The organism is Algibacter pacificus (genome assembly GCF_008033385.1).
GTDB lineage: Bacteria > Bacteroidota > Bacteroidia > Flavobacteriales > Flavobacteriaceae > Algibacter > Algibacter pacificus.
On sequence record NZ_VOGY01000002.1, the window covers coordinates 173015 to 230685 of the forward strand.

Genomic DNA, 57671 nt, shown 5'->3' on the forward strand with positions numbered 1-57671 from the left:
GATGCGGCACTTGCATTATTACCCACAGATTACGGTTTAGGCTCAGGCGATGTTGACCCTATTTATCAAGGTTATGAGTATAGTAAATACGATGTTGTTAATGGATCTAGATATAATTTACGCATTTCTGGTAAAATTGTAAAAGCCTTAAAAGCGCGTTTAGAACTTTTTGCTGCTAGTCCTGCTTTTTTAAATGATCAAACTTATTACAATTTGGCGGCCACCGATGCTGGTGAATTATTAAGTGATATTGGTGGTGTTTCTGGACTTGCAAGTAATGGTCTTGAGTTTTACAAAGCTTATGATGAAGATGAAGATGCTGAAATGCTGTGGAGAGGTACTATTGGAGGAAATAGTTCTGGGATAGAGGCGCGTATGTTTCCGCCCTCTGTAAATGGTAAAGGAGAAATTAATCCTTCGCAAAATTTTGTAGATGCCTTTCCTATGCAAAATGGATTTCCTGCAACTGCAGATAATGGTTACGATCCACAAAACCCTTATGCCAACAGAGACCCAAGACTAACGAAGTTTGTAGTGGTTAACGGAAGCACTTTTAGTGGTTCAACTATTAATACTGGTGTGGGAGGGAAAATTAATAGATTAGATTCTATTCCCGAGTTTTCTACTAAAACAGGTTATTATCTTAAAAAATTATTACGCCCAGACGTAAGATTAAATGATGATGGTTCAACCGTTGGCCAAAGACATTACGATGTATATTTTAGATACACCGAATTGTTTTTAATATTTGCAGAAGCCGCTAATGAAGTGGGTGGGCCAGACCAACAAATAAACGGATTGACTCCTAGAGAGGTGATAGGTGCTATTAGAAAGAGAGCAGGATTAGCACAACCAGATACTTACTTAGCATCTATTAACACCAAAGAGGCCATGCGTGAATTAATTAGAAACGAACGACGTTTAGAACTGAGTTTTGAGGGCCATAGATTTTGGGATTTAAGACGATGGGACGCACCTTTAAACGAAACCATTAGAGGTTATTTCTTCGATGGTACAAATTATGTAGAGTTACCTTCAGTAGAAAATAGAAATTATCCGTCATTTGGTAAGTATATGCCAATACCTAATGCTGAAGTATTGAGATTTCCTGAAATTGAGCAGAATGAAGGTTGGTAAGAGCATAGGTTTAATTAATTAAAAAATATTTAAGATGAAAATAAAAATAGTGATAGTTTTCACAATGCTTTTAAGTATTATGGCTTGTGAAAATCAAGATAATATAGTTGAGGATTATAAGTCAACTTCGGTATATTTCCCCTATCAAAGACCTGCCAGAACTTTAGTTTTGGGAGAATACGATTTAGGGTTTAATGATAATGATAACAATGGCCGATTTGAAATTGGTGTAGTGATGTCTGGGGTTTTTGAAAATAAAGAAGATCGTAAAGTGTATTTTGAATTGGCTCCAGAATTAATCGATGCCAATACATTAGGGGTAACTGCTGTAAATGTAGAAGTTTTACCGCCTGCTTACTATACCATTGAGCAAGAAAGTCCTGTTACCATTCCTGCTGGCTCTATTAACGGGCGTATTCCCGTGCAATTGGAAGATGCTTTTTTTGACGACCCGCTTTCTTTTGGAGCAAAAAATGAAACACATTATGTTATCCCGTTAAAAATAACAGATTATGAAAATCTAGACTCATTATTAACAGGCGTGCCTGCGGTAACAAATCCAATTAAAATATTAGATGATAACTGGAATCCGACGCCTAAAGATTATACCCTATTTGGTATTAAATTTATGAATAAGTACCAAGGTAAATATTTGCGTCGTGGTGAAGATGTTAGAACAAATGATTTAGGCGAGGTAGAAACCGTAACTTATAGATCGGAGTTTGTTGAAGATGACGAGTTAATAGATTTAATTACTAGTGGTCGATTTGATGTAGATTACACTAATCGTGTTCGTAGAGGAGACCTAGTTAGCCCTGGTGATGTAAATATTAAACTAATGTTTAATGAAAATGATACCTGTACTATTACCGGTACAGATGGTAACCCGTATAATGTTTCTGGTACCGGAGAGTTTGTTGTAGATGGCGATGAATGGGGGGGAGAAAAGCGTAATGTTATCTATTTAGATTACCAATACAATGATGCGACAAATAATGAAACTCACGCGGTTAAGGATACCTTAGTAATTAGAAATAGAGATGTTATATTCGAGGAATTTATAGTAGAACTTACAGAATAATAATGTTGCTTAGTTGTTTAAGTTAACGCTTTAGTATTTAATTAAAAAGGCTGTCTGGAAAGACGGCCTTTTTTTATGCCTAAACGGTAAATTTGTTGGTGTTTTTACTATAAAACTAAGTGTATCAAAATAGGCTAGTGCATAACTTTTAAACCTAAGCCTAGCTTGGTTTACCATTCTTTAAATGGGGCTTAATAAAACAACTTTTTTCTTTTTTAGGAAAAGCTCTATAATCTAGTTTCAATATATTTTTATCTATTTCATTTTTATTACGTCACGAGTACAGACAAATTAGCGCTTACCTTGTTAGAATTGGAAAACCACAATATATTAACTAACGCATGGTTTTAGCTATTATTTAAAAATATAATATTAATTTAATTGTTTAGTAACAAAACACCTGTGTAGATAGAATAGTTTTACTTTTTATAACTACAACTATTTTTTATCCAGTGAATCAAGACGAAATACTATTTAATTGTGTTAAAAAAAATAACCAACAAGCTTTAGAGCAGTTGTTTCAAAAGTACTATTTTAACTTGTGTTTGTTCTCAAAAAAATATGTTGGAAGTGCAGATTTAGCCGAAGAAGTGGTTGCCGATGTATTTTTTAAAATTTGGCAAAATAGAAATTCTCTCCAAATAAAAACATCTTTAAAATCATATTTGTTCGTAGCTACTAAAAACCTGTCTATTAATGTTGTAAATAAAGTAAAAGCTGATACTTTAAAACAGCAATTAACTGAATTAAATACAAATTTTTCTCACTTAAGTACCGACGATACCTTACGCTATAATGAGGTGAAACACCAAATAGATCAAATTATAGAGCAGTTGCCACAACAGCGAAAAATTATATTCAAACTAAATAGAATCGACGGATTAAAGTATAAAGAAATTGCCGATAAATTGGGTATTTCTGTAAGTACAGTGCAAAAACAAATGCTTGAAGCTATTAAGCATGTTTCACAATACGAATCGCAATTCATTACCATTATAATATACTTCTGTTTTAGTTTTATTGATGTTTAGATAACTTTTTGTTAACAACTTGCAGTGGTAGATTGAGTGTTCAGTTTTGGTCTTAATAGTAAAAGATCTAAAATATGAACGACGATATTTTTTATGAAATTGCGTTTAAAAATTTAGCAAATGAAACTTCGGTTGAAGATAAAGAATTGCTAGAACGTTATTTGCAACATTCTGAATACAAAAATAAATATAATGAATTAGTAGAGATTTTATCTCATGAAACTTCATCTAAAATTTTCAATGAGTTTAATCTTAAGCATGGCCTTAAAACATTACGCCGTAAAATAAATCAAGAAGAAAAACGTAAATTTTCAATAAATAAAAAAGCCTTTGCTATTGCTGCATCTTTGTTGCTGTTTTTGGGTATAGGTACGCTGCTTAATAATGCCAACTTTTCTAATCCATCTGTAAATTATGTATTAGTAACCAGTTTAGAAGGGCAACGCACTCAAATTATATTACCAGATAGCTCAATAGTATTTTTAAATACAGGTTCCGAAATACGCTATCCAGAAAAATTTAATAATAAACAAAGAAGTGTTTTTTTAAAAGGCGAAGCTTTTTTTAAAGTAAAACGCGATGTATACAAACCTTTTGTTGTTAACTCAGGTAATTTTAAAACTACAGTTTTAGGGACATCATTTAATGTAAATAGTACAGCTCAAACTAATTTTAGTGTGGTTGTAAAAACCGGTAAAGTTAAGGTTGAAAACACCAATACTAAAAAAGAATTTATACTTATAAAAAATACGCAAGTCGTCTTTAATAAAGAATTAAATGCATTAGAGAAATCTGCTGTTAATGCGGCTTATGTAACCGATTGGCATAATAATATATTGCGTTTTGATGCTATAACTTTAAAAGAAGCTTTTAGTAAAATTGAAGCTTGGTACCATGTTAAAGTTCAATGCGAATCTGAAGCTATTTTAAATAAAAAAATACGAGCAGTGTATAACAATGAACCTATAGATAAGGTATTTAAAAGCTTAGAATTTATGGTTGGCTTAAAATATAAAATAGAAAATAACAAAGTAATAATTAAATAAACTATAAGAGTAAACACAAAAACACAAAAACACAAAAAAAACTGGAGTTGCGTCACCAACTCCAGCTCAATAGATCTTTAAAATCTTATTTACTAATAAAAGTAATGACTAAATTATGAAATTAAATTTATATCAAAAAAGAAAATTATTTCCCACACAGTTTTTGTCGCTATTTATTTTAACAATTACGCTTTTTGGGGTATCCACACAGCGAATTATAGCTCAAAACAATTTAGAAACAACAACAACATTAAAAGTAAAAAATGTTACCCTCAATCAAATATTTAAACAATTAGAACAAAATACACCTTATCAATTTAGTTATTCTGATGCTATTTTGAATAACGAAAAGGGGTTTACCTATAATTTTACCAATCAAAAGTTAAAAACTATTTTAGATAAAGTATGTAAAGATGCTCAAATAAACTATTTAGTAAACGGTAAAAATATAACCTTAAGTGGTGTTACCAAAGTTAACGTTTATGGTAAAATTAGTGATGAACAAGGTATGCCATTAACCGGGGTAAATGTTATTTTAAAAGGAGAAAAAAAAGGTGTTTTAACCGATTTTGATGGTAACTATGCATTGCAAGTACCCGTAAACAGCACCTTAGTTTTTTCGTTTATGGGAATGATTACTGTAGAAAAAGCAACTAAAAAAGGAGGTCTTTTTAACATAGTAATGGAAGAAGATTTGGTTGCTATTGATGAAGTTGTAGTAACAGCACTTAATATTTCACGCGAAGAAAAATCTCTTGGATATTCTGTAGACAAAATAGAAAGTGATGAAATTAATAAAACGGTTTCTGGTAACTGGTTAAACAGTTTAAATGGTAAAGTAGCAGGGTTAACATTTACATCGGCCAATTCAGGGCCAAGTAGTTCTATTCGTGTGTCTTTGAGAGGGGATCAATCTTTAAATTACGGTAATAACGAAGCGCTTTTTGTTATAGATGGTGTGCCTGTAAATTCTGGTACCACAGCAACCAGAAGCGTAAGTAATTATGCTCAAGCCGATGCTCCAGTAGATTACGGTGACGGTATGAGTGATATTAACCCAGAAGATATTGAATCCGTATCGATTTTAAAAGGACCAGCAGCAGCAGCCTTATACGGTTCTCGAGCTGCCAACGGCGCTATAATGATAACGACTAAATCGGGTAGAAAAAACAAAGGCTTAGGCATTACAGTAAACTCTTCGGTAACTTTTGAGCAAGCCGGATATTTTCCTGATTTTCAAACCCAATTTGGCAATGGCTCTGATATGGGGGCTCGAGAATATTCGCTTTGGGAACTTACACCAGAAATAACGCCAGACGGTATAGAGCAACCTAGGCATTACTCACGTTATACCTTTGGTGAAGCATTTAATGAAAATGAACTACGTTATTTGTATGCTTCTAAAAATTGGGGTAATAATACATATACTAAGTTGCCTTGGGTTTATAAAGACGATTGGTATACCGGGTTATTTCAAACAGGAGTTACAAAAATTAACACCGTTAGTATTAATGGAAATAATGGCAATGGTACATCAACACGTTTTTCGGTAACAGATTTTAATAACGAATGGATTTTACCTAACACCGGTTTTAAACGTAATACGATTTCATTGGCCATAAACACACCTGTTGCAGAACGTATTAAATTAACGGCAAAGGTAAATTATAATAAAAAGAAAAGTGATAACATGCCCGTAAGCGGTTATGATGAAACTAACCCAATGTACGCTTTAGTTTGGGGATTTAATGTTAATAGTATTCAAGATTGGAAAGATGAATATTTTAACGGACGCTACAATTATGCCAATTGGAATGCTGGTGGCGAAAATGGAATGGGACTTGTATTCCCTTCGGCAAATTCGTTTAACCCGTATCGTACCCTTTATGAAGCTTTAAATACACAAGATAAAAATCGTGTTTTTGGAAGCATCGGGCTAACCTTTGATATTTTAGACGGACTAACTTTAGATTTACGCTCTGGTTTAGATTGGTCCGATGAATATAGAACGCAACGTAAACCGCATTACACGGCTGGATATCAAAACGGATTTTATAGAGAACAAACCGTTAGGTTTTTAGAGAATAATAACGATTTTATGCTGCGCTATAATAATACATTTAATAATGGACGCCTAGCATTTTCGGCTATGGTTGGCGGTAATAACCGTGTTAATGAGTATTATAACAACAAAATTACATTAAGTGAGTTAGGTGAAGAAGGTATTTATCATACTACAAATGTACCAACCGGTGTTAACCCAGATCCTTATAACTATAGGAGTGAAAAAATAGTAAACAGTTTATATGGTCTTGTATCATTAAGTTGGGACGACGCCTATTTTTTTGATGTTACAGGGCGTAACGATTGGTCGAGTACGTTAGCTAGAGGAAACTGGTCGTATTTTTACCCGTCGGTTTCGGCTAGCGCATTGTTGAATAAAACCTTCAATTTAAAAAAGCATGCACCATGGGTAGATATGCTAAAAGCACGTCTATCTTGGGCAAATGTAGGTAATGATACCTCGGCCTATTCATTAGACCAGGTGTATAGTACGACGTCATTCCCTGGAGGTTATACTTTACCAGGAAATATTCCTAACCCCTTGATTCAACCAGAAAACGTTGAAAGTTGGGAGGCCGGTATAGAAGCTAAACTATTTAAAAACAGGGTGTCTTTTGATGTTACGGCGTATCATGCATCAACTACAAATCAAATTGTTTCAGTCGATGTAGATCAAATAACAGGTGCTACAGGAATGACTATTAACGCTGGAGAAATTTCTAATAAAGGTATAGAGGTTTCAGCAAATTTTGTGCCTATTAGAACAAACAATTTTAAATGGGATTTTGATGTTACCTGGTCTAAAAATATCAATAGATTAGAGCGCTTACAAGATGGGTGGGATGCCACAGTACCATTACAAACCGATATGGGAACAACCATTGGGAGTAGAACGTATGTGTACTCTTATGTTGGTGAAGAAATGCATGTATTGTATGGGCGCGGTTTTCAAAGAGCTCCTGAGGGTGCTACTTATGTTGATGAAAATGGCGAAACTCAGGATGCATCGGGTATGCACATAGTAAATTCTGAGGGATATCCGGTGCTAGATAATGCTCCTGAAACTAGAATTGGTAGTGTAAATCCAGATTGGCGTGCAGGTATGGTACAACGTTTTAAATATAAAAACCTTATGCTTTCAGCTACATTTGCAGGTCAATTGGGAGGTAATGCTTTTTCGGTAACAAACTTTGCTTTGTCTTATCAAGGAAAACTTAATAATTCTATTGAAGGGCGTTATGATGGTATTGTGCACTCTGGTGTTAATGCTATTGAAAATACTGATGGCTCTATAACGTACACCAAAAACAATACGGTAACAAATAGTATTCAAACTTATTACAATACCTACGTTTGGAATCGTAATAATACAGAAATGAACACCTTTGATACTTCTTATTTAAAATTAAGAGAGTTACGTTTAGATTATCAACTGCCAACAAAATTATTAAGTAAAATAGGCATGTTTAAAGGTATAAGTTTTGGAGCCTATGCCACAAATGTCTTTATGATTACAGATTTTCCACAGTACGATCCAGATACAGGTATGCTAAACGGTTCTAATATTTATAAAGGCATAGAGTCTATGACTTTTCCAATGACAAGAACTTACGGATTAAACGTTAAACTTTCATTCTAAAAAAACAGTTATGAATTATTTAAAAAAAATAGTAACCATAAGTTTAATTGGTTTTGTACTTGCTTGTACAGCAGATTTTGAAGAAACAAACACCAACCCAAACCGAACAAATGTTGGCGATATTAAAGCTAGCGGCATGTTTGAACCTTTACTTTACAACGGTATTAATGCTTGGCAATACTACTCGTGGTTTTGGAATAACGAATTAATTCAGTTTACAGCCTTTACCGGCGGAACAACAAGGCAAGAACATCGTTATTTTATTGGCGATCAAAATTGGCAAAATGTTTGGAACACCTATGCACGTTATACCAACAATGCATTGCATATGTATGATTTAAGCGTTGCTGAAAACGACAAATCTTTACAAGCCATAGCTTTAACATTAAAAGTGTTATACATGTCTAATTTAACCGATATATATGGTGATATACCCTATTCTGAAGCGTTTCAAGTTCGAGAAGGTGGCACCACCGAGCCAAAATTTGATGCTCAAAAAGAGGTTTATATGCAAATGTTTAACGATTTGGAAGCTGCAAATACTTTATATGCTGATAATCCTGTGTTTATAAAACCAACTTTAGATGGTATGTATGGCGGTAGTATGGAGCAATGGAAAAAATTCAACAATGCGTTATACCTGCGTTTGTTATGCCGTGTAAGTGGTAGAGCAGAAATGAACACAGCAGATAAAATAACCCAGATTGTTAATAATCCAAGCAAATATCCAATATTCGAATCTAATGACGATAATGCTACGGTTCAATTTTCTGGAGCAGATCCTTACAGAAGTAGATTTGCAAACACTAATGAAAATGGATTTACAAGCTCTGGCAGAAAATTAACCGAACAACTTATTAACATGACCGTTTTAACCGATGATTTTGGCAATCAAGTTTATGAAGATCCGCGTTTAGCTATTTATGGCAAGAAAAACCCCAATTATTTGGTTAACGGAGAAAACGTATGGAAAGGCACCGTAGCGGGGTGTACAGAAGCAGAACAAAGTGAAGTTGATGCAGGAACATCATGGTTAAATACAGCCGTTTTTTGTAGAGCCGAAATGCCAGCAAGCTACATGGATTTTGCCGAAGTACAATTTATTTTAGCCGAAGCTACATTAAAAGGCTATATTCCTGGTGGCGACGCAGTAGCTAAGCAATATTATGAAAGCGCTGTTACTGCTTCTATTGAGAAATGGTCCAAATTAGGTGCATTTAGCGAAGTGCCAGTTGAAATTTCCGAAGCACAAATAAATACATTTTTAACTTCAAAATTAGCTTCTTGGGATACTGCTATTAATAAACAAGCACTTATTGCCAATCAAAAATATTTAGCATTATTCTGGATTGGTATGGAGGCTTACCATGAATACCGACGCACAGGATATCCAGAATTAACTATAGGGCGTGGTGCCGTATTTAACGATTATATTCTGCCAACACGTTTTGCTTACCCTAATACCACTATGGCTACAAACAATGCTAATGCACAAGAAGCTTTAAACCGTATGAATGGTGAAAATAATATGAAAACACCAGTTTGGTGGAGTAAACAAGCCATTGAAAGCGACAACTAAAATATAAAACGTAAACAGATGAAAACAAGAGATAAAATAGATATAAGTAATTTATCAAAGTTATGGATATTCATATTACTACTGGCAGTATTGGTTGGTTGTAGTGATGATGAAGGTGTAGCCGAAGCACCATATTTTTCAATAGAAGAGAACCCAATAGGGCTTTCAGTTGATGTTAATGGGCTAACACAAAGTTATGTGGTGCGTTCTAATCAACCATGGGAAGTTATTGCGCAAAGTGAAGGTAATTGGGTTAAGGCTTTTCCTAATAAAGGTAATGATGATGGTATTTTCAAATTTATAGTTGAAGAAAACGATACGTTTGAAGCTAGAGTTATTAATTTTGCTTTTCTTGTTAATGGTACAGAGCAACCTGCGTTATTTCGTATTAATCAAGAGGCCAATGTGCCTTTTATTAATGTACAAAATGCAGATGCTGGTATAGCTGTACCATCTGTAGGAGGCGATTTTCAAATTAATTTAAACGCTAATGTAGATTGGAGCTATCAAATTACTAACGGGCAGTGGATTTCAGAGTTAGAAATTGGCGAAACATTTATAAAACTTTCTGCAGAAAAAAATAAAGGAACGGAGCGTGTAGCCACATTAACCGTGAAATCGGCTAATTATCCAACGTTAACAAAAAATATAGCCATAACACAATCTGACGGTAGTATAGTATTAGAAGAATATTTTGATTGGTTAACATACGGAAGCACTATTTTTTACACCACTTCTGGTGAAAAACGTATGGACTCCTGGACAGATGATGAATTAAATAGAGGCTGGAGCAGTACTCCAAATACAAACTCTAGTAATCAACAAGTTGTATATGCTAGAACCGGCTTTGTAAAATTAGGTAAAACAGGCTATGGAGGCGATTTAATTTCACCTAAATTTTCAATTCTTGATGAAGAAACTAATGTAAAAGTAACCTTTAAAGCGGTGCCGTATCAAACTAAAAAAGGTACGCAAGATGATAACCTTTTAAAAGTAGGTGTTGTTGGTCCTGGTACACCTAGTGCCGAGGCTTTTACTATTGGTAATTGGCCAGATTATAGTACAGACCCAGAATGTATTGCGATTTGGCAGGCGCCTTCGGCTACTTACACTTTTACTATTACGGGGGCTACAAGTGAAACGCAATTAAGATTGCTTGGTGGCGATTTTACCCTTGCGGGTGTTGGTAAAGGTAAAAACAGAATTTTTATAGATGATATAAAAGTTGAAATAATTGAATAATATAATTTTATGAATCAAACACGAAGAAAATTTATTAAACTCGGTGGCTTAACAACACTTGCTAGCCTTAGTGGTTTGGGTCTTACTTTATTTAATTGCGAAAGTAATGATGACGTAAGTATTGATGAAAATAATAATTTAAATATTTCTGGTGTTTCAATTCCTTCGGTGGTTGAGGTTGACAGAAATGGACAAACAACCTTAACAGGAAAAGGCTTTATGGTTGGAGATACAATTACGTTTGTATCTTCAACAAATCCATCCAGTTTTTCAGGTACGGTGGTTCAAGTTTCTGCTAGTACATTTACATTTTCTATTCCTTCAACTTTTGAATCAAACACGTATAAAGTTAGTGTTTCACGTAATAACAACAGCCTTTTTTTAGGAAATATTTTGTTTTATGTTGTGGCCAATACAAATATTCCCGATGTTGATGGAAAAAATATAAAAGGGGTAGTCTATAGTAACGGCGAAGGAGTTGCAAACGTAGTAGTTTCCGATGGTTACAACCTAACTGTTACAGATACAGAAGGCCGCTATTATTTGTCCTCTAATAAAAAAACAGGTTTTGTTTTTATTTCTATTCCCGGTAATTATGAGGTGGTTAATGTTGGTAGTGCACCACAATTTTTTAAGCGTGTAAGTAGCAGTTTAGAAACTATAGAACAAAAAGATTTTTCGTTAATTAAAGTGCAAAATGAGGAGCATGTTGTACTCTCCTTAGCCGATTGGCATTTGGCGAATAGAAATAACGATTTGGAGCAATTTACAACTAAAGTACTGCCAGATATTAATAGTACTATAGAAAAATATACAGCCAAAGGCTCTAAAGTCTATGCTTTAACTTTAGGCGATTTAACTTGGGATGCTTATTGGTATAATAATAATTTTGGATTAAACGACTATGTGCCGTACATGAACAAAGTAAACGCACCGGTGTTCAACCTTATTGGCAATCATGATAATGATCCCTATTTTTCTAATGACTGGGAAGCCGAAAACAAATATAGAGATAGTATTGGACCAACCTATTATTCCTTCAATTTAGGAAAAGTACATTACGTGGTTTTAGATAGTGTAGAGTATGTAAATTCTGGTGGTTCGCAAGGTACTATTGGTAGCCGAAATTTTAATGAAATGCTAACCAACGATCAAATAGAATGGTTAAAAAAAGATTTAGCAACCATTACCGATAAAAGTACACCTATTGTTTTAGCAATGCACACCCCGTTGTATAAAAACCCAACGGTTAATGCTAGTGGTCATCAAATAAATGCTAAGGATTTATCAAACGCTAATACACTAATAAATGTTTTGGCAAATTTTTCTACGGTACACGTACTATCTGGTCATGCTCATATTAATTTTTCTGTTGAAGAAGAACAAAATATCATGGAACATAACACAGCCGCCTTGTGTGCTACTTGGTGGTGGACTGGTAGAAATGGTTATGCCAATAATCATATTTGTAAAGACGGAAGCCCTGGTGGTTATGGTATTTGGCAAATAAATAATACCGATATAAAATGGCGTTTTAAAGGTATTGGTTTGGATGAAAATTATCAGTTTAGAACTTACGATGTTAATAGTATTCACATTACAGCAGCCAATTATGCACCAAATGTAAACGATGCAGATTTAGAAAATTATGCCGATGAATACGCAAGCCCAAGTACAAATAACCAGGTGTTAATTAATGTTTGGGGGTATGATTCGAAATGGAAAATTGAAGTTTCAGAAAACAGCCTGTTATTACCTGTAACTCGAGTTGCTGCCAAAGATCCACTACACATTATTTCATATGAAGCACTGCGTTTAAATGCAGGCGCAAAACCAACAAATGCATTTGTAACAAACAAAACCACACACTTTTTTAAAGTTAACGCAACAACGGCAGATTCTACTTTAATAATTAAAGTAACCGATAGATTTGGTAATGTTTACACAGAAAACATGGTAAGACCAAAAGCGCTGACTTTAGACATGGTTTAAAATAATAAAACAATGAAAAATATAAATAGTAAATTAATAATAGCCCTTGCAATATTTTGCATGGCAACAACTCAAGTAATAGCCCAAAATATAGTTAGTGGGTATGTGTTTTCCGACACTAATAAAAATGGTAAAAAAGAAGCAAAGGAAAAAGGGATTGAAAATGTAGCGGTAACCAATGGTAAAGAGGTTGTTCTTACCAATAAAAAAGGGATGTATGAGTTGCCTTTAAATAATGATGCTATAGTTTCGGTTATAAAACCAAGTAATTATCAAGTACCAATAAATCAAGATAACTTACCTCAATTTTTCTACATTCATAAACCTAACGGGTCTCCTAAATTAAAATTTAAAGGTGTTGAAGCCACAGGAAAATTATCAAAAAAAGTTAATTTTCCTTTAATACCTTCAGATGAAAACAATGTGTTTACTGCACTTGTTTTTGGAGATCCACAACCTTATACTCAACAAGAAGTAGATTATTTTGCTAAAGGTATTGTTGATGAAGTAGCGAATATTAAAAATATACCTTTTGGATTGAGTTTGGGCGATTTAGTTGGTAATGATTTAAGCTTATTTAATCCTTATATAAAGGCAACTAAAAAAACAGGTATTCCTTGGTATAACGTACTAGGAAACCATGATCTTAATTTTGATGTTGAAACCGATATGCTTTCCGATGAAACTTTTGAAGCTCATTTTGGACCCGCAAATTATGCTTTTAATTACGGTAAAGTTCATTTTATAATTATTGATAATATATTGTATCCAGATCCACGAAAAACTTCAAAATATTGGGGTGGTTTTAGAGAAGACCAATTTCAGTTTTTAAAAAACGATTTAAAACATGTACCAAAAGATTATTTAATTGTTTTGGCAATGCATATTCCTTTAAGTGAACCAGAAGACAATGATACTTTTAATGATATACACCGCCAGAGGTTATTCAATTTGTTAAAACCATTTTCAAATACCTTGTCGTTATCGGCTCATACCCATATTCAACGTCAAGATTTTTTTACAAAGACTAAGGGGTGGCCGCATGAAAAACCACACCATCATTACAACGTAGGAACCACAAGTGGCGATTGGTATTCGGGAACATTAGATGCTAATAAAGTTCCCATTTCAACTATGCGAGATGGCACGCCAAAAGGTTATGCGTTTATAAATTTTAATGGTAACAAATACAGTGTAGATTATAAAGTTGCGGGTAAACCTAAAACCCATCAAATGGAAATATTTGCACCCAAAGTAGTCGCAAAATCTAAAAAAACAAAGGCAGCAATTTATACTAACTTTTTTATGGGAAGAAAAAACGATGAGGTGCTATATAGAATTGATAGTGGTGAATGGAAACCAATGAAACATGTTGTAGAACCTGATCCGTCGTACGTGTCTCAAGTTATGAAAAGGGATGAATCTGAAACTCTAATACCAGGTAAGCGCGCATCAAACCCTATAGATTGTACACATCTATGGAAAGGTAAAATTTTAACAAAATTAGAAGTAGGTGTGCATACTATTGAGGTAAAAGCAACAGATATGTTTGGTAAGGCACATTTTGCTAGCAAAACATATCGTGTAGAAAATACGAACTTCTAAAAATTAATAAAAATGATATATCTAAAGTGTTTAGCGGTATTCATATTGGTTGTGGGATGTAAGCAACAAGTAAAACTTTCAAAAGAAAAAATTGAACCAACGAAACATATACAAGTACAGGGGCATAGAGGCGAACGAGGACATAGCCCTGAAAATACAATAAATGGTTTTAAAAATGCTATAAGTAAAGGTGTTGATGTTATTGAGTTAGATGTGGTAATATCAAAAGATCGTAAAGTAGTGGTATCGCATGAGCCCTTTATGTCATCGCTTTATGTTTTAACTCCGCAAGGCGAAAGTATTTCAAAAGCCAAAGAAAAGCAGTTTAATTTATACCAAATGACTTATGATAGTATTAAAACCTTTGAAGTTGGCCTAAAAGGTAATGTTAAGTTTCCGCAGCAAAAACGTATTAAAGCATACAAACCATTACTAGCCGAGGTTATTGATAGTGTTGAAACTTTTATTATTAAGCATAAACTACCAGCAGTTGGTTATAATATTGAAATTAAATCGGTGCCACATCAATATGGAAAATATCAACCACAACCAAGTGAAATGGTAGATTTAGTTATGCAAGTGTTAAATAGCAAAACCATAGCAGGGCATTGGAATATTCAATCTTTTGATCCAGAAATTTTGAATGAAATGCATAGAAAACACCCTGAAGTAACGCTTGCTTTTTTGGTAAGTAAAGGTGGTTTTAAAGATAATTTAAAGCTATTAAATTTCACCCCAAATATTTATAGTCCTAATTACAAGTTAATAAAAACTAAGGCTATGGTAGATTCTATAAAAGCGAAAAATATGAAATTAATACCGTGGACGGTTAATGATTCTATAGCAATAACAGAGCAAATAACTCTTGGTGTAGATGGTATAATTACCGATTATCCCGAAAAGGTAATATGGCAAATACAAAAATAGAAGTTGAGTTTTTAGTAAATTTTGTTTTCTTTTTTCTTTTAAGGCGCAGTTTTAAACTGCGTCTTTTTATTCAATTTTTATGATGCGGGGGAAGGATAATGGATAAGTGTAGTGCTAAAACTTAAAATAGTTTTTAAATTTTGCTTAACCCCTTCAGTTTTTCTAAATCTATTATAATTGGACTATATGTAATTATAACAATACAAAGGTAAACTCGAATGCTAAAGAGAGGTGTTTTGTGTTCCTGTATTATATAAAAAGATATAGATTTTATTGGAATAAAACCATATTTGATTAATACGCCCTATTGAATGAACCATTTGACCTAATTAATTTATTAAGTAGAATATATATTTGAATTTATTATTTATAAATCAATTTTGAAGCCTATAATTCCTTTCAGTTTTTAATTAAATATGGCCTTTTAAGATCAATATAAACTGAAATTTTAAACTTTTATTAACTCATTCTTATACATACTACTTACATAAATTCAATGAAAATTTTAAAAATTATATCAATTATTTACATTACTTTATCTATAAATATACTTATTTCTCAAAATAAGGATTGGGAAAATCCAGTAGTATTTGGTATAAATAAACTACCGGCTCGAGCAACTTCTATTTCATTTAGAGATGAAAAAAATGCTATTAAGCGAGACAAAAATAATTCTGAAAAACACCTTACTCTTAACGGTAACTGGAAGTTTAAATGGTCTAAAACGATAAAAGAATCTAATCAAGAATTTTATAAAATTGAATTTAACACTTCTAATTGGAAGGATATAAAAGTACCTGCAAATTGGGAGTTGGAAGGCTATGGAACTGCAATTTATACAAATACTATATATCCATTTGTACCAGTAAATCCACCATATGTTCCAGAAAATGATAATCCTACTGGTTGTTACGTTAAAGAATTTAAAATTCCTGCTAAATGGAAAAACGAAAGAGTCGTTTTACATTTTGGTGGTGTAAGTTCGGCATTTTATGTATGGGTTAATGGGGAAAAAGTAGGGTATAGCCAAGATAGTTGTTTGCCAGCTGAGTTTGATATAACAAAATACTTAACTAAGGGTACAAATAAGTTGGCCGTAAAAGTTTTTAGATGGAGCGACGGAAGTTATCTCGAAGATCAAGACCATTGGCGCCTAAGCGGTATTCATAGAGAAGTGTATCTAGAGGCGACTCCGCATACCTATATTCAAGATTTTTTTGTTCGTACAAGTTTAGATAGTGTTTATAAGGATGCTGTTTTAGAAGTAAGACCAAAAATAGTAAATGAAACTAGCCAAACATTAAAAGGGTGGAATCTTGAAATAGAACTTTACGATAATAATGGACAATCCATTTTGAATAAGCCGCTTAAAAAAGATGTAAATGACATTATAAATGAGAAATACCCTTATAGCGGGGCTACAGAATTTGCAGTATTAAAACAAACCGTTGAAAACCCTAAAAAATGGTCGGCCGAAATGCCAAATCTTTATAACCTAGTTTTAAAATTAAAAGATGAAGATAACAATATTATAGAAGCACGAAGTGCTAAAATTGGATTTAGGGAAGTAGAAACTAAGAAAGGACAGTTATGGGTAAATGGTAAAGCGATATTATTATATGGCGTAAATCGTCATGATCATAATGAAAGAACGGGTAAGGTTGTCGATGAGAAAACTATGATTAAGGATATTAAATTAATGAAACAATTTAATTTTAATGCCGTTCGAACGTCACATTATCCTAACGATACAAGATGGTATGAATTATGTGATGAATATGGAATTTATGTTTTAGATGAAGCTAATCTTGAAACTCATGGTGTAGGAGGTAAATTAAGCAATAATCCTAAATGGAATGCAGCATTTTTACAACGTGCCATTGGTATGGTAGAGCGCGATAAAAATCACCCTTCAATAATAGGCTGGTCATTAGGAAATGAATCTGGTATGGGACCTAATCATGCTGCTATGGCAGGGTGGATAAAATCATATGATCCAACTCGATTTATTCATTATGAGGGTGCGCAATATAAAGATAGTACGTTAGACCCAGGTTATGTAGATGTGGTAAGCCGCATGTATACTTCAATCCCAGAAGTTGTTGCAATTGCTGAAAATAGTAATGATGACCGACCAGTTATGTGGTGCGAGTATGCCCACTCTATGGGTAATTCTACAGGAAATCTAGCAGAGTTTTGGGACGCTATTCGTGGAAATAAAAGAATGATTGGTGGTTTTATATGGGATTGGACAGACCAAGGGCTTATTAAAAACGATAAAAACGGTCATGAATTTTGGGCCTATGGAGGCGATTTTGGAGATACGATAAACTCTGAAAATTTTAATATCAACGGAATCGTTTTTCCAAATCAAACACCACAACCCGCAGCTTGGGAATGTAAAAAAATATTTCAGCCTATAGAAGTAATTGTATTAGCTATAGAAAAGGGTGTTTTTATTGTAGAAAACAGGCACAATTTTCTAAATCTAAACAAGTATGTAATAGAATGGAAATTAGAAGAAGAAGGTAAGATATTGCAATCTGGAATTATTGATGATTTAAGCATAAAGCCAAAAGAAACTGCTGAGGTAAAATTACCTTATAAACTTCCAAATTTTATTCCTGGTAAATCGTATTTTATTACGGTAAGTTTTAAATTAAAACAAAACACGCTTTGGGCACAAAAAGGAGATGTAGTAGGTTGGAATCAGTTTGAAATTCCTTATAATGAAAGCTACTCTAAACCCATTTACAATTTTACGACTTCTAAACTTGAGATATGGAATGATAAAAATACATTAAAACTTAAAAGCGATTATACTAGAATAACGTTTAATAAAAAAACAGGTTTCTTAAGTTCATATAAAATTAATGATAAGGACATCTTGCTTTCAGAAATGAAACCTAATTTTTGGCGCCCACTTACAGATAATGATGAAAGAGGAGCCAAGGTAGGTAAACATCAAATAGTGTGGAAAACTGCAGCCGATAATTTAATGTTAACAGATTTTAGAATTAAGGATAATCCGAAATTAGTGGAAATTGAAGCAAGTTACAGCATTAAGAATATGGAGGCTAAGTATAACATGTCTTATCAAATTCAACCAAACGGATCTATTACAGTAACTTGTGTTTATAAACCAGGAAAAATGGCCCTTCCGGAGCTTCCTCGTTTTGGTGTTCAAATGAAAATTTCTAAAGATTTAGAATTTTTAGAATGGTTTGGAAAAGGACCTCACGAAAATTATTCAGATAGAAATAAAGGAGCTGCATTTGGAGATTATAGTGCGCACGTTACTAAAGATTTTGTGAAGTATGTTAAACCTCAAGAAAGTAGTAACCGTACTCAAGTTAAATGGTTTAATTTATTAAATAACGAAAACATTGGCTGGCATGTAAGAGGTTTACAACCTTTAAGTGTTAGTGCTTGGCCGTATTCTATGATTGATTTAGCAACAACCAAGCATATTATAGAGCTTCCAAAACGCAATTTTATTACCCTTAATATCGATTATAAACAAATGGGATTAGGTGGTGATGATACTTGGACCAAAAGATCAAAACCCCACAAACAATATCGTTTAAACAATAAAAGCTATTCCTATAGTTTTGAAATAAGACCAGAAATTAAAAATTAATAGTAGATCATATGTTTAAAATAATTAAATATTTAAATATTGGAGTTTTACTTGTAATGACGTCATGTCTGAATTCAAGTTCTGATAAAAATAGTAAGGCTATAAATGATAATAAAACCTTTTCAGAAAATAAACCCAACATTTTATGGATTATTGCAGACGATTTAGGAGTCGATTTAGGATGTTATGGAAACGATTTAATTTACACACCTAATCTTGATAAACTCGCTAGTCAAGGAGTGCGTTATACTAATATGTTTACAGTTTCGGCTGTTTGTTCTGTTAGTAGATCGTCTATGATTACTGGTATGTATCCAGCAAGTATTGGTTGTCATCAACATAGAACACAATTTAAAGATTCGTTACCTAATCATATAAAACCTATTACCGAATATTTTAAGAGTGCTGGTTATTATGTTTCGAATAAGGGTAAAACAGACTATAATTTTATTCATTCACAAGAAAATCTATTTGATGGTACAGGATGGGAAAACCGAAAGCCTGGGCAACCGTTCTTTTCTCAGATTCAAATAAAGTATCCACATAGACCTTTTGTTAATGATACGGTACATCCAATACATCCAGATAAGGTAAAACTTCCGCCTTATTATGTTAATCATCCACTTGCTAGAAAAGATTGGGCTATGTATTTGGAAACCGTTCAACAAGTAGACAAAGAGGTTGGAGAAATACTTAATAAATTAGAAAAGGAAGGTCTTTCTGAAAACACCGTAGTGATGTTTATAGGGGATCAAGGTAGACCAATGGTAAGATCAAAACAGTTTTTATATGATGCAGGTATCCAAACACCTTTTATTATGCGTTGGCCTGGAAAAATAAAACCAGGGACTGTAAATAATCAACTCATAAATAATTTAGACCTAGCAGCAACAAGTTTAAAAATCGCCAATGCAACGGTTCCAGAATACATCCAGAGTAAAGACTTTTTTCAAAGTGATTCTCAACGAGACTATGTGTACGCATTAAGAGATCGTAGAGATGAGACGGTAGATAGAATACGTATGGTAAGAAGTAAAAATTATAAATACATTCGAAATTATTATACAGACAGACCTTACACTCAATTTAATGCGTATAAGAAGAATTTTTATCCGGTGTTAACCTTAATGCAAGTCATGTATAAAAAAGGAGCACTTAATGCAAATCAAGCTTCATTTTTTAGGAATTACAGACCAGCAGAAGAATTATATGATTTGAGCGCTGACCCTTTTGAATTATATAATTTGGCCGATTCTAAAGTACATAAATCTGAAAAGATTAAACTTAAAAATGTGCTAAACAAATGGTTAAAAGAAACAGATTTAGGAACTTATCCAGAAGACCAAAAAGAAATAGACTTTGCACAGCAATTAATGCAGGGTAAATTTAAACAGAAAATGGAGGCAAAGGGGCTTTCTCCAGATATTTCGGATGAAGCATACCTTAAATATTGGGAAAATACCTTATTAGGTAAGGATAGTAAATAGATCATTAACAGATATACCTCATTCAATAAATACAAAATATAAGGAAATGATAATTAATACAATTTGTAAAAATAGATACCTAATAATGATTATAGGACTTATGGCCATTTTAGGACAGTCGTGTAAGCAAAAACTTGAAAATCAAATTGAAGCGGCAACAGTAACTAAACCCAATATTATATATATTCTTGCCGATGATATGGGCTATGGTGATTTGGGAAGTTATGGGCAAAAAATAATTAAAACTCCTGTGCTTGATAGAATGGCTAATGAAGGTATGCGGTTTACACAGCATTACTCAGGAAGTACGGTTTGTGCGCCATCCCGAGGTGTGCTTATGACGGGGTTAAATACAGCTCATGCCTACATAAGAGGTAATTTTTCGCAGCAAGAGGAAGGAAATCTACCCATTCCAGATAGTACAGTAACGGTAGCCGAAATATTGAAAAAAAGAGGTTATAAAACTGGTGTTATTGGCAAATGGGGATTAGGTGGCCCTAAATCTGTTGGTGGTCCAAACAACCAAGGTTTCGATTATTCTTTTTGCTATCTCGATCAGCGTAATGCTCACGAATATTATCCAGAATATTTATGGGAAAATGAAGAAAAATATGAATTAGAAAAAAATGTTAATAAGCAAGAGATACAATATAGTCATGATCTTTTCACTAATAAAGCATTGGATTTTGTTAAGCAAAATAAAGAAGAACCTTTCTTTCTATATCTGCCTTATACTATTCCGCATGGTAAGTATCAAGTGCCAGACGATGCACCTTATTCAGATTTAGACATGCCTCAACCTATTAAAAATTATGCCGCAATGATTACGCGTATGGATGGCGATATAGGAAAAATAATGGAGTTGCTTAAAAGTTTAAATATTGATGAAAATACTATTGTTATATTCTCTAGTGATAATGGACCAACGCGCAATGTAAATAAGTATTACGATTGTAATGGTCCGTCACGAGGATTTAAAAGAGATCTTTACGAGGGTGGAATTAAGGCTCCAATGATTGCGCGCTGGCCAGGTAAAATTAAGGCGGGTACAACAAGCGATTTAATATCTGATTTTTCAGATTTCTTACCATCGGCCTGTGAGATTGCAGGAATAAAACCACCTAAAAATATAGATGGGATATCCTTTTTAGCTGAATTACAAGGAGAAAAACAAAAGAAGCATGATTTTCTATATTGGGAATTTTTTAAATATCACTATGGTTGGAAAGAAGGCGATGATCCAAAAACGAGAAATTCATTTGAAAGCCAAGCTGTTAGGATGGGGAATTGGAAAGCCGTTAGAAAAGGAATTGCAAAGAACCCAGACGCAAAACTAGAACTCTATGATTTAAGCATAGACCAAGGAGAAACCAACGATGTAGCCATAAAATATCCAGAAATTGTTAAAAAAATAGAGCAGTTTATGGCAAACACACGTTACGATGTTGAGTTTTTTAGTAAAGAGTAATTTTTAAATAAAATTTTATATGATAATCAAACTTCTAAAAATTGCAATAGCCCTTTTTATTTGGTTTATTTCTTGTACGAATTTCGCTCAGCAACAAATTATTGATGCTTCTTCTGTAGTCTCTTATTTATTAGATCATCAAAAAGAGAACGGTGCCTTTGGGCCATATAATAAAGAATATACAGATTTAGCCTGGAATTATCCTGCCATGCATACGCTTAAAATTCTTGGAGCAGAAATACCAAGAGAAAAAGAAGCATTTGAAAATGGTAATAAATCTTGGATTGAGATAAATTCTAGAAAAAACGGGCCTTGGTATTGGTCCTTTTTTCAAAAAGCACAATTGTACAAACTTTTTAATAAAACGAACCTAGATTTTGAAACGGGTGTAAAACGAAATCAGAATTGGATTATTAAGTTTAAACCAAGAAAAAATTACTTAGAGTTAAGAGGATATACAAATGGTTATTTTTTTGATATCCCTTCCTTATGGCACATGATAGGGGCATTACATGTACTAGATGGTACTATTTTAAATAAAGATTATGTTGCAGACTACTTAAGAAAGCGCCAAGCAGAAAATGGGGCGTTTGTTGATGATGTTACAGAGGTTCCTTCACCTACCAATTTGGAAACAAATTTAGTGATTACTAGTTATGCCATTTTAACACTAAATAGTTTAGGGAAGGAAATTCCAAATAAAGAAACGTGTATAAAATGGCTACAATCTTGTCAAACTCCCCAAGGAGGATTTAAATATAATCCAGAAAGTAAAGAAATTAGTAATAAAGCAGATGTATGGTACACATGGTTGGCGATTAAGGCTTTAAACATTCTGGGAGCTAAACCTAAGAATACTAAAAACTGTATTACATGGTTAAATTCGCTTCAAAATTACGACGGAGGTTTTGGAGACCGACCAAAATGGAAATCTAGAATATATAGCACGTATTACGCAGTTTCAGCATTAAATAATCTAACATCGAATGTAAAATTGGCAATTGCTCCAAAGACACTAAAACCATATTTTAAAGTTATTCCAGAAAACAAGTATTCCATTTTTCAAGCTTATCATAAAAGTCCCTCAGGAGGTCAAGGAATGATAGACTCTATAGTTAAAATGAAAATAAATTTAATTGGGGTAAAATCAAATATAAAAACGATTGACTTAAATAAAGGTATAAGTGCCCAAGTAGAGAATAACAGGAGGTATGCAAAACAAAAAGGCTATCCTCTAGAGGTTTTAGAATTACCTGAAAATTACAGCCACAAACTAAAATGGCCTAATAGCCAAAAAGCAGATCATGTTTCTAATTTTATAATTCCCCCAAACTTATCACATTCAAATGCGCTTCTATATAAAAAAGCTTATCTGGCTGGAAAAAAAGGGTTTACTTGGAGCCGTTTTAAAAACAACGTTTTAAGCCCAATTAAAACATTAAAAAAAGGCACCCTTTTTTACCCAGAATTAGATTATACTATTGTAAACGCGTATAGGGTTTACGATGATGGTTTAAACGGTGGTAATGGTTATAATGCAGTTCCAGGAGCACATTTTGGAAATATAGATTGGGTTAGACATTTTCCATATAAAGAACGTTGGGAAGGCGTTTTACCCATTGTTGCAGATGGAGATGCCCATGGCAATGTAGTGAAATGGCAAAAACATTTGTTGCAATTTAGAAATGTGTTTATTGCTAAAGATTATCATTATGCCGCTTATATAGATGCTTCTTTTAATAGACGGTCTGTTTGTGTTATTCATATGCCCTCAGGTGCTGTTAGGTATTATGGAAGTGCAGAAGCTATTGTTTATTTAAAAAAGCATCGTAAAGAATGGCAATGGTGGAAAGATCAATAGCATTAAAATTTAAATTTAACATAGGTATAATTATTAATTAAATTATGCTTTTGATATAAAATTATATATGAAAAAGTTTCTTATAACGTTTTTATTTATTTATTCCTATTTAGGGTATTCACAAGAATTTAATCAAGAATATTTAATCGATTACATTTCAACAAACCAAGGTCTTTCCCATAATTACGTGTCTCAAATAGTCAGCGATTCGTTAAATTTTAAATGGATTGCTTCAGAAAATGGGCTTATAAAGTTTGATGGTAATAGCTTTACAACTATAAAACCAGGACCAGATTATCCTGGACTTCATAATGAAAATATTGAAACACTTTTTATTGACAGTAAAAATAACCTTTGGATTGGTACTAAAAGTGGCGGATTATCCCGTATTGTATTAGAAACTGGAGCATTAGATAATTTTAATACACTACTAACAGGAAATGAAAAAGCAGCCCTAAGAGTGCGGTCAATTAATGAGGATTCTAATGGGAATATTTGGGTTGGAACAAGCGAAAATGGTCTATTTGTTATTAATAATACTTATAATGAATTGTTGGAGCATTACCCTTTTAAACAGGTTCTTAGTATTATAAAAGATGCCCATGGCAACATATGGTTTGGTTCTAGAAATAGTTTAAAGAAATATGACCCTTCAGAAGATCGGATTTTTTCATTTAATCTGGATGAAGCGCTTTCTGTTATTACAGATATAGTTGAAGATGTTAAGCGTAATTGTTTGTGGATAAGTACATTATCCAATGGAGTTCAAAAGGATAAAAGTATTTTTCAACTTGATTGTACCAAACTAAGTATTAAAAAGTTTAACACAGGAATTGAAACAAATTATTTTCCTACGCTACATTTAGATAATACAAACAACTTATGGATTGGTACATGGGGAAATGGCTTATATAGGCATAATGAGATTTTACAAGCGTTTGAAAAAATAAATTTAGTTTATCCTCCAAATGAAAAAAACACGGTTAATTATGATATTATTATAAATATCCATAACGATAAAGATAATGTACTTTGGATTGCAACAGGATTAGGAGGCATAGTAAGATTAACAGAAGGTAAAGGTTTTAAAAACTTAGATGCCGTGGTTCAAAATTCAGTTTTAAAGGAAAACCTTGTTATACTTTCAATACTTAAAAAAGAAAAATTTTGGCTTGGAACTTTAAGAAATGGCTTGTTTATTGGTGACGCTCTAGTAAACCTAAACCAAGTTGAAGCAATAGGAAATAAAAAAGTACTATCTATTTATGAGGATAATTCTATTTTCTATGTTGGAACACGAGATGAATGTTATTTATTAAATGCTTCTGGCCAAAAAATAAGCTCGATTAAAATACCATTGGCTACATCATATTTGGTAGAAAATGATGAGGTGATATGGGTGGGAACACAGCAGGATGGTTTAATATTATTAGATGTTTCTAACCCTAAAAAACCTGTTATTAGAGATCAGTTTACAAATAATACTGAAAAAAAAGCACTAAGAAGCAATCGAATAACATCATTAGTTCGAGATAATCATAACAAGCTTTGGGTTGGAACGTATAACGGAATTTATATGTATGATGAGACAAATAAAGAATTTAATCATCATGCAGAGTTTTTCGATGAAGCCCTTCCGGCAATTATTAATGTAGTATTTGTAAATAATGGCTATATATGGTTAGGTACACCCGATGGCCTTTATAAGTTAAAATATATAAATAACACCTTAAAATTAATCGATAAATTTTCAAAGAAAGATGGACTTAAAAATGATTTTATTTGCGGTATTACCAGTTATAACAATACACTTTGGTTAACCACCACTACCAATTTAGTACAATTAAATATAAAGGATAAGTCTTTTGTAGAATACGGAAGAAATGATGGCGTTTACACCTCGCAATTTTATATTAGAAGTTTTTATAAAGATAATGCTTCATGGATTTATGCAGGAGGTTTAGGGAATTTAACATATTTTCAGCCTGATAATATAAAAAAAGAAATAGTAGCAAATACCGATATTACATTAACTCATTTATATGTTAATAATGAGGTGGTAACACCTAGCAATCCTAAGTATGAATTTGTCAATCTTGATAAAGATTTTAGTTATGTAGAGGATATTGAATTTACACATAAAGAAAAATCGTTTGCAATAGGTTTTGCAAGCTCTAATTTTGCCAACGATGTCAATAATTTTAGATATAAATTAGAAGGGTATCAGGATAACTGGGTAAATTTAAAATCACAAAACGAAGTTCATTTTGTTGGTTTGCCTCCAGGTACTTATAAGCTACATATAAGCTCTTCAAAAGATTTACAACAATGGTCAGTGCCAAAATCTCTTAACATAAAAATTAATTATGCGCCATGGCTTAGTCCGTGGGCTTTCTTTTTGTATTCTATCCTTTTTGCTTTGGTTATTACTAGCTTCTATTATATGCTTTTAAAACACTCAAAACTAACTAATAGATTAAAAAAAGAGCAAGAATTGAGTGAGGCTAAATTTACTTTTTTTACCAATATTTCCCATGAATTTAGAACACCACTTACTTTAATTACAGGGCCAATTAAAGACATGCTTTCAATGGAAGGCTTAAAAACAGAAGTTACTGAAAAACTTATTACTGTAGATAAAAATGCCACCAGATTACTCAACCTAATTAATCAGTTATTAGATTTTAGAAAAGCGGGTCATGGTTTATTAAAACTTAATGTTAGTGATGGCGATTTTACCCGATTCACTGAGGAGGTTTTTCTTTATTTCAAAGAACAAGCAGTAGATAAAAATATTGAATATGAATATATAAAACCAAAAGATTCTATCGTCTTTCCGTTTGATAGAAATAAGATTGAAATTGTTTTATGCAACCTAATTTCAAACGCCTTTAAATTCACAGAAAAAGGCGGGAATATTAAAATTTTAATAGATCAAATTGATGATTATTGTATTTTAAAAATAAAAGATAATGGCGCTGGAATGAACAAGGAATTTGAAAGTAAAATTTTCAATCGCTTTTATCAAATTCAAACAACTAATACCTCGCATTTTATTGGAAGCGGTATCGGGTTGAGTTTTACTAAAAAAATAGTAGAGTTACATCATGGTACAATAGAAGTAAATAGTCAGTTAAATAAAGGAACGGAGTTTATAATTAAATTTCCATTATCAATCAATTATAATCCAAGTACTATAGATGAAAACTTTAAAAATACTGATAAAATTGAAATATATGAAAAACTAGATCTTAATGATTTATCAATTAAAAACCTTGAAATAGAACAAAAAGAAAACACTATTTTAATTGTAGAAGATAATGTCGAAATACGAGAATATGTACATCAATTTTTAGGTCCTTTTTATAATATATTAGAAGCAGAGAACGGAAAGCAAGGTGTTGAAATAGCTTCTAAAGAAAATTGCGATTTAATTCTTTGTGATATCATGATGCCTATAATGGATGGGTTAACAGCGTGTAAAACTTTAAAATCTAATATAATTACTTCTCATATTCCAGTAATTTTACTCACCGCTCGATCTTCTAATATGTACGAGATTAAAGGACTTAAAACAGGAGCCGATGATTTCATTACTAAGCCTTTTGACCCACAGATTGTTAAAGCAAGAATAGCGACTCTTCTTGAAAATAGAGCAAAAACAAGAGGGTATTTTTTGAATAAAGTAAGGTTTGAACCAACATTTTCTAAATTAGAAAAGGATGATTCTGAAAGTCTGTTTATCAATAAAGTAATTATAGCGGTTGAAGAAAACCTTATGAATGAAGACTTTGGAATTGAAAACTTAATTGATATTTGTTGTATGAGTCAATCTACATTATATAGAAAGATAAAATCGCTTACAGGTCTTTCTTTAACAGGGTTTATTCGATCTATTAGAATTAAAAAATCGGCTGAATTAATTCTTACCGAAGACCTTAAAATGAAACAAATTGCTATGCAGGTAGGCTTTAATGATTATAAATATTTTAAAGTATCTTTTAAAAAACAATTTGGATGCGTTCCCTCCAAGTATAAATCAAAAATAAAATTACAAAACGAGCAATCGGTTTAGTTATTAAATAATTTCAACCATTTTATAAAGTTGTTTAAAATTCAAGATGGGAATAAGTATGAATAATATATGTAAACTAACTGATTTTAAGGGGGATTATACTTATCAACAATTAAATTTATTCCCTTTTTATGAAATTGAATTATTTTACCCCTTTCTTGCTCTATTTACCCTTACAATTTCATTTCAAAAGCTTTTAGTTTGTGCAAAATAACTGTTAACTAAATTTTAAAATCAAAACAATGAAAACACTTCTATTTTATTTTATTATTCTAATATCTCTGGGGCAAGCCGCATTTTCCCAAAATGAAATTACTGGCAAGGTAATGGATGAAAATTTACAACCAATACCTTCTGCGTCTGTAGCTATCGCAAATACTACAAGAGGAACTTATACAGATTTTGATGGGGTTTTTACTATAGAAGCTTCACCAGGAGAGGTATTAAAAATATCTTATTTAGGATTTTTAAGTACTACAGTTACTATAGGTTCTAAAAACAACTACCAAATAACTTTAAAGGAAGATACAGCTAAACTTGATGAAATAGTTATTGTAGGTTATGGCGCCAAAAAAAAATCGTCTATAACTGGAGCCGTGTCTACTGTACAGGCTAAAGAACTCACTCAAGCCCCTACAACTACGGCAACAGAGTTGTTGGCAGGACGTATCCCTGGGCTTATTACAAAACAAACTACTGGTATTCCAGGGGCTGATGCCACATCTATTAATATTAGAGGTTTTGGAAATGCTTTAATATTAGTAGATGGTTTACAAACCCCTATGGATAGGGTGGACCCAAATGACATCGAGACCATGACTGTATTAAAAGATGGAGCTGCTGCAGTTTATGGATCTCGAGCAGGTAACGGTGTCGTTTTAATCACTACAAAGCGTGGTAAAATTGGAAAACCTAAAATTTCATTGCATACCAGCACTAGTTTTCAGCAACCTACTCAAACTCGAAATACTGTAGATTCTTGGGATTATGCTACATTGGTGAGAGAGTCTGATCTTAACGGTGGTGGTAGTTTGGATGATACATATACTATGGATGATGTAGAGAAATTTCGAGCGGGCAATGATCCAAATTTTGTAAACGAAGATTGGGATGCCACCGTATTTAAAAACTGGACGCCTATGATGCAACACAGCCTTAGTGTAAGAGGTGGGAATGAAAATGTAAAGTACTTTACATCACTTGGTTTATTGGATCAAGAAAGTGCTTTTCGATCTGGGGATTTAAATTTTTCAAGATACAATGCGCGATCTAATGTTGATGTACAACTTAATAAAAAGCTTTCTGTAGGTGTTGATATTTCATATAGAAGAGAAAATAGAAACTCTCCAGGAACAAATTTAAGTTCAATATATCAAGCCCTTAAAACGGCGCAACCTGTTTATCCTGCATTTTTACCAGATGCCACTAGAGCTGCATATTCTGGTTTTGGAACGCGAAGTCCTTACGCGGCTACTAGCAAAGAATTTGCCGGATTTGATGATTTTATTAGTGAACGTTTAATAGGTAGGTTTGAATTGAAATATAAATTTGACTTTGGACTTTCTGCAAAAGCTGTTTTCAATTACGAAACATTAAACGATTCCGAAAAATCATTAAGAAAATCATATAATGTATATAGCTATGATTATGATACCGATACCTATACAGATTTAGGAATACAAAACTCTAGGAGTAGTATTAGTGAAACCTACAGAAAAAGAATACAAATGTATCCGCTTTTGTCTTTAGAATACAATAAAAAAATTGGAGACCATAGCCTTGACGCTCTTGCTTTAGTTGAATCTATTGATTACTCTAACGATGAAATTGAAGCAAGCCGGTTCGATTTAGTGTCAACCGATATACCCTACTTAAGCTCAGGAAGCCAAGACACTCAAGAAAATAATTCATTTGCAAGAGAATCAGGAAGACAAAGTTATGTAACAAGATTAAACTACAATTATAAAAACAAATATTTTTTAGAAACTACTATGCGAGCAGATGCTACTGGTGAAAAATTTAGTCCAGAAAATAGATGGGGTTACTTTCCAAGTGTCTCAGCATCTTGGAGACTTTCAGAAGAAAAGTTTTTAGAAAATTTTTATGCTATGAACAATTTAAAATTGAGGTTATCATATAGTCAAACAGGTTTAGATAACGTAGGCGATTTTAGATACCTAACAGGTTATAATATTTTAGATAGTGTTTACTTAATTGATGATAATGCTGGACAAATAATTCAAAGTAATGGATTGCCAAATCCCGAGGTAACATGGTTAGATAATACACTTTATAACGTTGGTGTTGATGGAGATTTTTGGAATGGTAAATTAAGCTTTGAGTTTGATGTGTTTTATAGACTAACAGAAGGAATATTTGGTACAAATCAAAGAGATGTGCCAAGTACTTTTGGAGGAAGTCTACCTCAAGAAAATATTAATAGTAGAGATGATAGAGGTTTTGATTTCGTGCTTAATCATAGAAATCAAATAGGTTCAGAGTTTAGTTATAGTGTTTCTGCAAATGTAGGTTGGGCGCGTCAAAAGTGGGTAAAATTTTCAGAAACAGAATATACAGATCCAGACGATATTAGATTAAGAAAAAAAGAAGAAAATTATACCAATAGAAACATAGGCTATCTTAGTAATGGTTTATTCATGACACAAGCCGATATTGATGCTTTGCCTTTTGATCAAGATGGTAATGGAAATACAACTTTAGTACCAGGAGATATTAGGTATATAGACTTAAATAACGATGGAGTTTTAGATGATAGGGACAGAGATGATATTGGGTATGGCTCTACACCAGATATATCTTATGGTCTTAATTTAAGTGCTAAGTATAAAAACTTTTCAGTAGCTGCATTATTTCAGGGTGCTAGCTTATTTAGTACAGAAATTGGTGGTGGCGCTCGTGGTGCATTTAATAATGGTTCTATACCCTACGATTACCAATACAAATATTCGTGGAGACCAGATTATAATAATCCAGACACTAATATAAATCCAGAGGCTAGATTACCAAGAATTACCGAAACAGGTACTTCTACCAATAATTCTAAATCATCAGATTTTTGGTTGTTAGACGGTACTTATTTAAGGTTAAAATCATTAAACATAAATTATTCATTACATAAAAACCTATTAAACAAATTAGGGTTTAGCAGTTTTGATGTTTATGCATCGGCTACCAATTTATTTAGCTTTAATAAGTTTGGGATATATAAGGATACTTTTGATCCTGAAGGGCCTGCTAATCAAGACGGGAACAGTTATCCTATCATGAAAACATTAACATTAGGTTTTAAAGTAACATTATAAAAAATAAAATCATGAAAAAAGTTTTAAATATTGTCTTAATCTTAAGTATCAAGCTACTATGTTTTAGTTGTAGTGATGATGTACTTGATAAACAACCATTAGGATTAATTTCTGATGAAAGCGTATGGCAAGATGAAAATTTAGTGAATCTAAAATTGAATGAAGTTTACAAAGAGTCTTTATTTTTATTAAACACAGGTAATAAAGGTTTTAATGCTGGACTAGACGGTAATATGGCTGGTGAGTTTAAAAACTATGCTGGATGGCAAGCACCTGTTAAAGCAGCTACAGGAGTTATAGATCAAACAGGAAATCCGGCCCGAGTTCTTCAATATTGGGGTTATAGTACATTAAGGGATATGAATACTATTATTTTTAATTTAGAAAACATATCCGAGTTAGATGAAGATTTTAAAGCTGATAAAATTGCTGAAACACGTTTTTTAAGAGCCTATTTGTTTTTTCAAATGGTAAAGCGTTATGGAGGTGTGCCAATAATAACCACTCCACAATCACTTAACGATTCAGCCGAAGAGCTATTTGTTTCAAGAAATACAGAACAAGAAGTATACGATTTTATTATTAGCGAAACAGATGCTATTTCTAAAGTATTACCACCAAATCCAAGCCAAGGAAGACCATCAAAATGGGCTGCTTTAGCATTAAAAAGTAGAGCAGCATTATACGCTGGTTCTATTGGAGAGTACGGCTCAATTCAGTTAGATGGTATACTAGGAATTAATAATCCTGAAAAATATTGGCAAATAGCTTACCAAGCTTCGAAGGAAATTATTAATGAAAGTGAACATGTATTATTTACTAAATATACAGACAAAGTAAAAAACTTTCAACAATTATTTATTGAAGAAGAAGACAACCCTGAAATAATTTTTTCAGAAGCCTATGATGCTACTCTCAATTCACATAATTGGAGTTTTATAGCAATTCCACAGCCTTTTGATTCTGGTTGGGCATCAAACTTTTTCGTGTTCTATGATATTGTTGAATTATTTGATTTCGCAGATGGCACATCAGGAAAAGTCGATAGAAATAGTATAGATGGTAAAGAAATTGATGCCGATGTCTTTTTTGGAACTAGAGACCCAAGATTTATTGCATCTATTTTTTACCCAGGTTCCGCTTGGATGGGCAGTAATGTTTACTTTCATGATAATACTATAAATGCCAACGATGCCCCAGAAGACTGGGAAAATAGGGCGCCTGCAAAAAACAGAAACCTTAGTAATGGTACTGGACTTTTAGTTAGAAAACGAATTGATGAAAGTGAAATACATCCAGATGCTGGCGCAGATGATACAGATTATATAGTATTTCGGTTAGGAGAAATATACCTAAACCTAGCAGAAGCTGCATTTCATTTACCAGGAAAACAGAGTGAAGCCCTAACCGCTATAAATACCATTAGAAATCGTGCTGGTATGCCAGAAAGAAAAGAGTTAACAATGGAAAATATTCAGCAAGAACGCCGTGTTGAACTATTTGCTGAAGACCAAGCTTATTGGGATTTACGCCGATGGCGAATTGCAAAACAAGTTTTGGATGGTGTTGCTTTAAAAGGTTTAAAATATACCTACAACGGTACAACAGGTAAGTATAAGTTAGAAATTCGAAGAGGTGAATCTACTGGTTCTAGAGTTTTTCAAGACAGGCATTATTATTTACCATTAACGGTTAGTAGAACTAATGATAATCCTAATTTAAAAGAAAACCCTGGATATGAGTAAAAAAGTATAATTTTTGTTTTTAGTTCGACCAAAAAGGGCATTTTTAAAATTTATTTTTATTTATGCTCTTTTTTAAATGGTCTACTTTATTTAAGTATGCTAACTATCTACAAAAAAAAGTAAACGGAGAGTAGCCGTTATTGTAAATAAAGAATTCCAAATAGAATACAAATTTAAATTATATAGAATTTAGGTTTTAATACAAAAGGGAGCCTATTTTGATTTATTCCCCCTATGAATTGACTCATTTAACCTAAATTAAATAACACATGAATTATATATTTGAATGAATTAATTTTTGGAAGATGATGTTTTTAAGGTATTTAATAATCGTTGGCAACAATACTAAAAAAAACAGGAGTTTGCGCTTAGGTTTTGGTTTGGTAAGCCGTTATTAGTTATAAACAAATCAACTAAAATTAAATATCTCATAAATTAAATAATAAGAATCAAAAATGGAACAACAAATACGTTACTACCTTAATAAATTATATTTTCTATTACTCCTTTTTTTAGTGCTATCCTGTAACAATCATAAAAAAAATAAAATAATAGATAAAAAACCAAATATCCTAATTGTATATATGGACGATCTTGGTTTTGGAGATGTAGGATTTAATGGCGGTGAAATTGCCACTCCTAATATAGATTATTTAGCAGCAGGGGGTTTAGTTTTTGAAAATGGATACGCCACTTCTGCCACTTGTACACCAAGTAGGTACGCATTGTTAACAGGTATGTATCCTTGGCGAAAAAAAGAAGCAAAAATACTTACAGGGTCGGCACCGCTGCTTATAGATACGGCCCAAGTCACTATGCCTAAAGTTATGAAGGAGGCTGGATATGTTACAGGTATAATAGGAAAATGGCACTTAGGACTTGGAGATGGAAATATTAATTGGAATACACATATTACTCCTGGACCTAATGAAGTAGGTTTCGATAAATCTTATATAATGGCCGCAACTCAAGATAGAGTACCAACGGTATATATTAAAGATGGAAAAGTAATTAATTTAGACCCTTCAGACCCTATTCAAGTTAGCTATGAAGAAAACTTTCCTGGAGAACCTACCGCATTAGACCACCCAGAAATGCTCCAGATGAAATGGCATCATACTCATAATAATAGTATAGTAAATGGAATTTCAAGAATTGGTTTCATGAAGGGAGGGCATAGTGCTAAATGGGTAGATAGCACCATGTCTAAAACTTTTTTGAAAGAAGCACAGCGTTTTGTAGTGAATAATAAGAAAAAACCTTTCTTTTTATACTACGCATTACAACAACCTCATGTTCCAAGAACACCTAATCCAAAATTTATTGGAAAATCGGGAAAGGGACCTCGTGGCGACGTTATCGTAGAGGCCGACTGGACTCTAGGTCAACTTATGAAAACTTTGGAAAAAGAAAATTTACTAGAAAACACATTAATTGTATTTACTAGCGACAATGGGCCTGTTTTAAACGATGGTTATTATGATGACGCCGTAGAAAAAAATGGTAGTCATAAACCATGGGGCCCTTTTAGCGGGGGTAAATATAGTTTGTTTCAAGCAGGAACACACGTACCTTTTGTAACTTATTGGAAAGGAAGAATACAACCAGGAACTTCTAAAGCTCTAGTTTCTCAATTAGATTTATTGGCTTCTTTGTCAGATTTGGTAAATAAAAAAATACCACTAACAGATAGCGAAAATTTAATGAGTACCTTTTTAGGGGAAACACCTAAAGGAAGAGAAGAAGTTGTTATTGAAGCTATGTCTAGAACAGCATTAAGAAAAGGTAATTGGGTGATGATTCCCCCATACAGTGGACCAGAAATTATGAAAAAACAGAATATTAAAACAGGTAATTCTATGGAATATCAACTTTATAATCTTGGAGAGGACATTGCTGAAAAAAATAATTTAGCTAAAACTAATAAGGTTAAGCTTGATGAGATGATAGAAACTTTTAACAGCATAAAAGCTGAATAACATAAAATTTAAGATTTGGATAACAAAAACTATGATACTAAAAAAAATGGATTTTAAAAAATTAGCATTTTCAATGTTGTTAATTGGTTCGTGTATGCTTTCTGCTTGTCAGGATAAAGCTATTTCTGATCAAGAACATGATGTAGAAATTCCTGAAGAAGATGTTGTTTCAGGATCATTAGAATTTAAGCAAATGGGACCTGTTGGTGGTGGCTATCCAAATGTTGTAACCTGGGATCCAAATGTTCCTGGTAAAATTTATTATGGCGCAGATATTGGGGGAACAGGGCTATCAATTGATTATGGTAAAAATTTTGAATCTGCAGCACGTGGCTTGGGGTATAAAGATTCTCATCAAAAGATAGCAGCTCTTAACGCTATAGATGTAAATGGAAATACCATAATTGTTGGTGGTACAGGGTTTAAAGGCCAAGGAGGGGGCGTTATTTCTTCTTCAAACGGGGGAGATTCATGGGTAGAGGATTCTTCTAATATATCTTTTTCAGCACAAAACAGCGATGGACCATTACCAAAAAGAAGACCGCGGTCTACAGATCATAGTTTAATTCAATGGGTAGGTGGTTCAACTTGGGTCGCTGGAACTTATAAAGAAGGCGTATGGATTTCAAATAATAACCGTTCAAGTTGGAATAAATTAAATGTTTTTAATGGCCCCGTTTATGTGCGTTCTATGGCCATGTCTCCAATAGACGCAAATTCTGTTTATGTTGGTTTATGGGGCAATGCTTCTATGACAAATAAAGGGTTATGGTGTATAAGCAAACTAAACACTAGTAAACCAGAAGCTGTAAAAGTGTTAGAGGTGCCAGATGTCGTAGAATCTATTACTGTTTTAGGACATAGGCTTTATCTAGCTTGTGGTAAATTTGGTTTAAGAAAATTTGTACCATCAAATAATAGCTTAAGCAATATTACCGGCAGTATTGGTACATCAGTTATGGCAACAGCTATAGATGGCGTTCAAAGAACTTCGGATACCGATAGAATTGTTGTTGGTACTGGACATGGTAGTGGGGATATTTGGATTTCTGAGGATAGTGGAATGAGCTGGACTAATACAACAAATTCAGGAGTGTCTAAAAACCCATGGGGAAGTAATAAAAATTTAATTGTGTTTGATAAGCATGCAAATTGGGCTTTAGGTGGCACTAAATGCGATGTAGCCTCAATTCAAGTGTCTCCTCATAACCCAGATGCATGGGTTGTATGTTCTACTTCTGCAATTTGGACTACCGATGATGCCGGTATTACATGGCGGCCAGCCAATGGTTTTCAAATATTAACTTATCGTGATGTGGAAATAAATCAAGCGGGTATAATTGCTGTGGGAAATGTAGATCATGATATATTGTTATCGAATGACGGTGGTATTCATTGGGTATCTAAGGGGTTTGATAAGGTTACTACTGGTCATGGGCTAAAATTTTCACCTAATGGTTCAGAATTAGCCATAGCTGTTAATGAGCGAGATAATAATACAAAAAAAGGGCTATTAGGTTCAATTTCCTCTTTAGGAACAAATTCGCCGGTAGTTACTGAAATTAACAATACTACTTCACCAAAGCGAATTATAGGTTTATCTTGGGTAATTTTACCTGATTTAACCGAGCGTATTATAGCTGCTGTAGATAACGGGGGGATTAGAACTGTAGATAGAAAAGATGGTAATTGGACAGCAATGACTACGCGTACGACATCATTTATGGGGCCACAATCTAATAATGGACTAAGATGTTCTGTAGTAACAAATGGAACTTCAACCACATTTGTTTACGATAGGATGTCTGGAGTTTGGAGAACAACAGATTATGGTATTACTTGGACTCAGGTTTTAACCACAAAAGCAGGAAAAGATCAAGGCTATTTGGCTTATGATGGTGGTAAGGACATATTATACATATCTACGCCAAATCAAGTGCTTCGAGTTAATAACGCTTCAAGTTCTAATATGGTAAACAATTTATCCTTTCCGGTTAGCAATCCAGGACCATTAGACTTAGATCCTAAAGGGCGTTTAATAGTATATGCTAAACCATTAAATGCAGATTATTCAGATTGTGTTCTATACAGAAATAACACCCCAGAGCACAATGACGGTTTTTGGTTTGATATTGCAGATGATACCTTTAAAAGAGTGGCACCTTTGGTAACAGATTTAAGTGCTTCAAACAACTATTTAGTATTAGTTAGTTCTGGTAAAGGCATTTTAGTATCTCCTAATAACTAATTAAAAGCTATTAGATTATTTTTAAAAAAACCTTTTTGCGCTATAGTTTTAAAGTTAAAAAACATGAAAAAAGCATATATTATAAATAGTATTTTTTTATATTCATTTTGTTGCCTAATAGCACAAAATAAGGAAATACCATTTAAAAATCTCAAAATTTTAAAAGGGAGTACTCACGCCCATTCTATACTTTCATATTCTCATGGCGCTCATTTAAAACCGACAGCAAATTTTAAGAAGGGGGATAAAGTTATGTTTACCGACTCTCTTTTTCTAAGCCGTCCTAAAAATAAAGAAATTAAACATAATTGGCAGGCATTTCAAGGTTTGCCCGAAAAGCACTATAAGGAAGCCAAAAAAGCCAATTACGATTTTTATTGTGTAACAGATCATTCACAAGAAGAAGCGTTTTTTCCCAATAGCATAAACAATACGGCCTGGGCGGTTGCTAAAAAGCAAGCAGAAATGGCTTCAAATAATAATTTTACGGCTTTTATGGGGGTAGAACACTCAGAGAATGATAGTAATAATGGAAGAGGACATTTTAATGTTATTGGAGCTCCTTCTTATATTAATGCGCTTCGTCCAGGAGTTGATCTTCCGTATTTTTATAATTGGCTTAAAGAAAACCCAATAAATCTAAAAACAGGCCATCCCGTAGTGGTTATCTTTAATCATCCAAATAAAGAACAATTTAATAATTGGGATTACCGTGATGATGAAATCACTAAAATTATAACCTTATTGGAAATAATTAATAATCGAAAATCCAAATTTGAAGGCTATATAAACGCCTTAGATCATGGGTGGAAGGTTGCTCCAGTAGCCGGTATTGATAACCATAATTATACCGAAATTTCAGAAGCACAGGTGAGAACTTTTGTTTTGGCAGAAAATAATTCTTCAAAGGGTATTTTGAATGCGATGCGTAAAAGAAGAACCTATGCCGCTTTTGATAAGAATTTAGAGTGTCGTTATTCTGTAAACGATTCTATTATGGGAAGTAGTATTCCACAAACGAAAACCTATAAATTAAAATTATATATAAACGACCCCGATACCGATGATGATTCGGACAGAATTTCTAAAATAGATATTATAACGCGTAGAGGGAAAGTTATTAAATCGGTTGAAGCTAAAAATATTAAGCATGAAAATTACTTTAATATCACTTTAAAAAATAAAGATATTGATACCTATTTTTTTGTTCAAGTTTGGGATAACACAAAAATTAAGAATAACGAAACTGCTTCTGCTGTTGCTTGGTTGGCTCCAGTGTGGATATTAAAATAAATATGTTTTAAGAGATAAACAATAATAAAGTTAAAAAAATAAAAATGACAATTCGTAAAATTATTCTAACATCAATACTCATAGTATTAACAAGCATAGGTTGGAGTCAAACCTCATCAAAAGAAGATCAGGATATCTATAATATTATTAATCAATTAACAGAAGAAGAAAAAGTAAGCCTTCTTCATGGGTTTATTTCAAATAATAAACAAAAACGATTTGAAAGTGGCGGTATTCCTAGATTAAATATTCCTCCAATAAAGATGTTAGACGGCCCTGTTGGTTTGCGTGATTTTGATAAAAATCAACACACCACAGCTTTACCATCTACGCTAGCTTTATCCTGTACTTGGGATACCATAGCTGTTAGAAATTATGCAAATGTTTTGGCTAACGAAATGGTTTCGCTAGATAAGCAAGTTTTATTTGGACCAGGAATAAATTTAATGCGATCTCCTTTAGGAGGAAGAAACTTTGAATATATGGGCGAAGATCCTTATTTAACAGGAACTCTTGCAAATGTATATATTAAGGAGCTACAAAAACATAATATAGCTGGTTGCGCCAAACACATTGTAGCAAACGATATTGATGGTTTGCGCCATTTTATTAGCTCTAAACTAGACGAAAGAACATTACGAGAACTACATCTTTTTCCTTTTGAGAATGTTATAAAAGATGCTAATGTTTGGACTATTATGGCTGGGAACAACCTTGTAAATGGTAAACATGTAGCAGAAAACACAACCATACTTAACTCTATTTTAAGAGATGAATTGAATTATGATGGTATTGTAGTAAGTGATTGGAGAGCGGCCTATACGCCCTTAGCTAGTTTTGTAGGTGGATTGGATATGAGTATGGGAATCTGTGCTTATGTTTATGGAAACGGAGATTTATTAAAACTGGTTAATAATGGAACGATTAAGCATAAAGCGTTGAATGATCGTGTTTTTCGGGTATTAAAACTGTATCAGCGAACCGGTCTTTTAGAAAAGAAAAATAATAAAAAACCCTTTAAGGTTAATACACCAGAACATAAAAAGGTAGCTCTAGAAACCGCCAGTCAAGGTATGGTTTTGTTAAAAAATGAAAATAAACTTTTACCACTAAAAGTAAATGATTATGATAAAATAATTGTTACAGGTCCAGCTTTAAATCATGTGGCCTTTGGAAAAGGATCGAGTAGAGTAGACTCAGAGTTTTCATTAACCCCACTTGCTGGTTTAATTAGTACATATGGCAAAAATAAAATAATAGAAATAGCAGATATTGAGACGGTAGATAAAAAAACGCTCAATACATATGAAACTTTAAAATATCCGGTTTTATACTTTGCCGAAGGAGGGCAAGGCAGCGAAGGACACGATATGAAAACGTTAGTATTACCTAATAATCAAAGCGAATCTATTAAAAAATGGAATAAAAAGTTTTCAACCGCTGTAATTGTTCAATCTGCTAGTGCGTTCGAAACTAGTTCATGGGAAACTGATACAGATGCTATTTTAAGTGCTTGGTATTTGGGGCAATCAGCAGGAGATGCTATTGCACAAGTTTTAAGTGGGCAAACAAACCCTGGAGGAAAACTAAGTTTTACAATAGCTAAAAACTTAAATGATTATGCGCCACACGCTTTAGATACTTGGCCTCCTCAAGCAATTATTAATCCAGCTCCAATTAAGGCTTCTTTTAAGGCAGAAGAGCGTTTTGCTTTACATGGTTACGATATGGATTATAAAGAAGGTGTGCTTTTAGGATATAGATGGTTTGATACAAAAGGTATTAAGCCTGCTTATGAGTTTGGTTTTGGATTAAGTTACACCAGCTTTAAACTTTCAGATTTTAAAGTTGAAGTAAAAAATTCAAATAAAGAAAATCCACAAATTCATATTTCAGGAAAAATTACCAATATCGGCTCGGTTTCGGGAAGTGAGGTTATTCAGGTTTATGTAAGCGATCTGCAGAGTACTGTTATTAGGCCTACAAAAGAGTTGAAGGCGTTTAATAAAATTAAGCTAGCTCCTAATGAAAGTAAAATATTTTCTTTTAATTTAACAAAAGAGGCTTTTGCTTTTTGGGATGTGCAAACTCATGGTTGGAACGTAGAGGAAGGCAAGTTTGTAATTTCTATAGGTACATCTTCGCATCAAATAAAGCATCAAGATATTGTGAATCTGGACTAAGCTGTTAAGATTTAAAGGTTATTTTTATTCATCTTTACCCTTGTTTATTCAACAAGGGTAATTTTTTTCCTTGTAAAGGGTAACAAAACTAAATTACACTAGTGGTTATTAAAGAAAAATTAATGATGATTTTGTTGAAAATTACTTACATTATATAAGAGTGAGATGCCTAAATACTAATTGATTTTATTACTTTAGAGGCTTCATAATACTCTAAACTAGTTCATGGCATTATATCAAACCTCAGTTTTAAAACAGCACATATCTTTACAAGACAAAGACCTCGTAAATAAAGCGTATAAAAAATACACTAAGTATTTCTTAAACCCAACTATACAAGACAATATACGCAGTTCTAAAGAAGAAGAATATCAAGGCATATTTCTTACCGAACTCTTTGCAAACATATTAGGGTACACCTTAAAACCAAATGCCGATTTTAATTTAGTTGCTGAATATAAAAATCAAAATAACGCACGTAAAGCCGATGGTGCCATATTAAATAACGATGTTGCTATTGGTGTTATAGAATTAAAAGGTACAAACACCAAAGACCTAGAAAGCATACGTAAACAAGCGTTTGATTATAAAGCCAATCAAAAAGGCTGTATTTATGTTATCACCTCAAATTTTGAAAAACTACGTTTCTATATTAACGATGCTACAGAATTTGAAGAATTTAATTTATTCGAACTCTCCTTAGAACGTTTTGAATTATTATATCTATGTTTACAAAAGGATAATATATTAAATAACGTACCCTTAAACATTAAAGAAGCGTCCGTAGTTATAGAAGAACAAATAACAAAACAATTCTATAAAGACTATTCTGTATTTAAACGTGAATTATATCGCGATTTAGTAAAGCGCAATGCAAAACCTTTAAAAGCAAAAGCATCTAATGTCACCTCGAGCGCAGTCGAGAGGTCTCAAGAAGAACAACTAGAACTACAACGTTTAGAAAAAAACGTGAAGCTTACCCTCTTTAAAAAGTCTCAAAAATTAATAGACCGTTATTTGTTTATCTTCTTTGCCGAAGATAGAGGTTTACTTCCTGCAAACAGCACACAACAAATATTAGATAAATGGAAAGACGATGTAGATTTTGGCGACGATAGACCACTATACACACTATTTAAGCAATACTTTAATTTCTTAGATCAAGGAAGAGCAGGAACAGCCAAAAGAGCCGAAATATACGCTTATAACGGTGGTTTATTTAAAGAAGATAAAACCCTTGATAGTTTAGAAATTGATAGTGAACTATTATTTAAGCATACCAGTAAATTAGCAGCTTACGATTTTGAAAGCCAAGTTGATGTAAACATACTAGGACATATTTTTGAAAACTCACTAAACGAGATTGAAAGTGTAAATGCCGAAATTGAAGGTGGCGACTTCGATAAACAAAAATCTAAACGTAAAAAAGACGGTGTTTTTTACACCCCTAAATACATTACCAAATACATAGTTGAAAATACCATTGGTAAACTTTGCAACGAAAAGAAAACCGAACTAGGCTTTAAAGAAGAAGAATATTTTAAAGGCAGAAAGAACAGGCAAAAAGCAACCATTACAAAACTAGTAAACATACTAGACACGTATAGAGATTGGTTGTTGCAACTCACTATATGCGACCCCGCTTGTGGCTCTGGTGCGTTCCTTAACCAAGCCTTAGATTTTTTAATAAAAGAACATACTTACATCGATGAGTTAAAAACCAAAGTTTTAGGCGGTGGCTTACAGTTTCCCGACATTGAAAACACCATTTTAGAAAACAATATTTACGGTGTAGATTTAAACGAAGAATCTGTAGAAATCGCAAAACTATCGCTTTGGTTACGCACCGCACAACCCCGCAGAAAATTAAACGATTTAAGTAGCAATATTAAATGTGGTAATTCTTTAATTGATAGTAAAGCCGTTGCAGGCGATAAAGCTTTTAATTGGCAAGAGCAGTTTCCTAAAGTATTTGAAGAAAAAAATAAAAAAGCCTATCATATTACAACGGCCATACACGACAGTCGTACTTCCGATAGGATGGTAAAATATAAAGTAAGAGAACGCCGCGATATGGGCACAAACCCCTATCCAAATGTTATTTATTTTACTCCTGAAGACGATTTAATTATTACAAATACCATTGCAAATATTGTAAAAGAAGACCAGTTAAACCTATTGGCCTATAATATTTGTGCAGACCATATTCATTTATTATTAGTTTGCCATATAGACGACATTCCTGCTATTATGCAAAAAATAAAAGGACGCACCTCTTTTGTAAAAGGAAGCAAGGCGCAAAATAAGACGTTCAACAAGAGGCTCAGCAAGGGGCTCAACAAGGGGCTTAACAAGGGGCTTAAGCCCCTTGCGGAAGCGGAAAAAGAAAAACCAAACAAACCCTTATGGCAACAAAAATACAGCGCGCCTAAAGAAATTACCACAACCGAGCAGCTATACAATACTATAAAATACATACAAAACAATAGAGCAAAACACGAATTACCAGAACATAACAAAGACACACAACAACTTATTGATGCCATGTGTTGCACACAAGATAAAGCCTTTAATACCGAATTTTCTGGTGGCTTTGATGTGGTTATTGGGAATCCGCCTTATGTACGTAAGCAAGGGTTAATGGAACATTATCCTGAAATGTGCGATTACTATGAAAAGAAGTTTCAATCAGCAACCGCAAATTATGATATTTATGCATTGTTTATGGAGAAGTGTTATTATCTAATAAATAATTTAGGTATGGTTTCTTTTATTTTGCCTCATAAATTTTTAGTGGCTGATTTTGGAGAAGGTATTAGAAAGTTTTTTAAAGAAAATACGGCTGTATCGAATTTAGTACACTTTGGGTCTGAAATAGTTTTTGAAGAAGCTTCAACATATACTTGTATTGTAGATTTAACTAAAACAGTAAAGCAAAAAGTGAACTTTAAAAAACTATTACCAAGTGAAGTTTTTGAGCCTTTTATTTGGGACACAATGTCTTATTCTAATTTATCAGAAAAAAATTGGGATTTACAAAGTGAACAGGTTTTTGATGTAATTGATAAGCTAAAAGAACAGCCTTATATTGTTGGAGATATTTTTAATACAATTTTTCAAGGACTAGCGACAAGTCTCGATTCTGTTTATGTTTTTGAAGGAGTTGACAAAGGAAGCTATGTAAAAGGATATAATTCTAAATTTGATTATCACTTTGAAATTGAAAAATCAATAGTCAAACCATTTATTAAAGGTAATGAAATATCAAAAAATAAAAATTTAAAAAATATACATTACGTATTATTTCCTTACGAAAATGGTACAGCAGTAAGCGAAGAATATATACAACGGGAATTACCTAAAACGTATTCTTACTTAAAACATTTTGAAAAGGAAATACGAGGAAGAGAGAGAGGTAGAATGGATATTGATGAAGGTTGGTATTTATATATTTACCCTAAAAGCTTGACTAAATTTGGTAAACCTAAAATAATGACACAAGAAATTTCTTTAGGCTGTAATATGACTTATGATGAAAACGGAGAGTTTTATCATCCTACAACAATTTATTCCTTTGTTAAAAATGAAAAATTCAAAGTTGATGATAAGTACTACTTAGGGATATTAAATTCTAAAGTAATGTGGTTTTTTCTAAAAAACACAGGAACAGAGTTACGTGGTGGTTATTTTAGATTTAAAACTAATTACTTAAAACCATTTCCTTTACCTGAAATTTCAGAAAATAATCAAGAATTAATTGATAAAGTAAATTTTCAATTAGATAACAATAAAATATTTCAAGCTCAAAATAATAAGTTTATAAAATATTTAGATTCTCAATTCAGTTTACAAAAACTATCCAAAAAACTACAAAACTGGCACGAATTAGAATTTGGCGACTTCATAAAAGAGTTAAACAAAGCCATAAAAGCAAACAATAAACTACGTGTTAAAGAGGATTTAGCAGAAATACCAACCCTAACCAAAAAAGATGAGTTTGAATGGTTAGACCTCTTTGAAGAAAACAAACAAAAAGCACAAGCCTTACAAACCCAAATTAACCAAACCGATAAAGAAATAGACCAAATGGTGTATGAGTTGTATGGGTTAACGGAGGAGGAAATTAAGATTGTGGAGAATTCTTAAAATAATAAATAAGAATGTCTATTCATTTTGATTCATAAACACAAAAAACCATAGAAACTGGGTGAGTAAATAGCAATTGTAGAGAATAGCTAAATGGAAATATGGACTTGCAAACAAAAAACGAGACAATGCGTTGAGTGACTATGCTGCTAATTCGTGATGCTACATATCTAATTCAAATTCACTAATGCTTCGGTTTTCTAAAAAGGAATAATTTTGTTTATTATTGTATCATGTTTCTATCTATTTAAAGATAGATAATTCGGCTTCAAACCTTCGTTTATAAGTGTGTTGATATACCCTTTCTACTTTTAATGATTTAGAAAAGGACGCTATCTGTGGTTGTTTTAAATTTACGTTTTCGTTTAGCAAACAAATAATTAGCGCTCATGATATTGGCTACTTTAAGATATCACGCTCTAATTCGGCTTCTTTTAAAGCCTTTTTTAAACAATCTATCGCTTTCTCTTCATTAGATATTTTAGGCTTACCCCAACCAGGAAAACTGTTTTTACAGTAATTTTTTAATTCTTTACGCCAACCATAAAGCACAGACGGTAAAATGTATAAGTTTTCACTGCCCTGCTTTACATTGCCTTTACATAACTTAATACTACAGCTTTTGCTTAAATTTTAATGTGTAGTTTCGGGTTACTTCTCATAATAGCTAAATTAATAACGCACAAACAAATTCTATCTACTTGGCGTCTAGTTTAATGTAGTAATTATTCACAAAATTATTTGACTTATTTACCCTTATAATTGAATGAAACACCCCCTTGATTCTAACAAGTGGAGCATAGATTTACACCGCAAATAAAAATCAGTTTTAGACTTCTTTATAATGCTTTGGGTTTAAGAAGTTAAGTGAATTAGAAAAATTAAATCAAAAAAACAATATGAAAAAAAACCATTTATTTTTACTAATGTTATCAATTTCTTGGTGCTCTTTCTCTCAAAATTTAATATCGGGAGTAGTCAAGGATAATTCTGGACCTATGCCAGGTGTTAACATCTTAGAAAAAGGAACGTCAAATGGAGTGGTAACAACTTTTGATGGAACATATGAGATAACCACTGCTAAGAACGCTATTCTAGTTTTCTCGTATCTCGGTTATAAGGTTAAAGAAGTAGAAGTATCCAATGAGCAAAATATTAATGTTGTAATGACAGTAGACACCGAAAGTCTTTCAGAAATTGTTGTTGTTGGATATGGGAGACAGAAAAAGGAAAGTGTTTTAGGAGCAATTAACCAAGTTAAAGGGGAAGACGTGGTAAATTCAGGATCTCCCAATATAGTAAATGCCTTAAATGGAGTATCACCAGGACTAAATGTTGTTCAATCTTCTGGACAACCTGGGGCAGATGAAGGACAAATATTTATTAGAGGGAATGCAAATCCTTTAATATTAGTAGATGGTGTTGAAATTGTAGGTGGGTTTTCCAATATTGACCCTAGGGATGTTGAAAGTATAAGTACTTTAAAAGATGGAGCAGCAACAGCTGTTTATGGTATTAGAGGTGCTAATGGCGTAATTATTATAACAACCAAACGAGGTAAAATAGGAAAACCTAAAGTCAGTTTTAATAGTCAATTTGCAGTTAAAACAGTACAGAATTCACCAGATATGTTAAATGCCTATGATGCACAAAACGCCCTTAACGTAGGTATTTTAAATGATCAAATGTATACAGGAGGATATTCCTCTGAAGAAGATTTAGCACATTGGGCTAGTGGTGATTTACCATATATCTATCCAAATACAGATTGGCAAGACACGTTGATAGAGGATTATGCCTTTAGTACAACTCAAACGGTGTCATTAAGAGGTGGAAATGATTTTGTTAAATATTATGCCTCTGCTGGATATTTAGAGGAAGGCGATATTACTAAAACCGTAAAGTTATTTAATTATAATCCGGATTTTAAATTTCAGAGATATTCGTTTAGAGGAAATTTAGATTTTACATTAACAAAATCAACACGACTAAAAACAAGTATTAGTAGCCGTTTAGAGGATACAAACCAACCAGGAAATACTGGAAATGCTAATTTTATAAAATTATATCAATCAGCTCCAGGTGGTTTGGTGCCTATATACCCAGCCGAAATAATGGAACAATATCCAGATCCTTTATACCCTGATGGTTTTTCAGAATATAGGTTTGGTGCAGGTGTTAACTTGTATAGTAGTATAAATGCAACAGGAGCTTTGAACGCTTTAAAAACAGTATTCTCAATAGATTTTGAATTAGAGCAGGATTTAGATTTTATTACCGAAGGTTTAATGTATACAGGTAAGTATAATTACGTTAGTAGTTATACTACTAAAAGTGATTTTGATTTAAGTAATAGTGAAGCAGGAAGAATTGATACTTATACTTTGAATAGAGATGGTAGTTGGTTTTCTTTTGAAGGTAGAAATTATGAACGTCCTACAGAATTTTTTCATAATAATGAAAGCATCACTTATAATCAAGAAATTTCATATTACAGAGGGCAGCTTAATTATAAAAAATCTTTTAATAATCATAATGTTACTGGATTGGCTATTTTTAGCCGTAGTAAACGTGTTACAGGTACAGAATATCCTTATTTTAACGAAGATTGGATAGGGCGTTTTACCTATGACTATAATTCACGTTACTTTTTTGAAGCAAGTGGTGCTTATAACGGAGATGAAACTTTTGCAAAAGGACAGCGTTTTAAGTTTTTCCCATCGTTTGCATTAGGTGCAAATTTAGCAAAAGAAAATTTTGTAAAAAATACAATTCCCGTACTTAATAATTTTAAAGTTAGATATTCATATGGACAAACAGGAGATAAATCCGGTTTAGGAAATAATCGTTGGCAATATTTAAGTTTTTATGATAATATTAAAAGTAATCACTTAAGAAACAGATATTATTTTGGAGAAAATATAAACACACCTCTTACGATTATTGGAGAATCTCAAATAGGGAATACAGAATTAACTTGGGCTACAGTTACCAAACAAAATATAGGAGTTGATTTTGGTGTTTTTAAGAATAAATTTTCAGGTTTTGTAGAGTTTTTTAAAGATGAAAGAGAGGGCTTAATTGGTAGGCCTACTGCCGCTGTACCAAGTTATTTTGGTTCATCAGTTTCGTTACCTTATGCAAATTTAGGAGCTTCAGAAAGTCATGGTTACGAGGTGTCTTTAACTTATAAAAACAAAACCAGTGGTGGGTTTAGTTATGCTATTACTGGATTTTATGGCTTTAATGAAAACAGAGTCGTTATAAGCCCCGCAGATGGTGCTGGAACACCAGAGTATTCAAAATTAGAAGGAAAACCAGCAGGAACAACAGCTTTATTACAAACAGATGGGTATTTTCAAAATATAGATGAATTGCTAAATTATCCAGAATTTGCTGGAAACCCTGGATTGGGCGATTATAGATATGTAGATTATAATGCTAACGGAACCGTGATAGGTAACGATTTACAAGATCAGGTTCGATTTGATTTACCAACATCTCCAAAAAACAGTTATAGTTTTAAATTAAACTTAGGATACAAACGTTGGTCTTTAAGTGCCTTGATAAATGGTATTAAAGGTCATAAAGGGTTGGTGAATAGTACGCTGGCTTATGCGTTGCCAAGTGGAGAAGCAACAGGAAGATACGATCAGTTAGATTACTGGACACCTAGTAATCCAGATGCAGCATATCCCGCATTGCATAAAAGTATAAGCAACCCAAACTTAAATGCAGGAACTACTGCTAGAATTATAAATTTAGATTATATCAAATTAAGAAGTTTAAACTTGGCTTACAACTTTGATATGAGTAAAAGTAATAGTATCAGTGTTTTAGAGGTTTATTTGAATGGGAATAACCTTTTTACTATTTCAGATATTGATTATGGCGATCCTCAAGGTAATTCAGCAGGTAGTTATCCTATTTTGGCTAGGTTTAATTTAGGGCTAAATATAAGTTTATAATATAAAATTTAATGATCATGAAAATAAATAGATATATATGTAGTGTTATAATCTTCGCTAGTTCATTTGTTAGCTGTGAAGATTATTTGGATAAAGTACAAGAATTTGAAGGACTAAATCAAGAAGACGTTTTTGAAGATATACTTTTAGCAAGAGACTTTTTGGATGGTGGCTATGGGTATTTGTTAACAGAAATGAGTGCGCGTGGAGGAAATAACAAACAGTCAGATTATTTACCAGGAATGACCATGTCTGGAGAAGGTTATCCAGGGAGAGTTAATAGCAGTGTTCCGGAACTGTATAATTTTTATGCACAAGGAGACTACTTAAGTTTAATGAATCGTGGATTTACAGCAACACAATCTCCCAATTTTGTAGAGCGGTATTCTTTCAGCTGGAAAGGAATTAGAATAGTTAACAGTTTTTTGGAGAATGCAGATAGAATTAATAACGCAAGCGAAGAAGATGTAAACAATCTAAAAGGTCAAGCTTATTTTTTAAGAGCCTATTACTATCATTTAATGACCAAACGCCATGGGGGACTTTATTATTTAAAGGAAAATTTAAATTTAAACGAATCCCTAGATAAAAACAGAGAATCCTATGCCTCTAACTTAGCCGATATGCTTGAAGATTTAGATTTAGCAATTGATTTGTTACCTATAGATTGGTCTTCTGAAAATGTTGGTAGACCCACAAAAGGAGCAGCTATGGCTTTAAAATCTAGAGTAACATTATTTGGGGCAAGTCCTTTAGCTAATACAACTAACGATGTACAAGCATGGCAAGATGCGGCTATAGCCGCATCTGATTTAATTCAGTTTGCTAATACAAATGGCTTATACAACTTGGCAGATGCCAGTGCAGCAAGTGGGTTAGATGTGGGGCATGATGGAGCAGATCTTTTTTTAGCAGAGCCAGAAGAATTAGCTCCCTATAGAAATATTTTTGTTGGACCAGGTATTCAGAAAACTATTCCAGATGAAGTTATTTTTATGGAAGTTAATGAAATAGTAGAAAACGTGTTTAAAAACACTATCAACCCTATACCTAGGCTCACCCTAACTAGTGGGTTTGATACTATGAAAGGAAATGGCCGTCCAATGAATATTGGTGCCTTGGCTAATTTTGTAGATAAGTTTGAGACTAAAAGTGGTTTAGCTATAGAAGACGATACGAGTTATAATCCACAAGAACCATTTATTAATAGAGATCCCAGATTTTATAATGCTATATTATTTGATGGTGTAGCATGGGATGTTACAACAGCTGGGCCATTAAATAAGACAGGATTTGTTGATTTGGCTGTTGTTAATGAGGAGTATGAATATGGAATAGATTTACATAACCCCAAAACACCTGCAAATTTAACATGGAGGGTACAAAACTTAACCGGCTACCGAATTAGAAAGTGGGTGTCTCATGGATTTGGATGGCCTGGCTACAGAAATTTTCATATAAATAATAATGTATTTAGAATGGGAGAAGTGTATTTAAACTATGCAGAAGCTGTAAATGAAGCTTATGGTCCCAATGGCACTGCTCCAGGATTTAATTTAACGGCATTAGAAGCTGTAAACATGATAAGAAACCGAGTTGGAATGCCTAATGTGAATAGTATGTACATAGGATCTAAAGAAGCTTTTAGAGAAAGAATTAGAAATGAACGCGCTGTAGAATTATGTTTTGAAGGAATTAGATATGATGATTTAAGAAGATGGAAAGTAGCACATTTAGAAGAAAATCTAAAAGTAGAGTTTTTAGAAATGCGTTGGCAAGGAGGAACTAGCGTGTTATACCCAACAGGGTTTAGTTATGACAAAGTAGAGCAAACTAATTTGAAAAAAACATTTAACGAAAAGAATTATTGGTGGCCAATTCCTAGTTCAGAAATCGAAGCTGTACCAACGTTTGGACAAACCATAGGTTGGTAAATAGGTAGTGTTTTTCTTTATAAAAAAGAAAACAAGATTATGAAGAACTTAAAAACAAAATTTAACAAATGAAAATAACTACAGAAAAGTCAAAAATATTTATTTCCTGCTTACTCAGTGTACTAGGAATTCAGTTGGGTGTTGCTCAAAACACCTCTTTGAATACTTCAGTTGCTCAAGATTCGGTACAAATAAATGATAACGATGAAATGTTAAAAACACCATTTGGCGTTTTTAATTTAAGCCGTACAAGTGGTGCTGTCTTCCAAATTTCTGGAGATGAATTAAGAAAAACAGGAGGCGATAATTTATCAGAAGCTTTAAGAGGACGGGTTCCAGGATTAAGAATTGTAAGAGGTACAAATACACCTGGTACAGATGGAGGTTATTCTTATGTATTAAATGGCGGTAACCCTTATATTCTAATTGATGGACAGCCAAGAGGTTTACAAGTAGATTTAAGAGAGGTCGAAGAAGTATTAGTTTTAAGTGATGGCACTTTTAACTCGTTATTAGGAAACTTAGGAGATAATGGATTGATATATGTAAAAACTAAAGGAGGTAAACCAAGCCCTTTAAGTATTGATGTCAATTTTCAAAAATCGATAAATGCACCTACTAGAATGCCAGATTTACTTTCAGCATCAGAATACGCAAAAGTAATTAACCAAGTAGCCAGTAATGATGGCTTAGGGGTTATATATAGTCCAGATGCCATTCAAGCTTATGAAACAGGGACCAACCCAATAAAATATCCAAATATTAATTATCAAGAAACGTTTGTAAGTGATTTTTCTGTTTCCAATTATGCTTCATTAGGTATTTATGGCGGAGAAGAAAAACTAGCTTATAGCGCTTTTATAGGATATTCTGATTGGGAAGGCTTAGAGAAGGTAGGCTCTGAAATAAATGGTAGAGATATTATTTTTAGAACTAAAATAAATGCAGCTATTAACGATTTAATCAGTACGAGTGCAAGTGTTTATGGGAAATTTGGCGAGAATGTTAGACCTGTTATAGGAGCCGATCAAACATTTAATTGGATTTCTTCAACTCCTGCAAATGCGTTTCCATTAAAGGTTGCAGACACTGCTTATGTAGTTAGTAATCAGTATAATTCGAACGTCTTATCTGAATTAGAGTCAGGAGGTACTAGAACCGATTATAGCTCGAATTTAGTTTTTGACTTGGGATTGGATTTTGATTTTAAGGATTATATACCGGGATTAAAATATAGTACTTATATAATGATGCGAACTTTTAGTACTCAAGCATTGTTAGCAAATAACACCCCAGGCTTGTATACTTTAGATTATCAACAAGATGCTACAGGACAGGATTCGTTGGTTTTAAAGTTGCATACAAGAGAGGTTAATGTTCTTAATGTTAATAGAGCAAATGCGAGCGCTCAAAGAGATTTTGTATATGGAGGTAATTTAAGTTACAATAAACGATTTAACAACGATGTGTTAAATTTAAACCTTAGCCATCTTTTATATAGCCAGCCAAACAGAAATTCAGAACAATTAGATAAAAGAGATTTAACTTTCAATTTAAACGGATCCTATGCGCTTGATAATAAATACATCATGTACGCAAATATGAATATGAGTAGTAGTTCTAAGTTTATAGGAGATAATAGAACGAAATTATTTCCAACTATAGGTTTAGCTTGGGTGGCGTCAAACGAAGGTTTTTTAAAAAATCATGATGTAATAGACTTTTTAAAGTTTAGAGCGTCCTTTGCAAAAGTAGGTACAGAATACTCTGCTTCAACCTTTTATTATTTAGATACATGGGGAGGAAGTGAAAACAATGGAACTATTTATTTAGGAGATGGAAATACCACACAATCTAAATACGGATTTCGTTTAACAAATACAGCTAGTGAAGCTATTGATTGGGTGGTTTATAATCAACTATTTGCAGGCGTAGAATTAAAGATGTTAAAAAAATTGAGCTTGAATCTTAACTATTTTAATATAGCAATTAACGGGCAAGTTATTAATGCCAGCGAACAATACGCAACAGCTTTAGGTAATAATGTGTTTTTACCACAAATAAATTATACCAATAAAAGAAATCAAGGATTTAATTCAAACATTTCTTTTAGTGATACTACCAAACCGTTTAAATATTATTTTAGTGTAAATGGAGGTTATAATAAGATTGTTGGAGAAAGGATATCAGAAATTCAACATTTAGAGTCATACAGAATAAGAGAAGGTCAAGCCGAAGATGAAATTATGGGATATGTAAGCGATGGCTTATTTACTGCAGAAAATATTGGAAGCGCCTTACCTCAGTTCGGTGAGGTAAAAGGAGGAGATATTAAATATATTGACCAAAATGGAGATAATGTTATTGATGCTAGAGACCAAAGAGCTATTGGAAATAATACACCAAGGTTTAATTATGGTATTAATCTAGGATTTGAATACAAAGGTTTTAACCTAGATGTGGTTGGAATGGGAGTTTCAGGGTATGATATAAACCTAAATAGTATCGCATATTACCAACACAGTGGTTTAGAAACCTATTATGCAAATGTAAATAGTAACCTACCAAATGGAAATGAAAACCCGAGAATAAGTGCCTTTGGAAGTATCAATAATTTTACAAATTCAGATTATTGGTTAGTAGATGGTAGTTATTTTAGAATTTCTAATGCACAATTTGGATATAAATTACCAGGATCCTTAATAGCTAAATGGCCTGTTAACAAAGTGAAATTATATTTAACAGGGAGCAATTTAGCTTTGTTTAGTAAAATGAAAGATTTAGATCCAGAAGATCCTAGATCAGGAATATTTGAATATCCTATGATGAGGAATTTCATATTTGGTGTTTCAGTAAATTTTTAATCAATAAATGGTAAAAAAACTTAATAAAATGAAATCAACTAATACAGTAATAACAATTTTAGCCTTCATGTTTAGCATTGTTGGATGTAGTGATTTTTTAGAAGACGATATTCAGTATTTTAATGAGGAATTTGTAACAGAATCGGGTTTAAAATCTAGAGGAATTATAGATGATATTTATACAGATTATTCATTTAATTATTTTGATGATTTTTCTGCTGAATATCTTACAGATAATGGCGTTTTAAACTCACAGGAAACAGGATTAGTTACGAGCCAATGGACAGCAACTAATAACCCGTTTCAATACGTATGGCAACGTTCCTATAATAACATTAGAAAGGTTTATCAGTATATAGAATTAGTTCACAATAAAGATTTGGATTATTTGTCAGATCCGGATGATGCTATTTTGAATGAAAATGTTAAAAAGAGATATTTTGGTGAAGCCTATTTTTTAAAAGCTTGGGCACAATGGGAATTGCTGAAAATATTTGGAGGCCCATCAGAAAGTGGAGAAATGCTTGGCTTTCCAATTGTAAATGGAATTTTAGAAAATGAAGAATATGCAGAATTAACACGGGGTACTTATGATGAGTGTGTAAATCTAATTATGGCAGATTTAGATGTAGCTATTAATAATCTACCTCTTGTATATGCAGGGAATGGTGCTGATGGATATGGTGTCTCCGAAACAGGTAGGGGAAGTGGTTTAGCTGCATACGCACTAAAAGCTAAAGTGGCATTAATGGCAGCTAGTCCTGCTTTTAACCCAACTAACAATTTAGAAAAATGGGAATTAGCAGCAACCTATGCGCATGATTTAATTGTAAAAAATGGAGGGTTAATAAACCTACAAGCTTATAACTATAGTCGAGAAAATAATCCAGATCATATCTGGAGAATGCGCAACTCAAGACAAAATAATAGTTTAGAGAATAGATTATATCCTCCAACTTTATATGGTCAAGGCGAGGTGAATCCTTCTCAAAATTTTGTTAATGCTTTTCCAGATGCAAATGGCTATCCAATAGATAATGCCTTAAGTACTTATAATCAAACAACACCATATGCTTCTAGAGATAGTAGATTTTATAGATTTGTATTTTACAATGGCGATCAATGTTTTACCTCAGCATCATGTACAGAGTATAATCCTATTGAAATATATCAAGGAGGTTTAGATAATTTTGGTGGTTTCATTCCTAACGAAGGAACAAGAACAGGATATTATTTAAAAAAGTTTTTAAATAACTTAAATTTTGATCCGTCAGCTCTAAATCCCACAACAAATTTACCAAAAGTGTATGTACAATTAGGGCTTACAGATATGTATTTAAGTTATGCAGAGGCATTAAATGAGGCTTTTGGACAACCTGATATGATTCCCGCTGGTTTTACATTTTCAGCAAAAGATGCTTTAGCAAAAGTAAGATTGCGAGCAGGAATATCTTCAGATCCTTATCTTAATGAGGTTGCAGCCAATAGTAATGATTTTAGAGATTTAGTAAAAAATGAAAGACGTATAGAACTATCTTTTTCAGGAGAAAGGTTTCATGATTTAAGAAGATGGAAAGACATTGAAAACACTGAAGATATTAAAGGAGTAAAAATTGTTAAAAACGCTAACGATACGTTTACTTATGAGGATATTCTAGTTGAAGTAAGAAATTTAGAAACTAAAAATTATTATTTACCGCTTCCTTATACAGAGCTACTGTTAAATGATAATCTAGAACAAAATCAAGGGTGGTAAACAAAATAAAAATATAAATTATGAATAAAAGTAAATTAAAATCAATAATCGAAATTTTGGTATTTATTATTATAGGGGTAGGTGCAGTATCATGTTCTTACGATGATTTTGTGGAAAACGAATTTGAATTTACATCAGTATACTTACCAAAAGCACAAATAAATCGCACTTTTATTATGGGTGAAGGCATGCAAATTGGTGTAGGTGTTGTCTTGGGGGGCAGGTTGTCTAATACAGAAAATGTTGAAGTAACATTTTCTTTAGATGATGGACTAGTTACCGACGCTGGATTAACACCATTACCAAGCAATTATTATCAACTTGTAGATAAAGGAGGTAATCCAATAACTAATAAAATAACGATTCCAGCAGGCAGTGTACAAGGATTTGTTTACGTAAAGGCAGATTCTATAAACTATCTTGCTGATCCATTATCATTTGGTAATAATTACGCATTAGGCTTTCAATTGGATAATGTGGTTAAAGCAGATTCTATTTTAACAGATTATAAATCATCCTTAATTACGTTTTCATACATAAACCAACTTTATGGCAATTATGTACAAACAGGAAAAGTTATAGAAACAGATGGAACCAATGTGGAAATAATTACTTATTCAGGAGGCATAACAGATGTTGTAGAGCTAACAATGGAAAACCCTAATACATTAATATATAATGGACTTGGTACATTTAGAGGGGCTACACAAAAAATGAATATTGTGATTGCTGAAGACAATACAATAACTATTGAAAGTATTCCTGGATTGGTACCTGTTGTAGATCAAGGTGGTTCATCATTCAATCCTTCAACACGAGAAATTACTCTAAATTATTCTTTCGATTTTAATGGAATAAATTATAAATCTACTGAAGTTCTAGAATTTAGAAATAGAGTGGTTGATGGTGTAAATCAATTTGCATATGATTAGTAGAGTTAAGAAGGTTGAGGCTTATTATTTCTTAATCTAAGATTAAATAACACCTTGCTAAAACAAGCCTTACTTCTGAATAAAAAATACAATTTAAAGGATTTATTTTTAATTAATTTTTTGAAAATAGTTTTTGAAAAATAATTAAATAAGATTGAAAATATTAATATGAAAAAAAAGACATTAATAATCAGTATTTTGTTGTATACCTTCTGTTTGAGAGGTATGGCGCAAAAGTATGAAATACCGTTTGAAAATCTAAAAATTTTAAATGGTAGTACACATTCTCATTCTATACTGTCTTATTCACATGGAGATCATCTGGAACATAATGATGATTTTGTTAAAGGTAGCAGGATTTTATATATAGATTCACTTTTTGTAAGTCGACCTAAAAACACTCATCTTAAAAAAGATTGGGACTCTTTTCAAGGGTTACCTGAAAAACATTATGAAGAAGCAAAAAATGCTGAATTTGATTTTTATTGTGTAACAGATCACTCTCAAGAAGAAGCATTTTTTCCTAATAGTATAAACAATACAGCATGGGCCATAGCTAAAAAACAAGCAGAAATGGCTTCCAATAATAACTTTTCAGCTTTTATGGGTGTTGAACATTCGGAAAACGATAGTGAGAATGGAAGAGGGCATTATAATGTTATTGGGTCTTCTTCTTACATTAATGCTATCCGTCCAGGTGTTGATATTCCATTTTTTTATAAATGGCTCAAAGAAAACCCTATTAATTTAAAAACAGGTAATCCTGTTGTAGTCATGTTTAATCATCCTAAAAAAGAGCAATATAATAATTGGGCATACCGTGATGATAAAATTACAGAAATTATAAGTTTATTAGAAATAAGAAATAATCAAAAATCCAGGGGTGGAGGCTTTATTAGTGCTTTAGATAAGGGGTGGAGAGTTTCACCGGTTGCTAGTATCGATAATCATAATTATACAGATATTGCAATAGTACAATCAAGGGCTTTTGTTTTAGCCGAAAGGAATACACCAAAGGATATATTAATTGCAATGCGCAAAAGAAGAACGTATGCATCTTTTGATAAAAACCTGGAATGTCGTTATTCAGTAAATGACTCGGTTATGGGGAGTGTAATTCCGCAAAAAAACACCTATGATTTAAAGATTTATGTGAATGATCCTGACACGAATGAAGAATCCGATAAAATATCAAAAATAGATATAGTTACCAAAAAAGGAAAAATTATAAAATCAATTAAATCAAAAAAAAGGAAACATAAAAATTATTGGAATATATCTTTAAAGAATAATGATATAGATGAATATTTTTTTATTCAAGTTTGGGACAATTCTATACCTGAAAATACTAAAAAAGGACCCGTACCAGTAGCTTGGCTTGCACCAGTATGGATTTTGAAGTAGAAAATGTCAAGTTACTTATTTA

The 57671-nt window shown here is 32.7% G+C and carries 28 protein-coding genes and 1 pseudogene (1 of these 29 cut by a window edge); 28 read left to right on the forward strand and 1 reads right to left on the reverse strand.

The genetic code is table 11. The features are described 5' to 3' along the window. From FQU21_RS03795 to FQU21_RS17830, 22 genes are all read left to right on the forward strand, one after another. Positions 1 to 1137: the 3' portion of a RagB/SusD family nutrient uptake outer membrane protein gene (locus tag FQU21_RS03795; RefSeq protein WP_147676703.1), read on the forward strand. The gene continues 582 nt to the left of window position 1, outside the view; 1137 of the gene's 1719 nt are visible here — the last part of the coding sequence; its start codon lies off the left edge, out of view; the stop codon is at positions 1135 to 1137. A gap of 34 nt (positions 1138 to 1171) precedes the next feature. Beyond that, a complete protein-coding gene (locus FQU21_RS03800; protein WP_147676704.1) occupies positions 1172 to 2218 on the forward strand; it encodes a DUF5627 domain-containing protein in 1047 nt (348 codons plus the stop codon). A 452-nt stretch (positions 2219 to 2670) separates the two neighbouring features. Beyond that, complete coding sequence (locus tag FQU21_RS03805; RefSeq protein ID WP_187269316.1) at positions 2671 to 3249, forward strand: RNA polymerase sigma-70 factor; 579 nt, start codon at positions 2671 to 2673, stop codon at positions 3247 to 3249. A 74-nt stretch (positions 3250 to 3323) separates the two neighbouring features. Continuing rightward, positions 3324 to 4295: a FecR family protein gene (locus FQU21_RS03810; RefSeq protein ID WP_147676706.1), complete on the forward strand. Its 972-nt coding sequence runs from the start codon at positions 3324 to 3326 to the stop codon at positions 4293 to 4295. A gap of 115 nt (positions 4296 to 4410) precedes the next feature. Beyond that, positions 4411 to 7998 (forward strand): SusC/RagA family TonB-linked outer membrane protein, encoded by a 3588-nt coding sequence (locus FQU21_RS03815; RefSeq protein ID WP_147676707.1) that lies wholly within the window; start codon positions 4411 to 4413, stop codon positions 7996 to 7998. Between the two features lie 10 nt (positions 7999 to 8008). After that, positions 8009 to 9577, forward strand: a complete 1569-nt coding sequence (locus FQU21_RS03820) for a SusD/RagB family nutrient-binding outer membrane lipoprotein (RefSeq protein WP_147676708.1) — start codon at positions 8009 to 8011, stop codon at positions 9575 to 9577. 18 nt (positions 9578 to 9595) lie between these two features. Then, the gene (locus FQU21_RS03825; RefSeq protein WP_147676709.1) at positions 9596 to 10819 is read left to right on the forward strand and encodes a BACON domain-containing protein; all 1224 of its coding nucleotides are present in this window, start codon (positions 9596 to 9598) and stop codon (positions 10817 to 10819) included. Positions 10820 to 10828: 9 nt separating this feature from the next. Next, positions 10829 to 12811, forward strand: a complete 1983-nt coding sequence (locus tag FQU21_RS03830; RefSeq protein ID WP_147676710.1) for a calcineurin-like phosphoesterase C-terminal domain-containing protein — start codon at positions 10829 to 10831, stop codon at positions 12809 to 12811. Between the two features lie 12 nt (positions 12812 to 12823). Then, on the forward strand, positions 12824 to 14416 hold the full coding sequence (locus tag FQU21_RS03835; protein WP_222707990.1) for a calcineurin-like phosphoesterase C-terminal domain-containing protein: 1593 nt from the start codon (positions 12824 to 12826) through the stop codon (positions 14414 to 14416). Between the two features lie 12 nt (positions 14417 to 14428). After that, positions 14429 to 15343, forward strand: coding sequence for a glycerophosphodiester phosphodiesterase family protein (locus FQU21_RS03840; RefSeq protein ID WP_147676711.1), 915 nt, complete (start codon positions 14429 to 14431; stop codon positions 15341 to 15343). Between the two features lie 496 nt (positions 15344 to 15839). Further along, positions 15840 to 18983, forward strand: coding sequence for a beta-galactosidase, LacZ type (locus FQU21_RS03845; RefSeq protein WP_147676712.1), 3144 nt, complete (start codon positions 15840 to 15842; stop codon positions 18981 to 18983). A gap of 11 nt (positions 18984 to 18994) precedes the next feature. Then, positions 18995 to 20470 carry a sulfatase family protein gene (locus FQU21_RS03850; protein WP_147676713.1) on the forward strand — a complete coding sequence of 492 codons (1476 nt, stop codon included), beginning with the start codon at positions 18995 to 18997 and terminating at the stop codon, positions 20468 to 20470. Positions 20471 to 20516: 46 nt separating this feature from the next. After that, the gene (locus tag FQU21_RS03855; protein WP_222707991.1) at positions 20517 to 21938 is read left to right on the forward strand and encodes an arylsulfatase; all 1422 of its coding nucleotides are present in this window, start codon (positions 20517 to 20519) and stop codon (positions 21936 to 21938) included. 19 nt (positions 21939 to 21957) lie between these two features. Next, positions 21958 to 23799: a prenyltransferase/squalene oxidase repeat-containing protein gene (locus FQU21_RS03860; protein WP_147676714.1), complete on the forward strand. Its 1842-nt coding sequence runs from the start codon at positions 21958 to 21960 to the stop codon at positions 23797 to 23799. A gap of 67 nt (positions 23800 to 23866) precedes the next feature. Continuing rightward, complete coding sequence (locus tag FQU21_RS03865) at positions 23867 to 27874, forward strand: hybrid sensor histidine kinase/response regulator transcription factor (RefSeq protein WP_147676715.1); 4008 nt, start codon at positions 23867 to 23869, stop codon at positions 27872 to 27874. 242 nt (positions 27875 to 28116) lie between these two features. Beyond that, a complete protein-coding gene (locus FQU21_RS03870) occupies positions 28117 to 31197 on the forward strand; it encodes a SusC/RagA family TonB-linked outer membrane protein (RefSeq protein WP_147676716.1) in 3081 nt (1026 codons plus the stop codon). 11 nt (positions 31198 to 31208) lie between these two features. Further along, positions 31209 to 32942 carry a RagB/SusD family nutrient uptake outer membrane protein gene (locus FQU21_RS03875; RefSeq protein ID WP_147676717.1) on the forward strand — a complete coding sequence of 578 codons (1734 nt, stop codon included), beginning with the start codon at positions 31209 to 31211 and terminating at the stop codon, positions 32940 to 32942. Positions 32943 to 33397: 455 nt separating this feature from the next. Beyond that, positions 33398 to 34921, forward strand: coding sequence for a sulfatase-like hydrolase/transferase (locus tag FQU21_RS03880; protein WP_147676718.1), 1524 nt, complete (start codon positions 33398 to 33400; stop codon positions 34919 to 34921). Positions 34922 to 34952: 31 nt separating this feature from the next. Beyond that, on the forward strand, positions 34953 to 37169 hold the full coding sequence (locus tag FQU21_RS03885) for a hypothetical protein (protein ID WP_147676719.1): 2217 nt from the start codon (positions 34953 to 34955) through the stop codon (positions 37167 to 37169). 63 nt (positions 37170 to 37232) lie between these two features. After that, positions 37233 to 38462 carry a CehA/McbA family metallohydrolase domain-containing protein gene (locus tag FQU21_RS03890; RefSeq protein WP_147676720.1) on the forward strand — a complete coding sequence of 410 codons (1230 nt, stop codon included), beginning with the start codon at positions 37233 to 37235 and terminating at the stop codon, positions 38460 to 38462. Positions 38463 to 38506: 44 nt separating this feature from the next. After that, positions 38507 to 40645, forward strand: a complete 2139-nt coding sequence (locus FQU21_RS03895) for a beta-glucosidase (protein ID WP_147676721.1) — start codon at positions 38507 to 38509, stop codon at positions 40643 to 40645. A gap of 225 nt (positions 40646 to 40870) precedes the next feature. Further along, positions 40871 to 44791, forward strand: a complete 3921-nt coding sequence (locus FQU21_RS17830; protein ID WP_147676722.1) for an Eco57I restriction-modification methylase domain-containing protein — start codon at positions 40871 to 40873, stop codon at positions 44789 to 44791. Between the two features lie 402 nt (positions 44792 to 45193). On the opposite strand, the pseudogene FQU21_RS17850 reads toward FQU21_RS17830, so the two are convergent. Next, a pseudogene (locus FQU21_RS17850) lies at positions 45194 to 45477 on the reverse strand (transposase); the annotation flags it as partial. Between the two features lie 213 nt (positions 45478 to 45690). Between FQU21_RS17850 and FQU21_RS03910 the strand changes: the two are divergent. The 6 genes from FQU21_RS03910 to FQU21_RS03935 all read left to right on the forward strand — a co-directional run bounded on the left by FQU21_RS03910 (position 45691) and on the right by FQU21_RS03935 (position 57649). Beyond that, entirely contained in the window at positions 45691 to 48759 is a 3069-nt protein-coding gene (locus FQU21_RS03910; protein WP_147676723.1) for a SusC/RagA family TonB-linked outer membrane protein, read from the forward strand. 17 nt (positions 48760 to 48776) lie between these two features. Further along, positions 48777 to 50693, forward strand: a complete 1917-nt coding sequence (locus FQU21_RS03915; RefSeq protein WP_187269317.1) for a RagB/SusD family nutrient uptake outer membrane protein — start codon at positions 48777 to 48779, stop codon at positions 50691 to 50693. Between the two features lie 68 nt (positions 50694 to 50761). Continuing rightward, the gene (locus tag FQU21_RS03920; RefSeq protein ID WP_147676725.1) at positions 50762 to 53557 is read left to right on the forward strand and encodes a SusC/RagA family TonB-linked outer membrane protein; all 2796 of its coding nucleotides are present in this window, start codon (positions 50762 to 50764) and stop codon (positions 53555 to 53557) included. 28 nt (positions 53558 to 53585) lie between these two features. Next, positions 53586 to 55313 (forward strand): RagB/SusD family nutrient uptake outer membrane protein, encoded by a 1728-nt coding sequence (locus tag FQU21_RS03925; protein ID WP_187269318.1) that lies wholly within the window; start codon positions 53586 to 53588, stop codon positions 55311 to 55313. Between the two features lie 20 nt (positions 55314 to 55333). Further along, a complete protein-coding gene (locus FQU21_RS03930; protein WP_147676727.1) occupies positions 55334 to 56245 on the forward strand; it encodes a DUF1735 domain-containing protein in 912 nt (303 codons plus the stop codon). 168 nt (positions 56246 to 56413) lie between these two features. Continuing rightward, a complete protein-coding gene (locus FQU21_RS03935) occupies positions 56414 to 57649 on the forward strand; it encodes a CehA/McbA family metallohydrolase domain-containing protein (protein ID WP_147676728.1) in 1236 nt (411 codons plus the stop codon). Positions 57650 to 57671 lie beyond the last annotated feature (22 nt).

Excerpts from the sequence above, each read along its gene's own strand:
- FQU21_RS03800 (WP_147676704.1), top strand. The coding sequence starts at position 1,172 with ATGAAAATAAAAATAGTGATAGTTTTCACAATGCTTTTAAGTATTATG.
- FQU21_RS03810 (WP_147676706.1), top strand. The coding sequence starts at position 3,324 with ATGAACGACGATATTTTTTATGAAATTGCGTTTAAAAATTTAGCAAAT.
- FQU21_RS03815 (WP_147676707.1), top strand. The coding sequence starts at position 4,411 with ATGAAATTAAATTTATATCAAAAAAGAAAATTATTTCCCACACAGTTT.
- FQU21_RS03820 (WP_147676708.1), top strand. The coding sequence starts at position 8,009 with ATGAATTATTTAAAAAAAATAGTAACCATAAGTTTAATTGGTTTTGTA.
- FQU21_RS03825 (WP_147676709.1), top strand. The coding sequence starts at position 9,596 with ATGAAAACAAGAGATAAAATAGATATAAGTAATTTATCAAAGTTATGG.
- FQU21_RS03830 (WP_147676710.1), top strand. The coding sequence starts at position 10,829 with ATGAATCAAACACGAAGAAAATTTATTAAACTCGGTGGCTTAACAACA.
- FQU21_RS03835 (WP_222707990.1), top strand. The coding sequence starts at position 12,824 with ATGAAAAATATAAATAGTAAATTAATAATAGCCCTTGCAATATTTTGC.
- FQU21_RS03840 (WP_147676711.1), top strand. The coding sequence starts at position 14,429 with ATGATATATCTAAAGTGTTTAGCGGTATTCATATTGGTTGTGGGATGT.
- FQU21_RS03845 (WP_147676712.1), top strand. The coding sequence starts at position 15,840 with ATGAAAATTTTAAAAATTATATCAATTATTTACATTACTTTATCTATA.
- FQU21_RS03850 (WP_147676713.1), top strand. The coding sequence starts at position 18,995 with ATGTTTAAAATAATTAAATATTTAAATATTGGAGTTTTACTTGTAATG.
- FQU21_RS03855 (WP_222707991.1), top strand. The coding sequence starts at position 20,517 with ATGATAATTAATACAATTTGTAAAAATAGATACCTAATAATGATTATA.
- FQU21_RS03860 (WP_147676714.1), top strand. The coding sequence starts at position 21,958 with ATGATAATCAAACTTCTAAAAATTGCAATAGCCCTTTTTATTTGGTTT.
- FQU21_RS03865 (WP_147676715.1), top strand. The coding sequence starts at position 23,867 with ATGAAAAAGTTTCTTATAACGTTTTTATTTATTTATTCCTATTTAGGG.
- FQU21_RS03870 (WP_147676716.1), top strand. The coding sequence starts at position 28,117 with ATGAAAACACTTCTATTTTATTTTATTATTCTAATATCTCTGGGGCAA.
- FQU21_RS03875 (WP_147676717.1), top strand. The coding sequence starts at position 31,209 with ATGAAAAAAGTTTTAAATATTGTCTTAATCTTAAGTATCAAGCTACTA.
- FQU21_RS03880 (WP_147676718.1), top strand. The coding sequence starts at position 33,398 with ATGGAACAACAAATACGTTACTACCTTAATAAATTATATTTTCTATTA.
- FQU21_RS03885 (WP_147676719.1), top strand. The coding sequence starts at position 34,953 with ATGATACTAAAAAAAATGGATTTTAAAAAATTAGCATTTTCAATGTTG.
- FQU21_RS03890 (WP_147676720.1), top strand. The coding sequence starts at position 37,233 with ATGAAAAAAGCATATATTATAAATAGTATTTTTTTATATTCATTTTGT.
- FQU21_RS03895 (WP_147676721.1), top strand. The coding sequence starts at position 38,507 with ATGACAATTCGTAAAATTATTCTAACATCAATACTCATAGTATTAACA.
- FQU21_RS17830 (WP_147676722.1), top strand. The coding sequence starts at position 40,871 with ATGGCATTATATCAAACCTCAGTTTTAAAACAGCACATATCTTTACAA.
- FQU21_RS03910 (WP_147676723.1), top strand. The coding sequence starts at position 45,691 with ATGAAAAAAAACCATTTATTTTTACTAATGTTATCAATTTCTTGGTGC.
- FQU21_RS03915 (WP_187269317.1), top strand. The coding sequence starts at position 48,777 with ATGAAAATAAATAGATATATATGTAGTGTTATAATCTTCGCTAGTTCA.
- FQU21_RS03920 (WP_147676725.1), top strand. The coding sequence starts at position 50,762 with ATGAAAATAACTACAGAAAAGTCAAAAATATTTATTTCCTGCTTACTC.
- FQU21_RS03925 (WP_187269318.1), top strand. The coding sequence starts at position 53,586 with ATGAAATCAACTAATACAGTAATAACAATTTTAGCCTTCATGTTTAGC.
- FQU21_RS03930 (WP_147676727.1), top strand. The coding sequence starts at position 55,334 with ATGAATAAAAGTAAATTAAAATCAATAATCGAAATTTTGGTATTTATT.
- FQU21_RS03935 (WP_147676728.1), top strand. The coding sequence starts at position 56,414 with ATGAAAAAAAAGACATTAATAATCAGTATTTTGTTGTATACCTTCTGT.